Genomic DNA, 57671 nt, shown 5'->3' on the forward strand with positions numbered 1-57671 from the left:
AACCACAATTAGTCCTTAACGCACCAAAGTGAATAAAGGTTCCGTCGTAACCCAAAAAATTTCAGGGACGGCTAAGACGCTGCTACCAAGACAAGAGGACCTTCCGGTTAGGGAGCATATGGCCGTTAGTCAGTTAACATCAACAGGAGTGGCGATTAGGTCTCGGCCATAAGCCATATTTTCATTTGGAACGATTGCCCCATGCGAGGCTGCGGTAAATGCCTAGCCTGGCACAGCGAAAGATTTTTTTGTATTTGCATCAGATTTAGGAACCGAACGCCCCATCGGGCTACTTTCTGAAGTTGCTAGCTGTCGTACAAGACGCAACCAATTAGGTTGAAGTCTCTGCAAATAGGCCACCCTGAAGATCAGCTCAGGCGTACGTGCTTGACCCCGATCACGTTCATACATTCCTATTATGACATTAATAGTTAATATCTTTATTGTCTCTCCCCGCAAGGGGGCAATCAATCTACTGAAAACAATTAGAATAAGGTAATAACATCGGTTAAAAAAAACTGTAATCGAAAAAACTTAAATGGCTGAGACGACAACGACATTTTGGCCGGTATTGCACCGGGCTATTAAACAAATTCATGTCTATGCTGGCGGCGGCGGCCGCATCTTTACCGACAATGAACAGAACGACTGCCAAGGGAAAGACACCGCCCACGCTGGTAACGGAAATGACACCATCAATGGTGGTGGTGGCAACAACACCTGCTATGGCGATGGAGGAAACGACGTAATCACAGGTGGTATCGGAAACGACACGCCTGTGGGAGGTTCTGGAGCAGACCAGTTCATCTTTAGTGTAAATGACAGTCAAGATATCGTTAAAGACTTTGAGAGTGGCACAGATTTGATTGTGTTTAGTCACCAGTAAGTTGACTTAAGCGATCTTGAAATCACTGAAGTCGGCGCAGGTACATTGATCGCCTATGGTGCTAATGAAACTCTGATCGAAAACACAACACTCGCGAGCGACGACTTCCAGTTCGCCTAATTATGAGTGCCTGAGGTGGAAGTTATGAAGCGTTCATACAATGGACTATGTGTCGCTAAGCAATCGCACTTTTTAATCGTTTGCCTAGCGATGGCTTATAACTTCTACTCGTACGGTCGCTCAGCTACCATTCTATCATCCGAGCGGCTGCCCAGAACAATTGCAGTATCAAAGACGAAACAGCGGTGCCAGCAGTCAACAGCATCGCTACGATTTGAAGTTGCATCGAACCCCAATCGTCGTCAACGACAGCATACTCCCTACGCCAGCTTTAGCGTATAGCGACCACTTCAAACCAACGTACTTTAGCTTACTAATCAAGAGTTGCTTCAGCCGCCTTGGTTTTGGTTCGTATTTTGGTTCTGGTTTTGGTTTTGGTTTCCGCCCGTTGTGTCATCAGGCGTATCATCATCAATGTCATCTGGGATGCCGTCATCATCGGAATCTATGATATCAGTGTCATCTGTATCAACGATTGTAGTTCCGTTCGTAATGACAGCGCATAGCGGTAGATCAGCGGTGTAGATACCGCCGACTGGCATATCCGCTGGACGGCATGATGGAACACCATATTTGTTGAATGTTGGTTCGACAGATATTGGGGTAGGCGCTGGTGCTGGTGCGCATGCTGCCAGAAGTGCTACGGTTCCGGCGGCTCCAATAAGTGAAATATTCTTGAACATGTTACGTTCCCTTTGTTGGCGAGAAGCACGGTGCGGCCCGAAAATTGGGTGATAAAGCATCTTCGCAACGACAACTCATCAGTTGATATTCTAAGTCAATTGCCTGTCACGGTACCGTTGACTAGCGCTTGCCGTTTGACACAAATCAACTGACGCGATTTTTTGCGCACGAAACAAATACAAGGGGCAGGAAGCCTAAGCAGCCAACTGCCCCTACATAAATCCTATTGTTCCGCAGCAAAGTTGCCTGACATGAAGTCCGCTCCGACGAGACCAAGAGCCTCTCCACCAATTGCACCATAATCGCTTCCCAAGAAGTCTCCTTCGAGCGCGATTGTGGTTGCGTGAATAGTTCCAGCGTTCGACAGGTCTCCTTCAAGTGTGGCTGAAAACTGAGGCACCCCAACTGGTGCGGTCGCAGAGACGGCTCCCGTGGCATCAAGTGTACCAGTGTAGTCACCTGCAGTTTCATGGATGAAATTCGACGCTGTACCGCTAATCGCGTCGCTATCGAAATCTGCGGTCAGAGCGATTTGCCCAACCAGACTACTACCACCCACATCTCCGGTGACAAATCCGTTGTATTCAACGGCACCCGTTGTGGGCAGCTCGGCTTCAAGTGTACGTGTTGCAAGTAACGTGCCATCATCTTCCACATAGGTGCTGCTGAGAGCATCTGCGTCAGCGCTGATATCAGCAAAGTTGGTGTAGGTGACGGGGCCGCCAGTTGTAGGCGGGGGAGTATCATCACTCCCGTTGCTGCCGCAGGCTGTGAGGGCTCCGATCAGGGCTAATGAGCCTGCGATTTTACGTGCAATAGTCATTTTGAGTTCCTATTCCTAATTTTCATTCATTTTCGGATTAAGCGAGCATTGCTGGCTCGTCGAAGATGAAGTCATCAATGGTAATTTCGTCGACAGCTGTGCCACGCAGGATCATGCGGTCATCCCCGACCAGCAGCATTGTTCCTGTTGAACCGTAGGCAGAGATGGTCACGTCGCCGAATTCGTCTTCGGTCAGTCCGATAAGTGCGATCTGGTCTATGTCGTTCTCGAAGTCATAGACGATGTCCAATGTGGTTCCTTCTGCGAAGACAAAGACATCCTCGCCTGCCCCACCATAAAGACGGTCAAGGCCTGCGCCGCCATCTAGGGTGTCATCACCAACAAGCGCGTAGATGTAATCATTGCCTGCAAGGCCAGAGATGTAATCGTCACCAGCTGTGCCAACCAACGTTTCGGATGCAGCTGTGCCATCGATTATGTTGATCTCAGGTTCTTCTCCACCTTCAACACCTGGACTTGGGTTTGTGATCAAGAAGCTATCAAGGATGCTTAGCCCTTCACCGGGATCAAAAGTGTCACCCATATCAAGTGCCGCGGCGGTACCCGTTAGTGTTACCACCTGTTCGCCATCGATAGAGATTACGAGGTCATCACCTGAAACAGTCTGGCCAATCAAAGAACGGTCTTCGACGCTATCGATGTCAAAACCAGCGAGTGCATCGAAACCAATCAGGCCAATTTTATCGACCCCGACTTCAAAATCAGTGATGACGCTTGCGGTAATTTCGTCAGTGATCGTTGTGCCATATGACACCACGAACAGATCCGACCCTGCCCCACCGGTAAAGGTGTTGTTTGCGATCCCGACAAGGAAGTCGTCGTTGTCCGTACCCGAAATGGACGCACCATCGGCGAACATTTCGATTTCTTCGTAGTCCAAAACAAGCTCTGCACTATAGATTGTGGCTGGCTTTACGTCGCCTTTGATATAGAGCGCGACATCAAAGTTCTCGGTCATGTTCAGACCATTGGCCGACACGGTGCCAGAGTTGTTCTGCCATCCTGCGCTGATAGAAAGCGGCGAAATATCGGTTTCCCAGTCCAGCAAATTCAGAACGGTCTGCGTTTCAGCGCCGACTTCGTATTTGACCTGATCCTTAGTCGGATTTGCAGTCGCACTTGGGTCAAGCGGGATCACAACGCTTGGAAGGTCCTGACCGTATTTGTCAGGCTGCAAACGCCAGCGTGGGCCAACGATGTATTCGGTGCCGTCAGCGTTCAAGACAGGCTCAAACGGTTCGCGGTTCATCGTGGTGTACCAAGCGTTAGTATAGCCTTCGAGAAGATCCTCGGAGGCCGCACCAATTTGCGCAAGCGTTGCCGTATCGGAAATGGCCAGCGCAGGATCCTTCAGCACTGTTCCAGCAGGATACAGCGTACCGTCGCCTGCATAATAGTCATCTGTCGTTACCCAGCGACCATCTGCGTCGATTTCGTAGGTCGGCAAAGTACCGATTGCAGACTCGTTCTCGAAATCCTCAGGACGCACCTGATCGTTCGGGTTATTGGTAATCGTGTGGTGCACGACCAGCTCTGCCTGAGTGACCTTGTAGAGCGGCTTTAGCGAGCTGTAGACATCAAGCTCATTCCACTCGTCTGGCAACGGAATTTCGGCCTCGACCCGGACATCGTTAGGGCGTTTGATCGTGTTGCCCCAGCGATAAAGTAGTTTACCATCGTCTTTCATCGTGACCGAGTAATCGGTGCTCGCCGCGATATCATACTGGATCGAGCTTTCGTTCGGCTGCAGGATATCCTTGATATCAACGACACCGTCTAGGTTCACGTCTTCGATCGTGACGCCGTCAACGTTTCCAGCCAAAAGATCCGCAACAGCTTCGCCATCATATTCGCCACCGATCATGATCAAATTGTCATCCAATGCGTAAACCGCGTCAGGATCATCTGGGAAGTGCTGGTCAGACAGCACGTTCTGCATCACGACATAATGCTCAGTTGATGCTTTGACGGTATTGCCGCCTAGGCCAGCAAGCCACGTACCTAAAACCGCTGGTGTCTTGAACGTGTCCGTCGGTGCATCGGAAATAACAAGACCGACATGCTCTCCGCCGATAACAAGATCGCCGGCCCAGCCTTCCTCGTACAGCCCGTCATCAAACGACTTCTCGGTCGCGCCATCAAAGTCAGTGACCTCAAAACCAAATTCGCTGTTTATTGGGTAAAGGTTCACGCCGTCTTGCGTGACTTTTGGATCAGCCGTGAAATCGATAATGGATGGGCCGTCAGTGACATCGCCCTGTGTCAGGCCATCAAATGTGCCAGTGATGTCATCTGTACTAAACACATGCATCGCTGTGTACGTTGGATCAGTGTTCAGCGGCTGATCGAAGTCCATTACATTTTCGGGGTTAATCGGGGTAGCCATCCTTCAGTTCCTTCCAGTTACGATTTCTGCATTGGGGGAAGGAAGATTTTAGGAAAACGATGACAACCAAACATACAAACTGCCAGCCCGTCCTATCGGACGCCCGCAATGCGAAATATTACTAAGTGGTATGATTTTTTCTTAAGGCTTTACGCCTACAGTCTATTCGCTCTCTAAAACTCGCCCCCACATACCTTGGTCATATCGACCCTTGATATTGGGAGATTACTGGGCGACTGAGCGATATGAATTGATCTAAGTCAAAACACATTCGATTATTGGAATTCGATAAGCGCCGAATACCCACATTGCCATTTTGGTACTGCTGCGCAAACTAATCCTTGCGCGCGGGCTGTATCTATTCACCTTGCGATTGCGATGATAGCGTGAATTAAAGCAAAATCTTTCGAGGTCGACATTTGCCCCAATCAACAATCACAGAACCTGCCCGCACAACGCCCGTTATTCACCAAACCGATGTATTGGTTGTTGGTTCTGGCCCGGGTGGCCTTGCTGCGGCGTTGGCTGCGGCGCGTTGCGGTGTCGATGTTACATTACTTGAACGGTTTGGTTGCTTTGGCGGTAATATCACGGTTGTCGGGGTCGAGGGGTTTGCGTGGTACCGGCACGAGGCGACTATCGAAGCAGGCGGTATCGGCCGCGAGTTCGAAGAGCGCGCCAAGGAGATGGGTGCCGCTGTTCCAGAAAGCCAGTCACTGAGCTACGAGTTAGATAGCGAAGGCTTTAAGCTGGTTGCCGATCGGCTTGTCGAAGAAGCTGGTATTCATCCGATGTTGCACCGTCAATTTGTTGCTCCGATCATGGATGGCGACACGATCACTGGCGTCATTGTTGAATCAAAGTCCGGTCGCGAGGCCATCCTTGCCAAACGCGTGATCGATGCCACAGGAGATGCCGACATCGCGCAGCGTGCAGGCGCACCGACGATCAAAACGCCTGTCGAAGAAATGCAGGCGGCGAGCGTCATGTTCCATGTCGCCGGGGTCGATAAAGCTTCATTCATGGCTGGGGTCAAAGCCGATCCGCAGACCTACAAAGATTGGTCGACTGGCGAATGGCAGGTCGAATCCGACGGTAAATCTGACGACATGTTCTCTCCGTTCCTCGCCAAGCCCTTTGCCCAAGCGATCAAAGATGGCGTCATCCCAACGCATCTTAATACGATCGGTGGGACCTGGGGTGCGGTGCACGACAGCGGTGAAATGACCTATATGAACCTCATCCATCTTGCAGGTTGCGATGGGACCGATCCCGACAGCATGACACGGTTCGAGATTGAGGGACGCAAGCAAGCCATGCTCGCAATTGACGCGTTGCGGCATTACACGCCGGGGTGCGATGGCATGCGCCTGCGCAATTTCGGAATGTCCATTGGCATCCGCGATACGCGCAAGATTGACGCGGCCTACAACGTGACTGAAAGCGACGTTCGTTTCGAGGGGCGTTTTGAGGATAGCATCGGCATTTATCCCGAGTTCATCGATGGGTATGGCGTTCTGATCATTCCGACAACGGGCCGCTACATGCAGATACCATATCGGTCGATGCTGCCGAAACGCGTAAAGAACCTAATCGTTGCGGGCCGCGCAATCGGCGGTGACCGCATTGCACATGCTGCAACACGAAACATGGCGTGCTGTGCCGTCGCGGGGCAAGGTGCTGGTGTCGCGGCAGCATGGTCAGTCAAGTGTGACTGCGGTTTCGACGAAGTCGATATTTCCGCAGTGCAAGTGATCATCAGACAGCAAGGTGTGCGGACTGATTAAGACTTCGCCGGCCTTTGGTTTGTCTGGGACAGGCATCGCAAGTGGCAACGCCCATCACAGATATTTAGAACTTAGCGACGAAGTTGATAAAGACGCCTTTGTCGTCGTAGGTCACATCACGCAGGTCGTCTGAGAAGCGGCCTGTGTTGTAGCCTACACCAACTTTGAAGTTATCTCCGACATGGCGGTAGACTGCGGCGAGTGCGCTGTATTCTGTCGTTCCGATGTCTTCTGCGTGCAAGGCCCGCCCTTCGACGAGCACATCCCAGTTGTGGGTGACGTGGTAGCGGACGTTCAGTGCACCAAGCAGCGCGTCATTTCCGACGAAGTCTTCGCCGATTGCGGCTTGTTCAGATATCCGGCCACCGATTTTTGCGCCCAATGTCCATTCTGTCGAAAGGTCATAGTTTGCGTTCAAGTTTAGGATATGCGCGCGCTGGCGTGGGCCTGTTTCCGTTGTTCCATTGATCGTCTGCCCGGCCATATCATAGAGATATGTATATGAGGCGAGCACATTCAGGGCGTCGCTTTCGACAGGGCGATAGGAATAGCCAACAGTCGCTTCGACATATTCGGCGTCTGGCAAATTAGTGAGGCTGGTGTCGGTATAAAGTGCGTCAAACTCGACCAGCAAGTGCTGCTTTTCATCGATTTTATAGCGGGCGCCAGCGGCCACGAGCCAAGTATCTGAATCCCGGTTAGTTGCGCCATCCACGCCACGTTCGTTGCGGTATTCCAACCTTGCACGTGCACTTAGCCGTTCGGCGTCTTTGTAAACGACACCAAATGACAGCGCATTGCGATCAAAGTCGCCATTTGTTTCATCAACGATGCGTCCAGTTTCAATGGTGCCTGTGTAGGTCAGCAGGCTACTCGGGCTGTACTGCACCCCATATCGCAATATTTGTAGGACTCGTATTCGTCACCTCGAACGAATAGTCTAATATGTCGCCTGCCTGCGTTGGCGTAGAAGTCGTTGTCTTGTTCAAAGAGAGCTCAGGACATGAAATGTCATCAAGCGTAAGTGACGCCTCATCAAAGTTGAGATTATCCCCCATCGCCCCTCGATAGGAGTAGGTCTGCCCCAAATTCAAAGGAACAGTTGCGCTGACGTTCGACCACAGCGGAAGTGTGTTTGTAGTGCCGGCTGGCAGCGTCACTGAAAGCTCAGTACCTGGGACGACCGGGCCTGCTAAACCATCCCCCTCTAGCAAAGCAATATTACCACTACCTGACAGATTATCACGCGTTGAGAAAAAACCGCTAAGTGTGTATTGCGCAGTCGTAGTCAACGCGGTGTTTGAACACGTTGGCACCGTAAATGCCTGATAAAACTCATTCGTTCCTAGGATATCGAGGTAGTGTTGCTGCGTCCCCGCACTTGGAGCCGCTGCATCGTACGCAGGTCCCCCAGAGCCTTAAAAGATAGTCACATCACCATCGACCTTAACAACATTCGGGGTATCTCCCGGCCCGAGTATCCAAGGAGCAATCCTATGGTCAATATTATTCCCGCCAGCACCTGGCGGGTTATTTTCAAAACCGGGGTTCGTGATCAGGTTCTGTGCCTGAACAGCGGAGCTCAACGCGCTCAACTAACTGGACGATGAAGCCGGCACCGCAATCGAAAGTAGCGTTAATGCCACAAACACAAAAACCGCCATTGCGGCGGATCGTGTCAAACGAGCAACTGAGCGAACAATGTGAGCGGACTTGGAAGCGTTTACTTGCTGGGTCATGATGGGCACTCGTTCAGAAACATAGAAATTGAAAACTGGTTATTGCTGCGCGAGGGGGTAATCGGAGGTCTGCATTTAACCGGCCTGGGGATCGCGCGGTCGTGCCTGCACGCTTTGTGCCCCAAGGGCAGCGCAATGCGCCCCTGGGGTGAAGGAAGGGTGTAAACATTAGAACGGTCACGACCGCAGGTCCCTATCGACATGGATAGCCGCCCTGCTTGACCGACGTTTTGGGAGGCCAATGGTAGACTGCCAATGTGCCTAAAACACCCATTCTTGTTAACCACACCACCGCTCAACATAAGCACGCTCTCTTTACCTCAAGAGCGGCAAAGCCACTCAGGAACTCGTCAACAATTGGAGGCGCGTTTCAGTCCTTTTTTCGAACCGCAACACACGCGATCCGAAAGCGAAACCAGCGACCTCCCAAGGCGAAAAACTGCTCTTACAAACAATACAAAACAACCAAGAGCCTCACCCTTAAGATGAGTGATCGCAGTAACTTGTTCAGTTGGCAAACGGCAAATTTAGGGCAATAGTGTCAAGATTACGTCACGGATTTCCGATAAATTATATCGGATATATCTTTTATTTTTTGGTAAAAAAATCTTAAACTATTGTAATTAAAGTAATAACAACAACCCTGAAAAAAATCATTACAGATTTCACGTTGTGAATGTAAAATTTTCCGGCTTAATATCTAGAGAAGAGAACCATCAATCATATACTTTAGGATAGGTCTCCAAGTCCAATACCCCGAGACAGTACACCCGTTTAGCGCGAATTTTCCCTTACAACACATAGTTCGACGGATCACGCTTACGACGAGCCCGCCAAGCCAACAAGAATCGGCACTAACGCAAATCATCTAGCGGCCAAACAGGCAGTGAGTATCAAAGCCTTTTCTTCGCCTTCATTTGTCCGTCCTTTTTGTTGGGCAGGCTCTACCCAAATTTGGGGGAGCTTTAGGGGCTCAGGTCAAAGTCTGGCAGTTGGACGCGACCTAGCTCACTTAATAGCGAAACACCGAAAAGAGTTAAAAATGCCAGACGACGAAATTGATCTGTATGGCCATTTATGGGCCTACACTCCGCACTCGGAACGGTATTTGCGTTTACGCTGGCACGCGCACCAAAGGAATAGCCGATGAACTCAGTTATTTTAGTTCCTGCCTGAGCTTAGAAAGACAACCACTCAGGTTCTCAATTAAATCCAAAGCAAGATCCCACATGCTTCCTTCACCGAAACACAAACTATTGACGATGGATCGCCAGAGAGGCCAAAGTAGGATCATTCATATTCGGCTGCGCCCTGCAATGGGCGGGCTACACTACTGAGATACTCGCACTACTAGGTGATATCATTGCGACAAACAGACAGCTTCGCGCATAGCCATCAAAAGCGCGTGAGAGACTAATAAATGGCTACCGAAATCTCATATATCGAAACGCTCGACGCCCGCTCCAATTCAACTACTGTTCGGAATGAGTGTACATGAAGAGAGATTTTTCTGCGTTAAGTGCGTGCCTGTGCGCGATAGCTGGTGCCTGCCTCTACGCCTTACTCGCGTTCGGCGTACTATTTCCACCTGAGCACGCCTATTATGGCTCTGATATTTATAACGCATATTTTTACAGACTGCTTGAGGGGCATTTTGACCTTCCGATGCGCATGTTGCGTTATGAAGGTCATTATGCTGCGGATGGGACGGGCGTATTATATCATGGTTTAGCTCCGCTTCTGACACGCGCCCTACTTTACCCATTTGTGTCTCTTGAACAGTTTCCCACTGCGGCTTTGTCAATCTGGCTGTGGGCGGTGATTGGTACGGGCTTTTACCACATGTCAGCGTATAAGGTGATGCAAAAATACGCTCGCCCTTCGTCAATACACTCCTGCATTATCTGGGGAACTGTCGTTGCGCTAGTAATATGGCTTTGTAGCCCGGGGCTGTTTTTAAGTGCAAATTTGGTGCTATACCATGAACCAATAAGTATCGCTTATGCAGCAATGGCCATTGCCGTATATCTTCTATTGCAATGCACACTATTCAACATGCCGCTTCACAGAGCGTTAATCCCAGCCTCTTTACTTGCAGGCGTTCTACTGCATTCGCGTCCGCACATGGCCATCGGTCTTTATACAGGTGTTGTTATACTAATTTTGCTGTCTACGTTTCGGACGCCAAGATGGCCAATTCCATCAATAATTACATGCCTGTTAATTCTCTCTGCGTTCGGCGCAGCTTTCATGTACATTAATGCTGCCCGTTTTGGTTCAATGATCGAGGCTCATGGGCACGTAGGAGCAACGACCGAGACAAACACTATTCAGTACGGAGCAGCATTTTGGGATCCTAACTATGCCAATGGCGATACAGCGGAAGCTTTCTTAGATCATGGAACCTTCCATCCATGGCGCATTGTACCAAATCTATTGATATACGTGTTCGATTACCCTGCTATTAGCGATTGGGTTTCATCGCTGCACCGCACGGTGACACAAGATATCTCTGGATTTGGGAAAGTGGAAGCACCTCGTTTTGGAATGCTTTTCATATGGCCCAGTTGGATCATTCTAATGCTCCTCGGCCTTTGCCTTGGGCGTCCCCGCATAGCGGGCGGGCTGACGTCCCTCCCCCTCTTGACGGCGGTTGGCTTGGCTGCGGTGTTGATGCTTAGCTTCCCAACCGTAGCTTTTCGTTATCGTACGGATTTATGGCCTTTGATCATTGTGCTCTGCTTGCTTAGCTTTCCCGGCCTAATGGCACGTTTTGGCACAACATATTTGAACAATGGACGCGTATTAACCCTCAGCTTGCTAGTGCTCCTTGGCGGCATTCTGATTTCAGGTCGCGCCGTGATCCCGTACGCGAAAAGCTATCAAACTTCAGTGGGCGGCTTTTACGGAGTCTGGGACGAAGATATATGCGCTGACTTAGCTCGAACCAAAGGGTTTTCATCGTCTGACACTTTGAGACTTTGTGTCGACCCGAGCAGCGTCTTCCCTAAAAGCATCAATTGACAATTGATGCCAGAGGTTGATGTTAAATCAAGCGCACCGATATGCAGTTAGTGCTGAGTTTTGGTGTATTTTACACAACATCGACGTTCGAAATTAGTTGGGTCTTCAGCTAGATCGCTATAGCTTGGGCTGGGTGTGACCGGCATAAACAATCCGCAATAGAGACCATATGATGTGCCAAATTCCTTGCACCTTACCAGACGAAGTCTAAGCACATCAGACCTTGCACCCTTCGGCGACGGTATTCGCATTTGACATCTAGACGAGCACTTCCCTAACGGCGTAATGCGGGCCGGCAACACCTAGCGTCAACATGACAACGGCCAGTTTGGCGCCATACAAAGTCGCAATGCTGCTGAAATCAAAACTGAACTCACCCAACCTAGTGGCCAATGGCTCGACGCAAAGCTTGCGGGATTATGTTAATATGCGTTAGTTGAGATCAATGCAGACCCTCGACTTTTCCCATAGCCCAGCGCTGGTTGCCGCGTCGTTGCTTGTAGCGATGATGTCGGGCTTTACTGGTTTTTCGTTAACCAAGGGACTGTCCGAACGCAGTATTGCCCAGCGAAAGGTACTGATTGTCCTCGCCGCTATCGCACTGGGTGGTGGCATATGGTCGATGCATTTTGTCGCCATGCTGGGCCTGCAACTGCCAATTCTGTTTTATTACGATGCTGCGGTCACGCTTAGTTCCGCGCTTGTTGCAATTCTCGTGGCTGGGACTGCCTTGCTCATTCTGCATTTTTGGAAGCGAACGCGGGCTACGTTGGTGCTGGCAGGGACGATTGTTGGCATTGGCGTTTTGGCGATGCACTACCTTGGCATGTCCGCGATGGAATTGTGTCGGGCGCTGTACACACCGCTCGGTCTTGCGCTGGCTGTCGTGTCGTCATGTGCATTGAACATCGCGGCCTTTTCGATCGCGTATGGAAAGCGCACCCAACGCAATATCGTGCTAGGAACTTTGGTGTTTGGCTTTGCGGTGTTCGCCGTGCATTTCATCGCAATCTGGGGAACGTCCTTTGTTGCGGTTGAAACCCTGCGCGAAGTCGGCCCATTGGTTAGTAACGAAGTGCTCGCGGTTGGTGTCGTGCTTAGCAGCTTTGTCCTATGCGGTGCGTTTTTGCTGACTGGCGTCACGTTCTTGACCCCTGCCCAGCCTGATGTCACCGCGCCTGCCGACAAACCGTCAGTAGAACCGACAGCAGCGACACCGATCATCACTAAGCAAATTCCATATGAACAAGACGGGCGTACGCTGTTCATTGACATAAAGACTGTCGCCGCCATTCGGGCCGAAGGTCATTACACACATCTCTACACCGAAACCGGCAAGCTGTTTTGCGTTTGGTCGATCACCGAAGCTGAACAAAGATTGAAAACCGGGCCCTTTATCAAGACCCATCGTAGCTACTTAATAAACCCAGCATATGTGAAAGGTTTTGAACGACTCAAAGATAACGGGGTCTGTCATTTTGAGCTCGCCAATCTTGCCAAGGTTCCCGTCAGCCGCTCTCAATTGCAGAAGGTGCGTGAGGTGCTCGGCGTATAGTCAGGCGGATTTCGTGTAGCCTCTTTCGCATTTCGTGCAAAAATACGCTTATTTAAAGGAAAAACACGTGCGGCGTATGCGGCCGCATACAACCATTCCCCCAGCTAGATTAATTCATGGCGGGGAGGACCAGCATGATACCAGCGGCATTCGATTACTATCGTCCAAAGGGAATGGACGAAGTGATAGCCCTACTACAGGAACACGGCGATGACGCGCGTGTAATGGCGGGCGGGCACAGCCTGATCCCAATGATGAAACTAAGGATGGCGGAAGTTCCCCATCTTATCGACCTTCAGGACATCGACGGACTTAGCGACATTTCGGTCGATCAAGGCCGGATCACGATTGGGGCGATGGTGACACAGCACGATCTGATCAATCACGATGGATTGACCGCTGCTGCGCCAATCCTGCGCGAAGCGGCACTTCAGATTGCAGATCCACAGGTACGTTACATGGGCACGGTTGGGGGGAACGTGGCCAATGGTGATCCGGGCAACGACATGCCCGGCCTGATGCAATGTCTTGATGCGCAAATTCACCTTATTGGCCCAGAAGGCGAACGCACGGTTGCCGCGCGCGACTATTACGAAGCGGCCTATATGACCGACCGCGAAGACGACGAAGTGCTGGTTTCGGTCAGCATGGACACCCCGCAAGGCGGCTATGCCTATGAAAAGCAAAAACGCAAAATTGGTGACTACGCCACTGCCGCTGCTGCTGTTCAGATCGTAAAAGTCGGTGGCTCAGTCAAATCCGCATCTATCGCGATGACAAACCTCAGCGATGTTCCAGTATGGTCAGAGGCCGCTTGCGACGCGCTGGTCGGCACCGCGTGCGACGCAGCTGCGGTAAAGTCCGCGGTCGCTGCGATGCTAGGAGACATTGATCCTGCCGAAGACAACCGCGGGCCTGTCGCCTTCAAACGCCACGTTGCTGGTATCATTCTTACGCGCGCCATCGAACGCGCGTGGTCGCGGGCCTGAGGGGGGAACCATGACTGACAAAATGCACATCAAACTGAAAGTGAACGGCGAGGACAAAGAGTTTCTTGCTGAACCACGCGAGCTGCTGATTTACGCGCTGCGCGAAAAACTTGATATCACGGGCCCACACGTTGGCTGTGACACGTCCCACTGCGGGGCCTGCACGGTTACGCTGAACGGTAAGTCCGTGAAATCTTGCACTATGTTCGTGGCTCAAGCCAATGGCGCAGAGATCACTACAATCGAGGGCATCGGTGAACCTGATGCGCTGCACGTCCTTCAGGAATGCTTTCGTGAACATCACGGGTTACAGTGCGGTTTCTGCACGCCCGGCATGATCACCCGCGCGACTAAACTGCTAGAGGAAAATCCAAACCCAACCGAGGAAGAAGTCCGCTTTGGCATGGCTGGCAACATCTGCCGCTGCACTGGCTACCAGAACATCGTGAAATCCATTCTGGCCGCCGCAAGTGAGATCAACACTGCGAAGGAGGCCGCGCAATGAACGATTTGACACCAGATCGCGAAGAACGCTCCGCCAATCTGAAAGGCATGGGTTGCTCGCGCAAACGCGTCGAGGATGCACGGTTCACCCAAGGCAAGGGCAACTATGTCGATGACATCAAACTGCCCGGCATGCTCCACGGTGACTTTGTACGGTCGCCTTATGCCCACGCAAGGGTTGTTTCGATCAACAAAGATGCGGCAATGGCCCTACCCGGCGTTGTGGCCGTTCTGACCGCCGAAGACCTTGCGCCTTTGAACCTACACTGGATGCCCACGCTTGCGGGTGACAAACAGATGGTACTGGCTGACGGCAAGGTCCTGTTCCAAGGACAAGAGGTGGCTTTTGTTGTCGCTTCTGATCGCTATGTCGCGGCGGACGCCGTGGAATTGGTCGAGGTGGAATACGAGGAACTTCCTGTTCTGACTGACCCGTTCGAGGCGCTGAAATCCGACGTGGTTTTGCGCGAAGACCTAGCGGGCCAGACAGAGGGCGCACATGGCCCACGCAAACACCACAACCATATCTTCACATGGGAACAAGGTGACGAAACCGGCACCAATCAGGTTCTGGACAATGCCGAGGTCGTGGCCGAAGAAACCATGTACTACCACCGCACGCACCCCTGCCCGCTTGAGACATGCGGCTCGGTTGCTTCGATGGACAAGGTCAACGGTAAGCTAACCCTTTGGGGCACTTTCCAAGCACCGCACGTGGTGCGGACCGTGGCATCGTTGTTGTCCGGCATCGAAGAACACAACATCCGCGTTGTATCCCCTGACATCGGTGGCGGCTTTGGGAACAAAGTTGGGGTCTACCCCGGCTATGTCTGCTCTATCGTGGCATCAATCGTAACCGGAAAGCCCGTCAAATGGGTCGAAGACCGGATGGAAAACCTGATGTCCACCGCATTTGCGCGGGACTATTGGATGACCGGTAAGATCGCTGCGACCAAGGACGGTAAGATCACTGGCTTGCACTGTCATGTCACCGCCGATCACGGTGGCTTTGATGCCTGTGCTGACCCGACAAAGTTCCCTGCGGGCTTTATGAACATCTGTACTGGATCCTATGACATCCCGGTCGCTTATCTGGCTGTCGATGGTGTCTACACCAACAAGGCACCGGGCGGCGTTTCATATCGCTGTTCGTTCCGTGTGACAGAGGCCGTCTATTTCATCGAACGCATGATCGAAGTGCTCGCGATTGAACTGGACATGGATGCCGCTGAACTACGCCGTATCAACTTTATCAAAAAAGAACAGTTCCCCTACACAGCCGCGCTTGGCTGGGAATATGACAGCGGTGACTACCACACCGCTTGGGACAAGGCGCTCAAGACTGTCGATTATGATGGCTTGCGCAAAGAGCAGGCCGAGCGGGTCGAGGCGTTCAAACGTGGAGAAACCCGCAAGCTAATGGGCGTCGGCCTTAGCTTCTTTACCGAGATCGTGGGCGCAGGCCCGGTCAAGAACTGCGATATCCTTGGGATGGGTATGTTCGACAGCTGTGAAATCCGTATCCACCCAACAGGGTCCGCGATTGCACGGCTTGGGACAATTTCGCAAGGTCAGGGTCACGCGACCACATTTGCGCAAATTCTAGCAAGCGAGATCGGCATCTCTGCCGATAGTATCACCATCGAAGAAGGCGACACCGATACAGCGCCTTATGGGCTGGGCACCTATGGTTCCAGATCTACCCCTGTGGCTGGTGCGGCGACAGCAATGGCCGGGCGCAAAATCCGTGCAAAGGCACAGATGATTGCGGCCTACTTGCTAGAGGTCCATGACGACGATGTTGAATTCGACATCGACCGCTTCGTGGTTAAAGGCGCCCCTGAAAAGTTCAAGACGATGAAAGAAATCGCCTATGCGGCCTATAATCAGGCCATTCCGGGGATTGAACCAGGTCTTGAAGCTGTCAGCTATTATGATCCACCCAACATGACCTACCCCTTTGGGGCCTATGTCTGCGTGATGGACATCGACGTTGATACAGGTGTTCCAGAAATCCGCCGCTTCTATGCGCTGGATGACTGCGGTACACGTATCAACCCGATGATCATCGAAGGACAAGTACACGGTGGCCTGACCGAGGCCCTCGCCGTCGCATTGGGTCAAGAAATCGCGTATGATAAGCTAGGGAACGTGAAGACCGGGACGCTGATGGACTTCTTCTTGCCAACTGCATGGGAAGTACCAAACTACGAAACCGACTATACCGTCACCCCAAGCCCACATCACCCGATTGGGGCAAAGGGCGTCGGCGAAAGCCCCCATGTTGGTGGCGTGCCGTGTTTCTCGAATGCGGTACAGGATGCATTCCGCGCCTTTGGACTGCGGCACACTAATATGCCGCACGACCACTGGCGGATTTGGCAGGCTGCAAACCAACTTGGGCTGCACGACTAAGCAAAACGGGGTGGCCACCAAAGGCCACCCTCTGCACGGATCGGAATTCGACATGGACTGGAAAACGTTGCAAACCGCTATGGCGGATCAAGGCTATATTGCCGACGATGATCTCGCTATGGCAGTGCATCTGGCACTTGCCTTGGGCCGCCCTTTGCTGCTGGAAGGCGCCGCTGGCGTTGGCAAAACCGAAGTCGCACGTGTGCTGTCGCAGGTTCAGGACACCCTGTTGATCCGCCTACAATGCTACGAAGGCTTAGATGCCGCGCAGGCGATCTATGAATGGAACTATCAACGGCAATTGCTATCGATCCGCGCTGCCGCAGAGGACGGTGCAACAGGGCGCGAGGTCGAAGAACGTATCTTCTCCGAAGACTTCCTTCTCGAACGCCCTCTACTCAAGGCGATCCGACAGGAAAAATCACCTGTTCTGTTGATAGATGAGGTCGACCGGGCAGACGAAGAATTCGAAGCATACTTGCTCGAAATACTCTCAGAGTTTCAGGTAACAGTGCCAGAACTTGGCACGATCAATGCGGTCACGCGACCTATCGTTATCTTAACGGCCAATGGGACGCGCGATCTGTCTGATGCGCTGCGCCGGCGCTGTCTGTATGCCCATGTGGCCTATCCCGACCGCGCAACCGAACTGGCAATCCTGAACGCGCGTTGCGCTGGGATCGAGGAAACGCTCGCCGGTCAGATCATCGGCTTTGTGCAATCGCTGCGCAAAGAAGACCTCGAAAAGAAACCCGGCATTGCCGAAATGTTGGATTTTGCCTCGGCCTTGATGGGGCTTGGCATCGCTGACCTAACGCATGATCCCGTCGTTCTACAGGCCAGCCTTGCGACATTGCTAAAAACCCAATCTGACCGCGACAATATCACGACCGAAGTTGCGCAGCGCCTCGCAGGCAAAGCCGCATGAGCCGCGTCACCAAATTTGCGGCCCGTGATCCGGGCCCTGCCGCAAGGATGAGCGGCTTCGTCGCACATCTACGGGACAACGGGATGCGTTTGGGCGTTGGAGAGACTGAGCTAGGCCTTCACGCGCTCACGCATGTCCACGCCCCCTCACCACACGAAACGCGCCATGCGCTGCGGGCTGTTTGCTGTGGATGCGCCGAAGACGTTGAACGTTTCGATGACCTATTTGATGCGTTTTGGATGAACGGTGGTCGGGTGGCCCACAAGACCATCCCGACACAAACACCCGCATCCGACCACGTCCACTCTTCACGCAACGCCAAGGGGTCCGACGCTGATACCGGCGCCGGTGCCCCAACAACGCCTGACGGCGATGACGGTGCCGCCGAAGCCGATGGCGAAGGCAAACTGATAGCCAGCATCGCACAGGCGACCATGAAGAAAGACCTGCGCGATCTCGTGCAACCCGAGGACATCCTAGAGGCACAAAAGATCGCCGAACGCTTGGGCGCTGCATTACGCGACCGCAGATCACGCCGCCGCAAACAAGCCCGCAAAGGCGACCAGATACATTATCGCAAGGTGATACGGCAAAGCCTGTCAACGGGTGGCGAACCCTTGCAGCTGTTCAAGAAACGCCGTCCCGACCGCCCAATGAAGATAGTCACGATCTGTGATGTGTCGGGATCAATGACCACCTATGCCCAAGTCTTTTTGGCATTCATCGCTGGCCTCATGCGCGCCGACACAACAAGTGATGCATATCTATTCCACACCCGACTTGTGCGTATCGCCGAAGCATTGCGTGACAAAGACGCGATCCGGGCATTGGGGCGCTTGTCCGTCCTTGCCGATGGCTTTGGCGGCGGGTCCAAGATCGGTGCGTCACTGATGCAGTTCTCACGCACCTACGCCCGACGTTTTGTCGATGGTCGGACCGTCGTGCTGATCCTTTCCGATGGCTATGACACCGATACCCCTGAATTAATTGGCGAGGCACTTGCGACACTTAAAAAACGTGGCTGCAAAATCATCTGGCTGAACCCATTAAAAGGGTGGGACGGTTACGAACCTGTCGCCCGCGGCATGGTCGCGGCAATGCCTCACCTTGATCTGTTCCGCCCCGCCAACCGCCTTGCCGATTTGGCCGATCTAGAACGAGAGCTAACACGCCTATGACACCAGCCGAGCTAACAGATGCCGACATCGCCGAAATGGCCAAGGACATGCGTGCACGGGGCGAACCTTTTGCGATCGCAACCGTCATTCGCACGATGGGTGCCACCGCCGCCAAACCCGGCGCCAAGGCCCTGCTAGGCGCAGACGGCGCGATTTTGCACGGCTGGATTGGCGGAGGCTGCGTGCGCGGTGCAATTGCTAAGGCAACCAAACGCGCCATGACCGAACGCGCGCCGCAGCTGATTTCGCTGCACCCGCGCGACCTACTGGACGAGAAAGGCATCACACCGGGCGACGACGTTGACGGCGTGCGATTCGCAGTCAATGGCTGCCCATCCAAAGGCTCAGTCGACATCTTTATTGAGCTGATCCTCCCGATGCCCGAGCTGCTGATTTACGGGGTTTCTCCCGTCGCCAAATCACTGGCCAAACTGGCAACGCAATTTCAATGGTCGGTGGCTGAGGGCACATCAGAAAACGCACCCGCCCCCCTTGCTGACGGTGAAACCCGGATGATTGTGGTCGCAACACAGGGCAAGGATGATCTGACCTCCCTTAAGTCGGCGCTAAATGCCGACGCGCAATTCATCGCGTTCGTTGGGAGCCAACGAAAGTTCGACACCCTGTCAGATCGGCTCATCAAGGAAGGGATCGCTGAAACGGCGGTCGCTAAAATCCATGCACCTGCCGGGCTGTCGATCAATGCGGTGACGCCGGACGAAATCGCGCTTTCTATCCTTGCCCAGCTCACCCAAATTCGCCGGCAAAACCAACGTGATGAAGGCGACGCAGATGTATAAATGTGCCGCAATTGTTTTGGCTGCAGGGATGTCGACCCGCATGGGTGACACCAACAAACTGCTGATCGAAATTGACGGAACACCAATGATCCGGCGGACAGTCATGACCGCCCTCGCAACCTGCGATGCGCCAGTTACAGTCGTGACCGGGCACCAAAGCGATTTGATCAAGGCCGCGTTGTCAGGTCTGCCAGTGACATTCGTGTTCAACCCAAACTACGCAAAAGGGCAAAAAATATCAGTGGCCTGCGGGTTAAACGCCTCCCCCGAAGCGGAAAGCACCTTGGTCGTGCTTGGAGACCAACCACGATTAACACCGCAACATCTGTCATGGCTCTTGGCGCAACAAAACGCCGCCAAAATCACCATACCGATCTGCGGGGAAAATCGGGGCAACCCCATCGTGGTGCCTCATGCGCTAATGCCTAGGCTTTTAGCCGACAAACGAAACCCGGGGTGTTATATGTTTACACGCCAGAACCCTGACTTGGTGAAGTTTGTCGAAACAGGCCAACACCCATTTTTCCAAGACATCGACAAGCCCGAAGACTTGGACAACCTCACTCAACAAGAGGAGCTAACGCCATGATCCGCATTGTGACCCGGCTTTTGCATCGATGCAAACCCGCCCCTCTTAGCGAAGAACAGGCCGCCATTCTGGCCTCAATTAAATTCCCATGTTGTTAAAAAGGAAAACACCTTGGAACTGAACGACGAAATCACGATCAACGCACCAATGGCCCGCGTCTACGAGGCGCTAAATGATCCGGAAATACTGCAGCAATGCATTCCGGGCTGCGAAGAGCTGATCAAACATTCCGACACCGAACTAGAAGCAAAGGTCGTGCTGAAGGTTGGGCCGGTAAAGGCCCGTTTCAAAGGCGATGTAGTGCTAGACACATCCGGTGCCCCGGAAGCGTTTTCACTGACGGGCCAAGGCAACGGTGGGGCTGCAGGCCACGCAAAGGGCGGCGCTGATGTTACATTGAAAGAAGTCGATGGCGCGACTATCCTTACCTACACCGCCAAAGCTGAAATCGGCGGAAAACTCGCCCAGCTTGGCTCGCGATTGATCCAAAGCACCGCAAAAAAGCTGGCATCAAAGTTCTTTAAAAAGTTCGCTGAAGTCGTGGATGAGGTAGAAGCTTAAAAATGCAAAACCGTCAGTTCCTCGAAAATGCCGAGGATATTTTGGCTTTTGTTCAGGACTGCCAGAGCGCGCAAATCCCTTGCGCGCTTTGCGTGGTGACTGGCGTATCTGGCGGGTCCGCGCGATCCGTCGGTACGCTGGTTGCAGTGCGTGCTGACGGCGAAATGGCTGGCTATGTTTCACATGGCTGCATCGATGCTGATCTATGCGTACAAGCATGCCATGCCATGGAAAAAGGCAAACCTCGCGAGGTTATCTATGGTGTCGGCAGTCCGTTTGTCGACCTGCGCCTACCGTGCGGCGGGACTGTCAACATTCTGATCGACCCTTCGCCGTCGCCCGCAACATGCATTGATGCGTTGGATCGGCTGAAACAGCGGCAGGCCGTCACGCTTTGCTTTTCGTCTGAACCGGGGCTGGTCGATTTAACCCTCAACCATCCCAAGACGGGATGGAATGAAGGTATATTTAAGGGCTATCAAGCCCCTTCACTCAGGTTGGTCCTTGCTGGCGTCGGCCCTCCCTTGGCTGCCGTTGTACAGCTGGCAACCGCTATGGGAATAGAATTTCACCTACTCTCTCCCGATGACAAGGCGGTAAACTATGCGACGCCCGCAAGCCGCCAAAGCTTTACGCATCTGATATCGCAAGACGCCCAAATTGATCTATCACTGGATCCGTGGACGGCCGTGCTCGTTCTTTTTCACGACCATGATTGGGAACCCAGCATCCTAGAAGCCGCGCTTGCTGGAAATCCATTTTACATTGGCGCATTAGGCAGCGAGCGCACCCAACAAAAACGGATCGAGGCGCTTGAGGCACGAGGCAAAAGCAACAACGCTAAAACACGCATCACCGGCCCAATCGGCGTCATCCCGGCAGCCAGAGACAGCTACACGCTCGCGCTATCAGCACTAACAGAAATCGCGGATGCGTATCGGAATTCACGACAAGTATAGCCATCCTATGCGCAGTTGTTTCCTCTGCAGTGAAACCAACTATCGTCACAAAGTGGTATCCTTCAAGCTCGCCATCAAATGGTGGAACTTCTCACCTTGAATCGCGACGTGGCCCCGTAGTGCTGTGGCGGCGGTATTGCCGTCGCCCTCTACCAGCGCTTTGACGATTTCGCGGTGTTCGCTCATCGATTGTTTCATGCGTCCGCGCAGGTGCAGTTGGACGCGTCGGAAAGGTTTTAGCCGCCGGTGCAGTTTCTGCGCCTCTTGTTCCAGAAACCCGTTACCTGATGCTTTGTAGATCAGGTGATGAAAATGTTCGTTTTCTTGATAGTAGAGGTCCGGATCATTCTGATCGATTGCAGCTTGGCATTTGTCGTTAGCGGCTTGAAGCTGGGCGAGCGCATCATCAGATACCCGTGATGCTGCCAGTCTGCCGCAGGATGCTTCTAGCTCGGCCATTGCTTCGAACATTTCCATGAGCTCAACGGGCCCCGGCTGGCGGACAAATGCGCCGCGTCGCGGTTCTTGTGTCACTAACCCAGACGTTGCGAGCTTTTGTATTGCTTCCCGAACGGGCGTACGCGACACCCCGAACCTTTTGGCCAGCTTGATTTCATCAAGTCGTTCGCCGTCGCCCAGTTCACCCGTAAAAACGAGGTGTTCGAGCTCTTTTGTGATCCGATCTGCGCTTCGTATTGTCATAGCCCGATCATAGATCAGATCGCAGGAAGTACAATCGGGTTATTCTTGTATACAAGAATGTTGACTTGTGATGCACGATGTTCAAACCTGCTGCGATACGGTGCGATTCGCGTTGCGCTGTATTCCAGGGGAGGAACAAAAATGAATATGTTTAAGCTATCTACAGCTGCGGCCGTCGTGTCGTTAGCTGCAAGTTCAGTTGCAGCCGAGGAACTGCGCCTGTCACACCAATGGTCGAACCAAGACATTCGTAACCAAGTCGCGCAAATGGTCGCTGATGAAGTTGCCGCAGCTGATGTCGATCTTGAGATCAAGATTTTCGGATCGCAGTCTCTTTTTAAAGCACGTGAACAATACACGCCGCTTAGCCGTGGCCAGCTTGATATGACGGTGTTACCGCTTTCCTACGCGGGTGGTCAGCAGCCTGCCTATAACCTCACGCTTATGCCGGGTCTGATTAAGAACCACGACCATGCAGCGCGCATGAATGAATCACCGTTTATGGCCGCGCTTGAGGAGAAGATGGCCGACGACGATGTGATGGTGCTGGTTCACGGCTATCTAGCCGGTGGATTTGCCGGAAAAGAAGGCTGCATCACTAGCCCTGAGGACATTGACGGCCTTCAGACCCGAGCGGCTGGTAAGGCATTCGAACAGATGCTTGCCGGTGCTGGTGCGTCGATCGCATCAATGGCCTCGTCCGAGATTTATAACGCGATGCAGACAGGTGTTCTTGACGCTGCAAACACATCGTCTTCGTCGTTTGTGTCTTATCGCATCTATGAACAGGTTGCGTGCTATACACCTGCCAGCGATGTTGCGCTTTGGTTCATGTATCAGCCGATGCTGATGAATAAATCGACTTTTGAGGCGCTGAACGAAGATCAGCAAGCTGCCCTTCTTGCCGCCGCTGAAAATGCCCAAGCCTACTATCTGGCCGAAGCAAAGAAAGAGGATGCCGCATCTGCCGAAGTGTTCCGCGACGCAGGCGTTGAGATCGCAGAGATGAGCCAAGCGGATTTCGATGCTTGGCGGGCACTGGCGCAAGAAACCTCTTACGCACGTTTTGTCGAAGAAACACCCGATGGTCAGGCGCTGCTTGATCTGGCGCTCGCAGTAGAGTGATCGCAACGGGGCGGTGTTCATCACCGCCCTTCATTCGACAATATACAGGCAAAAAGGGTGACACATGACTGGCCACCACGATGCAGTTGCATCCAACACGGGGAATAACCCCTTTCTAAAAACTGTTGCCGCGCTATCGACCGTTGCAGGCTGGGTATCGTCAGCGATGATCGTTGTAGCGGTCGGGGTGACCTGCCAAATGATCTTTGTGCGTTTTGTTTTGAACCAATCGACGATCTGGCAGACTGAGATGGTGATCTATCTGGTGATCGCGGCGACATTGATCGGGCTGCCCTATGTTCAGCGGCTGCGCGGGCATGTGAATGTCGATCTGATCCCACTTTTACTGCCTAAACGGGCACGGTTTTATCTGTCTATTCTGACGCTTTCGATGTCGATCGCGATTATGGCTGTCATGCTTTGGTACGGGTATGAATTCTGGCACTTTGCTTGGGATCGTGGCTGGAAATCTGACACTGTTTGGGGTGTTCGCTTGTGGATCCCATATCTGTCACTGCCTGTCGGTCTGGGGCTGCTACTATTGCAACTCATCGCGGACCTTGTCGCAATTGTCCTGAAAATCGATCAACCTTTCGGACTGGAGGATAACTGATGGACCCGCTCGTCCTTAGTGGCCTAGTCGCCCTATTTACTATCATCGTTCTATTCTCTGGCGTTTCGGTGGCCATCGGCCTTTTGATCGTATCAGCAGGGTTCCTGATCGTCTTCGATGGCACCCGTTCACTGGAGCTGATGCCCGAAATCCTGTTCGGAAAGCTGGATAACTTTGCGCTATTATCCATTCCGATGTTCATCATTATGGGATCGTCGATTGCGTCGACCCGTGCGGGCGCTGACCTATACGAAGCACTTGAGCGGTGGTTAACCCGCGTGCCCGGTGGGCTGGTTATTTCCAACCTTGGCGCATGTGCACTATTCGCGGCGATGTCAGGTTCAAGCCCTGCCACCTGTGCGGCTATCGGTAAAATGGGCATTCCCGAGATGCGCAAGCGTGGTTACCCAGATGGCGTTGCCGCCGGATCAATTGCGGCGGGTGGTACGTTGGGCATTCTTATCCCGCCTTCTGTCACCATGATCGTTTATGGGATCGCGACCGAAAGCTCGATTGGCCGTCTGTTCCTTGCTGGCGTGTTCCCCGGATTGATGCTGGTGGGGCTGTTCATGATGTGGTCGCTTTACTCCACGGCGAAATCAGGTGACCGCGCACTATTGAACACTGGAACCTACAGCTGGCGCGAAAAGTTTGAGATTTTACCACGCGTGATCCCGTTCTTGCTGATCATTTTGGGCGTTCTTTATTCCATGTATGGGGGCATTGCGACGCCGTCGGAAACGGCGGCGGTGGGCGCACTGCTGTGCCTGTTGGTTGCCATGGTGATCTACAAGCTTTGGAACCCGCGTGACCTGTGGGTCGTGCTTCGGGACAGCACCAAAGAGTCGGTGATGATCCTGTTCATCATCGCGGCGGCAGGTGTGTTTTCCTATATGTTGTCGAGCCTTTTCATCACGCAGTCGATTGCGGCATGGATTGCAGAGCTTGACGTGAACCGCTGGTGGCTGATGGCGGCAATCAATGTGTTCTTACTAATCGCAGGGTTCTTCCTACCACCCGTCGCGGTCATTCTAATGGCAGCACCGATCTTACTGCCCGTCATCGTTACCGCTGGCTTTGACCCAATCTGGTTTGCGGTTGTTCTGACGATCAACATGGAAATTGGGCTGATTTCGCCGCCGGTTGGCCTGAACCTTTATGTGATCAACGGCATTGCACCGGATATCCCACTTAAAACGATCCTGCTGGGTTCACTCCCTTATGTGGCCTGTATGGTGTTGGCAATCTTCTTGCTGTGCCTGTTTCCGGGTATCGCGACATGGTTGCCCGACTATGTGATGGGAGCGGCCCGATGAGCCTTCTCGCAGATCTTCTGTCTTCGGTCTTTGATCGGTCGACCAAAGCCTCTGCTGCTACGCAATGGGACAACCGGCCAATCGAAGAACTGGTTGCCGACCTGATCGGCAACCGCGGCGAAATCCGGGGGATGACGCTGGCGCGGCAGATCCTAGATCGCTATGCGGCGATGGAGACAGACGAAAAGCGTGATTTCTTTTTGCATCTGGCGACAGGGTTAGACATTAATCCTGAAACCGTGCGCGAGGCCCTAAACGCCTATGAGGCCGAGCCTTCAAAAGCGACCTACCGCAGTTTCATGACTGCGGCAGAGCCAGCCCGGCAAGAACTGGTGCGTCGCCTGAATCAGGTACCGGGCGCTACGGGTAGTCTGGTGAAAATGCGAAAAGACCTGCTTGGCATGGTTAAAGAAGACGCATCTCTTGCAGCGCTAGATCTAGATTTCCGGCACTTATTTCTGTCTTGGTTTAACCGCGGGTTTCTTGTCCTTCGCCCAATCAACTGGGCAAGCCCGGCGTATATTCTTGAAAAGATCATCGCATACGAAGCCGTGCACGCCATCGACAGCTGGGGTGATCTGCGTAGGCGGATGCAGCCGTCGGACCGTCGTTGCTTTGCCTTCTTTCATCCCGCCATGCCGGATGAGCCGCTGATATTTGTCGAGGTCGCGTTAACCAAAGGTGTGCCCGGATCAATCCAAGACGTTCTTGCCGACGGGCGCGATGTGCTGGATGCCGATATGGCGGACACAGCGGTCTTTTATTCAATTTCGAATTGTCAGGCGGGGCTTGCGGGAATTTCGTTCGGGAATTCTTTGATCAAACAGGTTGTTGATGATCTTTCGCGTGAACTGCCGGGGCTAAAAACCTTTGTAACCCTGTCGCCCATTCCCGGCTTGACCAAATGGCTCGCCGCCGAAGGTTTAGATGAAAGTGCTACGCCCGAACGCTTGCCCGGACTTGCAGCGCGGTACTTAATAAACGCCAAGCGACCAAACGGCGGACCGCTTGATCCTGTGGCGCGGTTTCACCTTGGGAATGGCGCGAAAGTGCATGCTGTTCATGCAAATGCAGACACATCGGCCAATGGTCAGGCCCAATCGCTGGGTACGATGGTCAATTACCTTTACGATCTGTCCGCCATAGCGCAAAACCATGAACACTTCGCGGCATCGAACAAGGTCGCCGCATCCGCCGACGTCAAAGCGCTGGCACGCGCTGCAGAAAAGTCCGACACATAAGGAACCATTCGATGGTCAACCCACTCTATGATACATTGTTCGGTCGTCACGCCGGAAAGGCGACCCCATTTCTGCACCTCGAAAACGGACAGACGATCACACATTCAGATTTTCTGGCAAGAACCGCAAGGTTTGCGAACACGCTTGCCGAAATGGGGCTAAAGCCCGGTGACCGCCTTGCTGCGCAGATCGACAAATCCGCCGATGCGCTTGTGCTATACGCGGCCTGCGTTCAGTCCGGACTGGTGTTTTTGCCACTCAACACCGCCTATACTGCGGACGAAGTCAGCTACTTTATCGAAAACAGCGGTGCTGCACTTTTTGTCTGTCAGCCCGAACGGCGTGATGCATTGAAGGACCTCGCAACTGCGACAAACACGCGGTTAGAAACGCTGGGCGTGGCCGGAGGCGGTAGCCTTGCCGATCTTGCGAAAGACCAGCCCGATGTGTTCGAAACTGTCGAACGAACAGTCGATGATCTGGCCGCATTCCTATATACGTCAGGCACCACCGGACGGTCCAAAGGCGCGATGCTAACGCAACGCAACCTTCTATCCAACGCGACGACACTCGTGGATATCTGGGCATTTACTGACCAAGACGTACTTTTGCATGCGCTGCCGATCTTTCACACCCACGGGCTGTTTGTTGCAGTGAATGTCACGCTCATGGCTGGCGGTTCGATGATCTTTATGCCGAAATTCGATCTCGACTTTATGATCGCCAACATGCATCGCGCGACCACGATGATGGGCGTGCCAACATTCTATACGCGTCTGCTTGATGATCCGCGTTTTACCAAAGAAATCGCACAACACATGCGGTTGTTTATCTCAGGCAGTGCGCCTTTGTTAGCCGAAACTCATGTGGCCTTTGAAAACCGAACAGGTCTTCGTATCCTCGAACGCTATGGGATGACCGAAACCAATATGAATACGTCTAACCCCTATGAGGGGGATCGGCGTGCCGGAACCGTGGGCTTTCCGCTGCCGGGGGTTGAATTGAAAATCACCGATCCAGCAACTGGCAAAACGCTTCCCACCGGCGACATTGGCCAGATCGAAGTCCGCGGGGAAAACGTATTTGTCGGTTACTGGCAGATGCCCGAGAAAACGGCGGAAGAACTGCGGGCTGACGGCTTCTTTATTACCGGCGATCTTGGGATGATTGATGATGACGGATACGTCACAATAGTCGGCCGGAACAAGGACCTGATTATTTCAGGTGGCTTCAACATCTACCCAAAAGAAATCGAACTGGTCCTAGACGAACAACCCGGCGTCCTCGAAAGCGCAGTAATCGGCGTCCCGCATACCGATTTCGGAGAGTCCGTGATCGGCCTGATCGTTGCCCAAAAAGGCGAAACGCCAAACCTAGATGAAATCGAAGAAACGCTGAAGCAATCACTCGCCCGCTTCAAACAACCGCGAAAACTGATCATCATCCCCGAACTGCCAAGAAACACGATGGGGAAAGTACAAAAAAACGTACTGCGGCAGGAGTATGCTGGGGCTTTTTAGAAAAACAGCCCACTAACAAGCAGAGTGTTTCGTTCAGATTTGAATTAATGAAAGTCGCGACTAGGAAACAAACGCTTGGCTTGTTCGCGTGGATGTCTAGCACTAGGTGGATTGCGAACCGGACGCGGCGCATCGTCAGATTGGGTTGTGGTATCTCCAATCTCGTTTCCCATAGGATGGCCTAATTCGCTGAGTCGCGATGACATGTCTTCAATATGTTGAGCTATCAGGTGCACAACAGTACCCTCACGCTGCAATTGACCTGTAATACGCAATAGCCTCCCGCCCATCACTGCGCGCCGGAACTGCTCGTATACTTTGCGCCACACTACGACATTGGAAACTCCCGTTTCATCTTCTAGCGTCAGGAAAACAACACCAGACGCAGTACCAGGTCGCTGACGTGTAATTACAAGACCACATACTGTGATCCGTGTTTGAGGGGCCGTAGCGAGAGCAGCATGGGCCATGACGTACGGCATATCGGGGCGCAGCAACTCCATCGGATGAGCCCGTAAGGACAAGCGCATCGCAACATAATCTTCTACCACTTCTTCGCCAAGGTGCATGGCAGGCAGATCAACGGCGGGTTCGCGAATACCCTCTCCCTCGATGGGATCGTTAAATAGAGGCAACGCTTGTCGGCCACGGATAGCTTTAACATGCCATAGTGCATTACGGCGCCCAAGCCTCATGTCATGAAATGCATCTGCTTCCGCGAGGCGCTCTAACACATTGGGAGCAATACCAGCGCGCAACCACAAGCTATCGGGTGCTGGATAACCATTCCCCCGAGCTGCCACGATCCAATCCGCATCATTTTTCCGGAAACCTTTGATTTGACGAAAGCCCAGACGTAACGCCAAGCTATTATCAGCACGGCGCTCAAGGGTGTTATCCCATTCACTATTGTTCACACAGATCGGACGGACTTCGACGTGATGCTCGCGCGCGTCACGCACGATCTGTGCCGGCGCATAAAACCCCATTGGCTGTGAATTGAGGAGCCCACATGCAAAAACTGCAGGATGATGGCACTTGAGCCATGCTGAAACATACGCAAGCAACGCAAAAGCTGCAGCGTGGCTTTCAGGAAAACCGTAATCTGCGAAACCCTCTATTTGTGAAAAGCATTTTTTTGCGATCTCAGCACTATACCCATTGCCCAGCATTCCGTTGATGAACCGTTCGCGGTGTGCGCCGATGGTCCCCATGCGGCGAAAAGAAGCTAGGGAACGTCGAAGATGATCCGCGTCTTCGGCTGAATACCCAGCACCTACAACTGCGATTTGCATCGCCTGTTCTTGAAATAAAGGTACCCCAAGCGTTTTTCGGGTCACTTCTTCAAGCGCTGGTCCAAAAGGCTCGGCTTCTTCGAAGCCCTGTCGTCGACGAATATAAGGCTGCACCATACCGCCTTGGATCGGGCCAGGGCGCACAATCGCAACCTCAATTACCAGATCATAAAATTCACGCGGCTTCATACGCGGCAGGAAGTTCATCTGCGCACGGCTTTCAACTTGGAACACGCCAACGGCATCTGCGGCACAAAGCATTTCATACGTAGAGGAATCTGCTTGTGGAACGCTCGCAATGCTCAGCCGTTCACCACCTTCATGTGCTTCGATTAAATCAAAACATTTGCGAATACAGGTGAGCATACCAAGGCTAAGTATATCAACCTTTAGAATACCAAGGGCATCAATATCGTCCTTATCCCATTCTATTACAGTACGGTCTTCCATCGCCGCATTTTCAATAGGACAAAGTTCATCAAGTCTGCCCTTCGTGATAACAAAGCCACCCACATGCTGAGATAGATAACGCGGAAACCCAATGATTTCGCCAATAAGGCGTATGGTCTGAGCAAGGCGCTTATCGTTTAGATCAAGGCCCAGCTCTCGTATCCGTTCAGGGTCCGCCCCTCCGCTAGACATACCCCAGATTTGCCCTGAAAGATTGGCAGTAACATCTTGAGATAAGCCCATAGTCTTGCCAACCTCACGTATCGCGGCACGCGAACGAAAATGGATGACAGTGGCACACAACCCCGCACGACGACGCCCATATTTGGCGTAGATATGCTGGATTACCTCTTCGCGTCTCTCATGCTCAAAATCGACGTCAATATCAGGTGGCTCACCACGATGCTCAGAAACAAACCGTTCGACAACCATACTAATGGTTTCGGGACTAACGTCGGTAATCCCCAACAGATAGCACAAGATAGAATTTGCTGCAGAACCACGCCCTTGGCAAAGTATCCCTTGAGAACGTGCATATTGCACAATGTCATGCACTGTAAGGAAATAAGCGGCGAACTGCAGCTTCTGAACGAGAGCCAACTCCTTTTTAACCTTCGCATAGGCCTTTTGGGGTACACCACTTGGATAGCGACGTTTTAATCCTTCTTCTGCGAGCCGAGTGAGCCGTTCTTGAGGTGTCTCTGTGCCAGAAATTTCATCAGGATATTCATACGATAGCTCGCTTAAGCAAAACCCGCATCGTGCGGCAATCTCAAGCGAACGCTTTATTGCAGCAGGGTGCGCATGAAACATACGTGCCATATCTGCACCGGCCTTGAGGCGACGTTCTGCATTAGGTAAAGCCCGTGTGCCGATCTCATCAATTGTTATATGTTCGCGCATACAAGTAAGCACGTCAGCTAACTGCCGACGACTGCCATGGTGCATCAGAATATCCCCTAGAGCGACCATAGGCGCGGACGTTCGATGTGCTAAATTGGCACAAGCTTTAAGATACTCATGATCTAAGCCATTATACTTAGGTGCAGCGCCTACAAAAACGTGGCCCGGATAGCAGTGTACCGCTGCTTGTATATGTTCATGCACTTGTTTTGTATGTATATTTTTTTGAGGTAGGGCAATGAGTATTATGCCCGTACATCCCTCTAAAATGTCCGACATATCAAGATAACATTTGCCCTTTTCTGCCCGAGATTTACCAAGAGTTAGAAGACGAGAAAGGCGCGCATACGCAGGGCGGTCCTGAGGCAGGGCAATCCAATCAACCGGGCTATCGCGTAACAACAAGCGACAGCCTACAATCAATTTAGGCAAGCGTGCCCTTTCAGGGCGGGGCAGTTCCATTGAAGGTGAGATAGGTTGGCGACTGCTATGGTCCAGCTGTTGACCCGACTTGATTTTGATCGGCTCAACGGTATCACGAGCAAGTTCCTTCAAAGCTGAATAAGCCCGCACGACACCAGCCAATGAATTGTGATCGGTGATTGCAATCGCAGACAGCCCTAGTTCCACCGCACGCAACACTAACTCTTCTGGATGTGACGCGCCCGTCAAGAAAGTGAAATTAGACGTCACGCACAGCTCTGCATATTCATAGATGGCCTCGGTCACGCGAATTCTCCCTGAACATACCAATTCGGGGATTGCGGCGTATAAAATAGCCAGAGACGGCGGCCTTCTTTGGTATCTATTTTCCAATAATCACGTACGCCAGAGCGCCAGTTGTCATCCGACAGCCACCATTCAGGCGCAATGCGCTCTGGCCCAGTAGCACGCCCTGTAGTCATAGGCATACGCCGCCACCGAAACCTTGCCGGAGGACGGTGCCCGTGAGCAACGATATGTTCAGGTGGAAATAAACGTACTGGACGTGGCCGTATCATCGCCCAAACACCCACAGGCGAAGAATACGCCGCAGGAGAGATAATAAAGCTGCGTTCCGGGATATGGCTGTCAGCGGGTAAAAATCGCTGCACATTTTCCAATCCAATACGTACACCAATCCGGGTAATTAAGTCATCTAACGTATCATTATTCTTTGTTCGGCTATGACTGATTTGTTGGGCGGGGCAAGCTTCGATTTGGATTGCCTCAAGACGCATTTGATCAATACCAAAGCCTGCATCAACCGCAGCTACGCCACGCTCAAACAGTGGCAAGATACGAGCCGCATCATGAAGTGCTTGTGCCAATCGTAGTTCTATATTTTGACTGTCTTGATCTACGCGGCGCAGTGTTAACTGCAATGTACGCGCACCTTGATCATGTACTTTCAGCTTAGCACATAAGCGTTGCAACAGCCGTTCGGTCCCAGCCATTATATCTTCTTTTAGGCCAATAGGCTCTGGTAGTGTCATCTTCACCCCGTAATGAGGTGCGTCTTGTAAAGATGAGATATTATCTGGCTGATCCCCTAACGCCTGATCCAGCCTTAACAATACATTAGGGCCAAAGCGACGAGTTATAGAAGAACGCGGCAAAGCAATAAGATCAGCAATAGTGCGTATTCCAAGGCGCTGCAGATTAATGCATGTTTTTTCTTCAAGGCGCAGCGCTGCGATGGGCAGCCTTGAAAGTTGCGGCACAGTACAAATTCCACCCGCACCAAAATGGGCCATTGCCCAAGCTGCCCCGCGCGTATCCGCTAACCCAATGCGAGCCCCAATCCCAGAACGAGAAAGACGAAACCGCATATCATCTAAGAGCGCCTCTTCCCCTCCGAACAAATGTGCTGACCCCGTGATGTTGAGGGACAAGCCATCGCGCCCCTCAAGGCCAACCCATGGACAATAACGCTTACTCCATCGCGCTAACATGTTTAGAAACCGTTCATCAGCCTTGATATCGGCAGGACGGCTTTGCAGCTCATGGCAAAAGGCACGCGCATCGGAAAAACTCATACCGCGGTATAGCCCTGCCTTTTCCGCCTCTACATTTAGGCAATAAATCCAATCAGTATTACTTTGCTTCTGCGTCAGCGCAAAGGGCGCTGTGGTAGGGTTTATGCGTAGTACCCTCTCACTAGGTAATCTTTCAAACCACAATGATACGACGCGTTTCTGCATCCCATCTCACATTCCAACCAGCGCATGTTCCCGATTTGTTCTTAATAATTTCCCAGCGCTGGAGAGTCGAGTCCTGAGGATCAAAAATAGGTAAACAGCGCCATCGGCTTTCAGCCGCGTTATTACCCATGCCTTCTGGAATGATACATATTCCCGTACAATTGCCTGTCTCAGCGGCCAACTGCAGGCGCCTACCCGCAGTAAAGCTAAGCGGTTTTGTTAATTCAATAACAGTCAAAGAGACCGCACCAGAACGCAAACTCTCCTCAGCAACAGCTAAACCCTCGTCCTGATTTTTGACTTTAGCCATAAGGAGATTTTGGGGTTCTAGATAAATGCTAAATCCCACGGGATTAATTATAGAAGAATGCCATTCCTCGGCAACCCACATCACCGTGCTCTGCACCTGCCCAGCAAATGCAAAAGCAAACGGCACAGCATTCGGACCGCATACTTCGTGCATGCGACCATGTTTGAGAGGAAAGTACGTAAAGAAATCAGACATCATTGAAGATAATACACAAAGATCGACCGAATTGAACGAATGTATTTACGCGACAACTACGCAAGCTGATCAGCCCCCGAAAAGCATGTCCTGTCTAATTCACTCTATGTGGCGTACTGACGACCCAAATGTGAAGGGCGCAACACGCTGCTGCGCCCTTCGTTACCGCCAAATATCCTATGTCATAATCAGGTCATCGGGTGTGCTGAAGTCCAACCCAATGATCAGTGGGTCGTGGTCGGATGACGCGTAGACGCCGTCGTTGTAGAACGCGGGATCGTTGAAGTCGGTGTCGTATCCGATCAAGTCTGGTTCATCGGCGTTGATGTGCCATTCGGTGACGCCTGTCACGTTGTCCGCGATTTCGCTATCGCCTAGCCCTTGGTCAAGCGTGCCTCGCTGCCCGTTGAAGACGTATGAATAGGCATCGTCCTGACCAATAAATGCGTCGATCAGATCGGTTAGCCCGGCGTCGTCATCAAGGTACTGCACTGCATCTTCTTCAGCGTATGAGTTCATATCGCCCAACAGAAGATAGTTGGTGACGCCTCCACCGTTGTAGTCGGTTGCGATCCAGTCGGCGAGTTCGACCGCCCCGTCTAGGCGCACAGCGTTCCAGAACCCCTGACCGTCGCCTTGGTCAAAGTTTGGATCGGCGTACAGATCGGCCAGCAGGTTTGAGACCTCTGTATAATCAGCCGAGCCTGCATTGGCGCTATTTGCCAGCCATGCCTCGGCCGCATCCGCAACGTCTTGCAGGTCGCTATCGCCTTTGGATTTAAAGTGCGAAGAAACCACAGTGAAGGTTTCGCCGCTCTCATTATCAGTAAAGGTTGCAGCAACAGATGGGCGGTTACGCTGGTAGTCGTTGAATTCTTCACCAACAAGCCCGCCAAGTGATGACGCAATGGCATAAGTCGCGTCAGCCGAGGCTTCGTCGAACACGATGTAATCCGAATAAACCAGCGTCACCGCAGAGCTATCGTAGATGATGCCAGTCGTGATCGCATCTGTCCCTACGAAATCGCCTGTGCCAGTTGGATCGACATAGGCGTATGTGGCACCCGTGCCTTCGGCGTTCAGGATATCAACAACGGCTCCGATTGCTTCGGTGCCGTTGTTTTCAATCTCTTGCAGGGCGACGACTTCGGCGCCCGTTCCGATGATCCCTTCGGCGAGTTTCGATGACTGGCGGTCGAATTCATCTTGGTTATCGGCGCCACGTGGGTTTAGGTCGCCGTCTGGCCCTGTCCCACCCGAAAACGTCGTGAAGAAGTTCAACACGTTATAAGAGGCAACCTGAAGTGTTCCACCAACATCGGCTGGTGCTGCTTCGCGCGCGCCCGAATTGGTTGCTTCGACGAATTCAATCGTGTCAGTCACGTTCAGCGTCCACTCATCAAACGCATAGGTCAGAACGCCATCGACAGAGCCGTCGACTTCGGCGCCAAGCCGAACAGTTGTTCCCGTGTCCGAGAAATCATCCCCGCTATCGAGGATACCATCCCCATCATCACCTGCACCGCCCGGTAGATACGCGAATTCGGTCGGGTTCTGGGCCGATGATCCGTCGTCCAACAAGAGGCTCGCGTTGTTATTGGCTTCGGTAAGTGCCGCGATCTCATCTGCTTGGGTCTGCGCGTCATAGATCTGAGTCGGTTGGGTTTGGACGCCCGCCGCGATAGAAATCTGCCCATAGCGGTCGAGATTGTAGTTCTCGGTTACGGTCAAGGCTTCATCTGTTCCGGTTTCAACCGACAGCAACATCCCCTCGAGCGCTTCGTAGTTTGGCGCGATTTCTGGGGAGAGTGTAACAGTGGTAAGCGCCGGTAGGACGACGTTGGAATATGTGACCTCAAACGACGTCACATTGGTGATCTCAGTTAGTCCGAAGAATTCAGTGACTGTACCAGTGACCTGCACCAGATCGCCGACCGATACCGCATAGGCACCAGCGGTGTAGACAAAGATGCCCTCGGACGTCAGCGCATTCCCATCGCTGTCAGCATCTTCTTCTTGAAGATAGAAACCGTCATCCGTGGCAAGCGTTACCACTGCGGAAACGGCTACGTCTTGCCCTTCATAGGCCGATGCGTCGCCTTCGCCTTGGATAGTTGAGATGAGCATGATCTCGGGCTCTGGATCGACAGTTGGTTCTTCGGGATCCGACGTTACGATAACATTGTCGAAGTAAATCGCCTCGGATGACGAATTGCTGTCAAACTCAACAATCAATTGCGCTGTGTTTATATCTTCTCCCAATGTGGTCGATAGATTCATCCATGCGCCTTCGATGTCCATATCGTCGATATCTTGGCCAGTGCTATCGAGCAACGAAACTGTACCCTGATCCGTGACAACGTAGATATTGATCAGATCGTCGGCCTCCCATCCGGTGGACTGGACGAATGTATCAAGCGATAGAGTCACTTCGCCCACGGCCGATAGGTCGATTTCGTCGAAGGTCATAACTAGCAAACCATCTGCATCGGACAGTTCATAGCCCTGCATGCCATCCGTAAATTCGCCGACGGTACCAGTATAGTTTTGCACCCCGATGAAATCAGCGTCAGAAATGCCGGTATCTTCACGTGTGTTGACCCAACTAAGATCGTAGCCCAGCTGCCCAATTGAAGCATCGGTACTGTCAACTGTCGCAAGCCCATCGACGTTGATCAGGTCAACTGTTTCGCCAATCCCAACAAGACTACCGTCAGCCGCATCGAAAACATACTTGTCGCCAGCTGCCTCGGTCTCAAAGCTCTGACCGATGTAAAAGACCTCTTTTATCGTGATGTTGTCGACATAAAGCGTCTCAAAGCTCGCGTTGCTATCAAGCTCGACGATCAAGGTTGCTTCGGTCACATCAGCGCCAAGCGTCGCGGTTAGAGTTTGCCAAGCGCCTTCAATATCAAGATCGTCAAGGTCGACACCTGTGGTATCCAACAACACGACTGTGCCTAGGTTTGTTTGGACATAAATGCTGACTAGGTCGTCAGCCTCCCATCCGGTTTCTTTGATGAACGCATCAATAGAGATTTTCACGATTGTTGAATCGGCTCTTGCCGATAGGTCGACCGTGTCAAACGTCAGGCGCAGTAGGCCGTCAGCGTCTTGCATCTGATACCCTTGAACACCTTCCGAGAAAGCGGTCACATCAGCCGTATGCTTGGTTACGCCGATGAAATCACCGTCAGAGATTCCAGTGCTGCCGCGTGTATTCACCCATGACAAATCAAAACCCAAAAGACCTTCAGAGGCGGCAGTGCTGTCAACGGTTGCGCCCCCGTCATTCGTAAGATCCACTTCTGCCCCGATTGGAAGAACGGAACCGTCGGTGTCAGCTGCAGTGAATTTGCGCCCCTTCGCTTCTGTCTCGAACCCTTGAGTCAACATAATCGGATCCCAAATATCATCGACAGAGACCGTTAGGTCTGCACTATCTGATCCACCAAATTCATCAGTCACCGTAACCGTCAATTCATAGACGTTGTCACCATCTGCATCGGCGGGAGCCTCAAAATCTGGGCCAGTCGCAAATGCAACTTCACCTGTGCTGGCATCAATTGTGAACAACGCCGCATCCGCGCCTGACAGGCCATAGGTTAACACGGCACCGCCATCGGCGTCCTGCGCAGTAATGCCCGCCGCGACTACTGTGGTGTTTTCATCAAGCGAAATCGCCGCATCATCAATGGTCAATACAGGCGCGTCATTTGCGCCGGTTACAGTCACGGTGACCGTTGCAACATCCGTTCCACCCAAACCGTCGTCGACTGTATAGGTAAACGTATCCGTCACGACTTCGCCTTCGGCCAATGCATCAAACGCGGCACCGGGAAGATAGGTGATCTCTCCATTCACAAATGCAATTTCGGCGCCCAAAGCAGAGGTGGTATCAACCGCTGTGATCGCAACAGTGTCACCATCAAATTCGCTGTCGTTCGCAAGCAAATCCTCGGCGCTTAGTACTGTCTCGATGTTTTCAACCGCCGTAGCAGTATCGTCACCCGCAAGAACCGCATTGTTACGTCCATCAAGATACAGGGTGTAATCATCGGCTTCGAAATATAGAGCCTCAACCTGTTTGATGGTAGAAATCCCAGCAACATTGCCATCTTCGTCAAAGGTCGTGACCAGTGCCGTCGTGTTCTTCTTGCAGCCGAAAACCGAAAGGCTGACATCAAGAATGGAGCCTTGGAAAGTCACCGTATCAAAGCCGCGCCCACCATGAATGAAATCAAAACCAGACGAAGCTGCGATCACATCATCACCACCACGACCAAAGATCAGGTCATTACCATCGGTACCGCCGAGCACATCATCACCCCGGCCACCAAACTCAAAATTCGGCCATTGCGGTGCCTGACGATGCGATGCTTTGTTAAAATTCCAATGTTTCATAATTAACCCCCAGGTTGCTTTGATGTTAAAATGTGATTTTCATCTTTCAGTAACACTCACATGAAAAAAGCCAGACGAGAAATGGTATTTCACGTACAACTATCGCGACCAGCTAACTCACGTAGCGTCAACCTGAAAGATGACTGGAATTTAGCCAAATACGCCAAAGCTTTACGGTGACTTGGAGCGATCAAGACAACGATTTGATCTCTTGACTGCGCTTGTCTACTGAAATGCGCCCACTTAGCAGAGCATTATCTCGGAAGTAAAAAGACCGCCCATTCGGCCTTGGCTAGATTCCATTTCCAAATGTTGAACTTGCATTGACCGATTGACAATCACGACTGATATATGTTGATAAAATAAGTCAGATTTAGCATCTAGCAAGTTAATGACCAAACCGGATTACCGGTAGCAATGGTCATGGGCAAGCCAAAGCAAAACCTAAGCTTGCGGGACCCTAATATGCACTCACCACTCGACAACTCCGTATGCTGCGATGCCTCTAGCAAGAGTACTGGTAACTATTCAGGCGCTACACCCAAAGACCTGCTTGCGCGCATTCAAGACCATGTCGAAGAATATGACCTGCCCTCAAAACGAGCGGCTAATCGGCTCGACGTTGAATATGGTAAGTCGCGGGTCTCCTACGCTGTTGGTGACACAGGTTTCAGCGTTGGCATTACAGCCAAAGATAGCGGGCAAGTGTACCAAACTCGAGAAGCCGTAAACTATCTTCTCGATCACGTCTTTCCGCAAGCCAGCCAAGAAATGACCTGGAGTGGCGAGGAAATCTCGAGCACCAATCCACCAAATTTCCAGATTTGTCACGTGCTATCAGTCAGCCGCGTTTCGGCGAATTTTTTGCGCGTAGTATTGAAATGCGAAGATGTAACAAGGCTATCCTCTGGAGCGATGCATTTCTCGCTACTGATCCCACCAGAGGGCCAGCCGGTGGTCTGGCCGACGCTAAACGATAGGAAACGTACCGTGTGGCCGACCGGTGACGAAAAGCTTCACCGTGCGGTCTATACTTTTGTTGATTTCGACCTCGCTGCAAACAGCTTCAGCTTCGACATTTACGAACATGCCGGTGGTCACACAACGCGATGGGCCCAATCGGCCCTTCCGGGCAAAGTTGTCGGTATCACTGGTCCAGGTGGAGGCGAGTTTCCGGTCAGTGACAAGTTGCTAATGGCTGGTGATGAGACGGCTCTTCCAGCAATCCGGCGCATACTGGCTTGCGCACCCAAGCACACAATTGGCCTTGCCATCATCGAAGTCGGCGACCCAAGTGAAATCATTCCTTTCGCTTGCCCGGAAGGTGTTCAAATCGATTGGGTCGTACGTACGAAGGACAACGGACTTTGGACAAGACTATCCCAAATTAGACACGTTCCCAAAGACACCTTTGTCTGGCTCGCCACAGAACGTGAAATAGTGCGCAAGGCAAAAGACGCTTTCCTAAAAATGGGCATCGATAAAGCTGCTAGCTATTTTTCACGGTATTGGGTCGCGTGATCCAGTTAATAGATCGCGATAACATCATATCCCAAACAGCGGCTGCAAGATCCTTGGCACCAATGACGTGAACCGCAGCGGTGCGTCGGTTGCGGCGAGGCAGATGCATGCTTCGCCCGCGTCTGCGATTGGTGTGTGTTGCAAATCTTGATCTGCCACTTCTAGGTCACCAACACCGAACCGGCCTGTTTCATCGCTGAAACTGCCCTGCAAGACGAGCGTCAGTTCAAGACCGTTGTGACCGTGATCCGGGACTGCTTGTCCCGGTGGGATATATAGCAGTCGCACGCTTCCTTCTGAACCTCCCGCGAGAATGCTTTGCCGGACGCCAAGCCCAAGCGATCGCCAACGCGGCTGTTTGCCTCTTAGGGCCTCCATCACGGGTCCGGGATAAACACCAGCGCGCTCAAAGGTCGGTTTTGGTACTGTCGGTGTATCAAGCAAAGCCATAACATCTGATTTCAACGCGTCAGACACATCTACCGTGTCCACGGTTTCCAATACCGCCCCACCGGCTGCTTGATGCGCCTCAAATCCCGCACGGCATTCAACGCATAGCGAAATATGCGCAGCAACGACAAGCGCATAGGGATGCGGCAGGTTGCCTGCAGCATAGGATGCCAACAGCGCGTCAGGCATATGATGTGCAATCTGGTTCATTTTAACGCATGTCCTTCAACTCGTGACGCAACCGTTCCAGACCAAGCCGGATCCGTGACTTAATTGTACCCAGCGGCAACCCCGTCTGAGAGCTGATCTCCTGATGGGTCAATTCGCCCATGTAAGCTTTTTCGATCACTTCGCGCTGATCCGGAGCAAGCTTACTCAGCGCAGTTTTCAGATGCCCCGCTTCTTGCTCTAGCGCTACGATTTGAGTCGCGTCAGCCTCGGCTTCGGGCTCTTGTGTCAGTTCTTCGGGCATTGGACGCCCTTCTTTTCGGATCATGTCGATCTGACGATTACGTGCGATTTGATAAATCCAAGCCGACACCTGCGCCCGCGCCGGATCAAATTGCCCCGCTTTGCGCCACACCGTAAGCATGACATCTTGAACAATCTCTTCGGCCTGCCCAGCGCTTAGCCCCGAACGCATGACAAAGCCTTTCAAGCGCGGCGCAAAAAAGTCAAACAAGGATACAAAAGCTGATCTATCACGCTCGTCTCGCACGGATAGCATCCATGTCGTGTGGATCGAGATTTTTGGGGACTTTGACGCCACCTGCTTAATATCCTTTTGACGCCCCACAACAGAGCATCGTTCAGCAATTTCGATATCGAGGCTCGCGTTCAACATAAACCTATTACGGACGCAGATGAAAGTTGGATCAAAAATGATCCAATTATTCTTTCGAGGCGTAATACTTACGAAGATGCCACAGGAGCTAGAATGTCACTCGATATACTTCCCCACCGCGAACAACGCATTGCGATTATTGGCGGGGGCATATCTGGCCTTGCAGCGGCTTACCTGCTAGCGCCCAACCACTCTGTCACATTGTTCGAGGCGGCGCCAAAGCTGGGTGGTCACGCGCGCACTGTTGTTGCGGGCCGAAACGGTGATCAGCCTGTCGATACTGGCTTTATCGTGTTCAATTATGCGAATTACCCACACTTGACGCGCATGTTTCAGGACCTCGACGTGCCTGTCGCCAAAAGTGACATGACATTTGGCGCTTCGATCAACGACGGCCAAATAGAATACGGGCTTCGGGGGCTGCGCTCACTTGTTGCGCAACCACGCAACCTCATGCGGCCCGGTTTTCACCGTATGCTGCGCGATATCCTGCGCTTTAATAAAACAGCTGAAGCATTGACCGAACATTCAAGCGTCACGATTGGCGAATTGATGCGTTACCTGCAACTAGGGGAGTGGTTTCAACGGTATTACCTCATGCCGTTGTGCGGTGCGATCTGGTCCACGCCTCCTTCCGAAATTCGGTCATTTCCTGCCCGCGCCTTGGTCCAGTTTTTCAGGAACCATGCATTGCTAAGCACATCGGGTCAGCACCAATGGTGGACCGTGGATGGTGGTAGCGTCGAATATGTACGCAAGCTTGAACACCACCTTCGGGGCCGCGGCGTAGCGATCCGCACTAAGACCGCAGTGCAGCGTGTAACCCGCACTAGTCATTCCGTCAGCATTCACACTGCAGACGAACCGAAAATGGCTTTTGATCAGGTCATCTTTGCCTGCCACTCGGATCAGGCCCTGCGCATCATTGAACGGCCCTCGTCCCATGAAAGAGCTGCCCTATCCGCCATACGGTTTCAGGACAACCAGATGATCCTGCATCGTGACAAAAGCCAAATGCCAAAGCGCAAAGCCGTCTGGTCAAGCTGGGTCTACAAAGCCGATACAACAAAACCAGAACCCACAATTGGCGTAACCTATTGGATGAATAGGCTACAAAATATTCCCGAAAGCGATCCGCTTTTTGTATCATTGAATCCGTCAACACCTGTACCAGAACATATGATCTACGATCAAAAGACGTTCCGGCATCCGGTGTTTGACGCGCCCGCGCTTGCCGCGCAGGATCGGCTGACCCAAATCCAAGGTCAGAACAATACTTGGTTTGCGGGTGCTTACACCCGACACGGGTTCCACGAAGATGGCTTTGCCAGCGCGGCACGTATCGCACGTCTGATGGATCGACAAACTGTATGAAACACGTAGCTGAACAGATAGCAGGCGTAACAACACACACCAGACGTGGCGCGATCCGCCATGCGTTTCGCTATCGGGTAGATTTTGTGATTATCGACCCAGAGGCGACGGGCACAGGCCCGCAGCTATTTTCGCGTAACCGCATGAATCTGGCATCTGTTTTTGATCGGGATCATGGGGGGGCCTTACACAAGGGCCACGGCCCGCGCTGGGCACGGGATGTTCTTGCCGATCATGGGCTGACCGCTGCGAAAACCCAGCTTTTGCTGCTGACCCAGCCGCGGTTTTGGGGACAGGTTTTCAACCCGGTTAGCTTTTGGCTGGCTTTTCAACATAACGCTTTGGTCGCTGTCATTGCTGAGGTATCGACACCCTTTGGTGACCGTCATTCATATCTATGCCACCTGCCTGATTTTGCCCCGATCACTGCAGAAGCAAGGCTAGAAAAGCCAAAGTCACTGCATGTTTCGCCATTCCAGCAGATCGAAGGCGGTTACGAATTCGGCTTTGACATCCGCCCCGACCAAATCGCCATTCGCATCATTCATAAAAACGGTGACGAAGGCGTCGCCGCGACCCTTTCTGGGTCACGCGCTCCTATGACGAATACCGGGCTGCTTTATGCGTCGCTACGCCGCCCATTAGGCGGGCTTCGTACAACGATACTTATTTATTGGCAGGCCCTGCGCCTACGGCTGAAAGGCGCGAAATATCGGACGCGCCCTGCCCCACCAAAAACCGAGGTTACATAATGCTATTTCTAACAAAACGCGTAAAATACGACTTTCTGGAAACCTGCGCGCAGATAACGACGGGTAGCTTGCGGCTCCGCACGCCAGAGGGCGAGATTTTCGATTTTGGGCATGGAAACCCTTCGGCTGAAATGCAAATCTTTGACTGGTCAGTCGTTACGGCGATTGCCGCACGCGGTGACATCGGGCTTGGCGAAACTTATGTGGCTGGTCTGTGGGAAACACCGTCTATCGCGGATTTGGCTGAAGTCGCGCTTAAGAACCTCGATCAGTTCAGCGGCTACGCCTATGCCGGGTTCTGGAATACGCTGAAATTCCGGGTTGTGAACCGGTTGATGCGAGCAAATTCGCTAAGCGGCGCTTCGCGCAACATCCGTGCACATTACGATGTCGGGAACGAGTTCTACCAGCTTTGGCTAGACGAAGGCATGACCTATTCCTCTGCCATGTTTGCCGACAATGACCAAGACCTTGGTCGCGCGCAAAACCGCAAGTACGATCGGATTCTAGACAGATTAAACAACGCCGAACGTGTGCTGGAAATCGGTTGCGGTTGGGGCGGGTTCGCTGAACGCGCGACTGACACAGGGCGACATGTAACGGGGCTCACTATTTCGCCCAGCCAGAAAGGTTACGCAGATGCACGCCTTGATGGCCGCGCTGACATCAAGTTGCAGGACTACCGCCAAAGTACGGGAAAATACGATAACATCGTGTCGATCGAAATGATCGAAGCCGTAGGCGAAGCCTATTGGCCGACCTATTTCGCAACGATCAAGGCGCGGCTTGCCGAACAAGGCAGCGCTATGATCCAAGCGATCACAGTTCCCGACAGCTATTTCGACACCTACAGACGCAGTTCGGATTACATCCGCCAATATACATTCCCGGGCGGCATGCTGCTTTCAAATGCTGTGATCGCAGATCAAGCGTCGCGTGCGGGCCTAATCGTGCGCGACAGTCACGCGTTTGGGACCGACTACGCGACAACCTGTAACGCTTGGTACCAGCGTCTTGACCAGATGTCGGACCGCATCAAGCGGCTTGGCTACGATGAAAGCTTTCTGCGGAACTGGCGTTTCTACCTAAGCATCTGCGCTGCCTCGTTTAAGACCGGACAGACTGATGTCGTGCAGGTGGAACTCACCCATGCCTGAGGTCATTTGGATCATCGGCGCGACCGAAGGCATCGGCGAGGCTCTGGCCCGGGCATGGGCGTCACAAGGGGCACGGTTGATCCTTTCTGCACGATCATCGGAAAAACTGGATCGGCTCATCGCAGAGCTGGGAAGCCAGCACATCGCGATCCCATTAGATGTCGGCAAAAGATCAACCATCGCCGCAGCGGCGGACCAGATCAGCCGCATCGGACCATTGGACCGCATCATCCATCTGGCGGCCCTGTATGATCCCGGGAAGGTCGCGGAAATAGATCCGGATAAAGCCGCAGAGATCGTCAACGTGAACCTCACCGGCAGCTTCCACATCGCGCAGATTGCACCGCCCTTGCTGAAAAAAGGTGGTCAACTGGCTCTGTGTGGGTCGGTGGCGGGTTATATCGGATTACCCCAAGGGCAGATTTATTCGGCCAGCAAAGCAGGTGTCATCAACCTTGCGCAGACACTGCGTAGCGAATTGGCGGGTACTATTGACGTCCGGCTCATCAGCCCCGGATTTGTCGAGACCCGGCTAACCCAACGAAATGACTTTACCATGCCCGCGATAATCACTCCGCAAAAGGCGGCGGACGCGATCATCAAGGGTCTTAAATCTCGGCTGTTCGAGGTGCATTTCCCACGCCGTTTTACCTACATCCTCAAAGTGATCAGCGTCCTGCCCTATTGGGCGTCACTCCCTCTTTTGCGTCGCCTTACCCGCTAATTGCGGTCAGTGTGCGCACTGACTTTCAGAAAGATGAAACTCATGCAGATACTTGTTCTTTACCTTTCAACAGCAGGCATCTTTTTCGCAGCTGATGCTGTGGGATTACGGCTGCTGATAAAGCCAGTCTTCGAACAGCACGTTGAACACCTCTTCGCCGATCCATTCCGCATCATACCTGCCGCGCTATTCTACCTTGGCTATGTGGCAGGCGTTCTATGGTTTGTATCCTTGCCCGCGCTGCGTACTGGCGACCCAATGGCCGCGCTGGTCAACGGAGTCTTGCTAGGGCTACTGGCCTATGGAACCTATGAGTTCACCAACTACGCCACGCTACGCGACTGGTCAGTACAACAGGTCGCTATCGACACGATATGGGGCGGCGTCTTGACTGGCATGTCTGCGTGGGCCGGCGTCACGATAGCGCGCGCATTTAGCTAGGCCCCAAAAAGAAAAAAGCCGCGCAGTCATTACGACCGCGCGGCTTTTGTATGATTTATCCGCGTTCGCTTAGCCGATGATCGCGTTTAGCGTTGCGGACGGGCGCATAACAGCTGCGGTTTTCGTGGCATCGGTGTGGAAGTAACCACCTAGATCGGCTGCTGATCCCTGTGCCGCGGCCAGCTCTGCAGTGATCTTTGCTTCGTTCGATACCAGCGCGTCAGCGATTGGCGCGAAATACGCGGCTAGCTCTGCATCGCTTGTCTGCGCGGCAAGTGCTTCTGCCCAGTAGCGCGCGAACCAGTAGTGGCTGTCGCGGTTGTCAGGCTCACCGACTTTGCGTGAAGGCGAATTGCCGTTGTCCAAGATACCTTGCGTCGCCGCATCAACGGCCTGCCCCAGAACGCGTGCCTTTTCGTTGCCTTTGACATCGGCAAGGAATGTCAGGCTTTCGCCAAGCGCGCAGAACTCGCCAAGGCTGTCCCAACGCAGGTGGTTTTCTTCGACCAACTGCTGAACGTGCTTTGGTGCGGAACCGCCAGCACCCGTTTCAAACAGACCGCCGCCATTCATCAGTTTCACGATAGAAAGCATCTTTGCCGATGTCGCCAGTTCAAGGATCGGGAACAAATCGGTTAGATAGTCGCGCAGCACGTTACCGGTGATCGCGATCGTGTCTTCACCTTTTGTGATCGTCTCAAGCGATGCGCGTGTTGCTTCGCGTGGTGCCATGATCTCAAACTTGTCGGCGACGCCTTTGGCTTCGAGAATTGGTTTCACATAGGCGATCAGCTCTGCATCGTGGGCGCGGCTTGCGTCTAGCCAGAAAATCGCGCGTGTGCCTTCGGCCTTTTGGCGATCAATCGCAAGGTTCACCCAGTCTTCGATTGGTGCTTTGCGTGAAGACGCCGAACGCCAGATGTCGCCTGCCTGCACGTCGTGGCTGTGCAAAACAGTGCCATCATCAAGGATCATCTTGACGGTGCCTGCCGCAGGGATTTCGAATGTCGTTGGGTGCGAACCGTATTCTTCGGCTTTTTGCGCCATCAAACCGATGTTCTGAACAGTGCCAGCAGTTGCTGGGTTCAGCTTGCCGTTTTCTTTGAAGAAATTGATCGTTTCGTCATAGACCGGTGCATAAGAATTGTCTGGGATTACGCAGTTTGCGTCAGCTTCTTTGCCGTCTGGACCCCAGCCTTTACCGCCAGCGCGGATCAGTGCAGGCATTGACGCGTCAATGATCACGTCGGATGGCACGTGCAGGTTGGTGATGCCTTTGTCGCTGTCGACCATGTACATCGGCGGACGCTGCGCAGTGATTTCTTCAATCGCGGCAACGATCTCAGGCTCGCCTTTTACCTTCTCAAGAAGCGTACCCAGACCAGCGTTGCCAGTCACGCCCAGCGCGTCCAACTTGTCGCCGAACTTTTCGAACACAGGTGCCAACCACGCCTTAACCGCGTGACCAAAGATGATCGGGTCAGAGACCTTCATCATTGTTGCCTTCATATGCAGAGAGAACAATGTCCCCTCGGCTTTGGTCTTTTCGATCTCGTCGGCAAGGAACGCATCAAGTGCTGCGGCGCTCATGAATGTCGCGTCAACGACGGTACCGGCTGGGTAAGTGACGCCGTCCTTTAGGACAGTTTCACCATCAGCTGTTTCCAGAACGATCTTTGCAGTCGCTTCTTTCGCAAGTGTCGCAGACACTTCGTTTGAGAAAAAGTCGCCGCCTGACATAGAGGCCACACGTGTTTTGCTGTCGGCAGTCCACTCACCCATGCGGTGTGGGTTCTTTTGCGCGAAGCTTTTCACAGCTTTGGCCGCACGACGGTCAGAGTTACCTTCGCGTAACACAGGGTTCACAGCGGAACCTTTCAGGCCATCATATTTAGCACGAACAGCTTTTTCTTCGTCCGTGCTTGGGGCTTCTGGGTAGTCTGGCAATGCGTAACCCTGCGATTGCAGTTCTTTTACGGCAGCAACCAACTGCGGGACAGAGGCCGAGATATTTGGCAGTTTAATCACGTTTGCGTCTGGTGTTTTAACCAGTTGGCCCAACTCGGCCAGATCATCGGTCTGACGCTGGGCTTCTGTCAGGTAATCTGGGAAAGCGGAAAGAATACGACCTGCAAGGCTGATGTCTTTGGTTCCGACCGACACGCCAGCAGCGGCAGCGAATTTTTGAATAATCGGAAGGAAAGACGCAGACGCCAGCTCGGGTGCTTCGTCAACTTTGGTATAGATGATATCTGACATAGGAAACCTCTTGAAATTGAGTTGCCCGTTCCATACCGGATGCGTCCAGAGACGTCTACAGTATACCGCTGCATACGGTTCTTAATGCGACAATAGGCGCGTCGTCGCTTTGAAAATCACTGATGCCGTAGCGCGTCGATTGGATTTAGACGTGCAGCACGGCGTGCAGGGAAGAAGCCAAATATCACCCCCACTGCTGCCGAAAACAAGAACGCAAGCACCACGATAGCCGGGTCTGGGCTGAACGGAATGCTCATAAGGTTTGAAGCAACCGCCGCCAGTGCAAGCCCGAATAAGATCCCAACGACCCCACCGATCATCGACAACACAATCGCCTCTACCAGGAACTGCAAAAGCACCTGATTGGCCGTTGCGCCAACGGCAAGGCGAATTCCGATCTCCCGCGTACGTTCCGTCACGGACACAAGCATGATGTTCATAATCCCGATGCCACCGACAAGAAGACTGACAGCGGCAACCGACGACAACAGACCGGTCAGCACATTCGTAACGCCTGTCAGCATAGAGGCGAGCTGTTTCATGTCCCGCACCTGAAAATCATCTTCTTCACCATCGCCGATCCGGCGGCGTTCACGCATCAGGACCTCTATATCCACCAAAGTCCGATCGGTTGAGACACCATCAGCAGCGGCAACATAGATCATCGAAACATCCGAAGACCCAACAACGCGCCGCTGGAATGCCTTAACGGGCATTAATACCACGTCATCCTGATCCGTGCCAAAACTGGATGCGCCTTTCGCCTCTAGCAGGCCAACGATATCGCACGACACATTCTTGAGCCGTATCGTTTCACCAATCGGGTCCGTATTTCCAAACAGGTTTTGCCGCACAGTTTCACCGACGATGCACACGGCCCGGCCTGCGCTTTCTTCGGTCGCTAAGAAACTGCGTCCCAGAACGATAGGCCAGTCCACGACCTCAAGATATTGCCCGTCTGTACCTACTACGGAAGTACGAGTGTCTTGCTGACCATAAACCGCGTTCAGGCTCGTCTGGTTGAACGGGGCAGCGGTCCGGACGCTTGTTAACTGGTCAATAATGGCATCGACGTCGCGCAATTCAAACGCAGCAGCGACCGAAGTATTCCCCGGGCCCATCTGCCCGCCGCCGGGTATGACGATCAATACGTTCGTGCCCAGCTTTTCAACATCCGCTGTCACCTGATCAGAACTGCCCTGCCCGACCGTCATCATTGCAATCACCGCAGCAACACCGATGACAATGCCCAGCACCGTCAGGATCGACCGCATCGCATTACGAAAGATCGCATGAATTGCCAGTTTGATCGTTTCCTTAATCATGCCTGCTGCCTTTCTGGGGTCAGCACGCTATGCGGTGTCCCGCTGCGATCAACCTTACCGTCGACCATCCAAATGACGCGGTGTGCAAAAGCGGCCATTTCGTCTTCGTGCGTAACCATGATGATGGTAATGCCGTCCGTCTCGTTCAATGCGCGTAGCAGTTCCATGATTTCGAGCGACCGTTTGGTATCAAGGTTGCCTGTGGGTTCGTCCGCTAGAATGACTTCTGGACTGCCAACAAGCGCACGCGCGATTGCAACCCTTTGTTGTTGCCCCCCAGACAGTTCGGATGGGTCGTGGTGCTCGCGGCCCTTCAGCCCAACCTTTTCAAGCGCATCCAATGCCTGCGCGCGCCGTTCGGCAGCGGGCAGCCCCTTGTAGATCAATGGTAGTTCAACATTATCCAACGCCGACGTACGCGGCAGCAGATTGAACCCCTGAAACACGAACCCAAGATAGTTACGCCGCAAAAGCGCACGCTGATCTTGGTCTAATTTGCCAACATGAACACCGTTAAACAAATAGTCCCCACTTGTTGGGCTATCGAGGCAGCCAATCATATTCATCGCTGTCGATTTCCCCGAACCGGACGGGCCCATCAGCGCAACAAATTCGCCGGCATTCACTGTTAGATCGACTCCATCCATGGCACGCACTTCCGCTTCGCCCATGCCATAGATTTTCGTAACCTTTCGAAGCTCGATCACTGGGGTAACAACGGCCATCTACCCACCCTCGATCATATCAGTGATAACCTGATCGCCTTCGGCGATTTCTCCGCTGATGATAATTGTGTATAGACCGTCACTATCACCCTTTTGGATTTCCACTTCGACAGGAACACCATCGCGTCGAACCCACAGCGTGTTGTCAGACACCGCACGCCGCGAGTCCCCACCCGATGGCATAAGAAGGCCAAGCAAGCCGCCACCGCTATTATCCTCATCAGATGCCTCAACCTCGATCACTTGCGGCGGGGCAAAACGCAGCGCGGCGTTCGGCACCAACAAGACATCGTCGTACTGCGCAACGGTGATATCTGCAGTAGCTGTCATGCCGGGACGCAATAGCAGATCATCATTCACGACAGACAGAATTGCCTTGTACGTCACCAGCCCATCTGTGCTGTCAGAAGCATAGCGCACCATCGCAATTTCGGCTGGGAAGAGTTGCTCATCATAGGCATCCACGGTGAAAGTAGCAGCGTCGCCGATAGCGATGCGGCCGATGTCAGATTCCGCGACATCCACTTGCAGTTCCATCTGCGCCAAATCTTCGGCGATTGTGAACAGTTCCGGCGCAGAAAGGCTGGCCGCCACGATCTGCCCTGCGTCCACTGAACGATCCAGCACAATGCCGCTGATTGGGGATATGATAGTCGCCTTACTTAGAACCGCCTCTTGGGCGTTTAGCTGCGCCTGCGCGAGGTCAACGTTGGCTTGTGCGCTCGCTACATTGGCGCGTGCGCGGGCAAGCGCTGCTTGTGATGCAGTAAGGTTTGTATGTGACGTGACACCGCGTTCGTCTAGCTGGCGAACGATTTCGAAATCCGCCTCTGCTTCTAGCAGGCTCGCCCTCGCGCTTGCCAGCTGGGCCTCGGCGGCGGCATGGCTTGCGATTTGAACGGCAAGCTGGGCGTCGAGTTGAACAGTGTCCAGCAAGGCCAAAACCTGCCCGGCGGCCACGGTATCGTTAAAATCAACCAGCACCTCTGCCATTGTACCGGACAGTTCAGACGAAATTTCAACTAGGTTTGTTGGCTCAATCGTACCTGTCGCCGTCACAGTCACAGTCAGATCGCCGCGACCAACCTGTGAAGTAATGTATTGCACCTGAGCACGTTCTTCGGCCTCTTGCATCCACCACACGGCAAGACCAGCAATCACCAAAACGGCGACGATCCATCCCAAAATCTTTGGAAGATGCCGTTTGGCGTGACCCACACCAAGGGTCGCTTCGATCTCGCTTTTGGTATCGGGCATGTTGCGTTCTCCGTACGAACCTGAATGGTCGTAGGGTGCCCGAGTAGCCGCTACTGATTAATGATTCAGATCAATAGAAATGTCCAAGAACTGCACGATCTTCGTGCAACTTGAATAGTTTATGCGCTATTGACCGCAAAGTGAGGCAGCGACGGGGAAATCGCCGCCGCCTCTTATTGGCTTAGAAGAATCCCAACTTGTTTGGATTGTAGCTGACCAACATGTTTTTGGTCTGCTGATAGTGATCCAACATCATTTTGTGGTTCTCACGGCCAACACCGGACTGCTTGTAGCCGCCAAATGCAGCATGGGCAGGATAAGCGTGATAGTTATTCACCCACACACGGCCTGCCTCGATCCCGCGGCCAAAGCGATAGCAGGTGTTCATGTCACGTGACCAAACGCCGGCGCCAAGACCGTACATCGTGTCATTTGCCAGCTCTAGGGCTTCGGCTTCGTCCTTAAAGGTTGTCACCGACACAACCGGGCCAAAGATTTCCTCTTGGAAGACCCGCATCTTGTTGTGGCCTTTCAGGATCGTTGGCTGGATGTAGAACCCGTTCTCAAGGTCGCCACCCATCTGTGCTGCTGCACCACCGGCCAGAACCTGTGCGCCTTCTTCCACACCGATCTGAAGATAGGACAGGATCTTATCCTGCTGTTCACGGCTTGCTTGTGCGCCAACCATCGTGTCAGGCAGACGTGGGTCACCCTGTTTGATGGCTTTTACCCGTGCAATCGCGCGTGCGATGAACTCTTCATATATATCTTCTTGGATCAGTGCGCGGCTTGGGCAGGTACAGACCTCGCCTTGGTTAAAGGCAAACAGCACAAAACCTTCGACAGCTTTGTCTAGGAACGCGTCATCCTTTGCCATCACATCCGAAAAGAAGATGTTGGGTGACTTGCCGCCCAGTTCCAGCGTAACTGGGATCAGGTTTTCGGTCGCAGCTTGCATGATCTTGCGGCCAGTCGCAGTAGACCCCGTAAATGCGATTTTCGCGATCCGCGAAGACGTTGCTAGCGCAGCACCTACTTCTGCGCCGTAGCCATTCACGATGTTCAGCACACCATCAGGCAACAGGTCTGAGATCAGTTCAGCGAACACCATGATCGCAGCTGGTGTCTGTTCTGCAGGTTTCAGAACAATGCAGTTCCCAGCAGCAAGCGCCGGTGCCAGTTTCCAAGCCGCCATCAAAACCGAGAAGTTCCAAGGGATAATCTGCCCAACCACGCCAAGTGGTTCGTGATAGTGGTAGGCAACGGTATCCGCGTCGATTTCTGACATCGACCCTTCTTGGCCACGTAGAACACCGGCGAAGTAACGGAAGTGGTCAGCCGAAAGCGGAATATCCGCAGCCATCGTTTCACGAATTGGCTTACCATTGTCCCAGGTTTCCGCAGTCGCGATCAGTTCAAGATTTGCCTCGATCACGTCTGCGATTTTCAGCAGGATGTTGGAACGCTCTGTGGCCGATGTTTTGCCCCAAGCTTCCTTTGCTGCGTGGGCTGCATCCAGTGCCAGTTCAACATCCGCCGCGTCAGAACGGGCGACCTCGCAAACCACGCTGCCGGTGATTGGGGTGATGTTATCAAAATAGCGCCCGCCTACGGGCGCCACGAATTTCCCGCCGATATAGTTGTCATAACGGTTTTTGAACGGAGAGCTAAATTGCTGCTCCGTTTGTGACATCTCATTCATGAATTTTCTCCTCCTGACCGAGTCCTCCACCCGGTTGAAGAAGGCTAACGACCGTTCGATTAAGAGGTAAATGGACGTAAAAAGATGCACCATCCGATCTGTCTCAAAACTGAGACAAGGACGCCCGGAAACTTAACTTTCGGCCCTGTATTAGGCGCGCACCACTCTGCGCGCGGTCAACGGCACAAGGGCCATTAGAATTGCCAAGACAGCAAACGCCAACGGCAGGCTGGTCGCGTCAGCGACAAAGCCAACCAAAGCAGGCCCCATCAGCACGCCAGCGTAACCCGTCGTGGTCACAGATGCGACGGCAAGGCTAGGCGGCATGATCTTTTGTCTGCCCGCCGCGCTAAACACGATAGGCACCAAATTTGCGGCACCAAGGCCGATTAATACGAACCCAGATAAGGCAACCAACGCCCAAGGCGAAACAAGCACAATTCCGATGCCTAGGATCGCTGCAATGCCTCCCATGATCAGAACACGGAATTCGCCCAATGCCATAACAATCCGGTCGCCAGTTAAACGCGCGGCCACCATCGCAACCGAGAACAAAATATACCCGATGCCAGCATTTTGTGCCGGGGCTATTTCACGGTCGATAATCAACAGCGCGCCCCAATCCAGGATCGCCCCTTCGACCAAGAACGTGACACCAGCTAGAACGGCGAGCAGCAGAACAATACCGCGCGGGACCGAGTATGGTTCAGGCTCTCCGCCGCTCACAGCCAACAAACGCGAGCCTGAAAGCAGGATCGCGACGAGCGCAACAAACGCACCGATAAGTGCTGCGACCACGGTTGTAACACCCAATGACAAAAGCACTGTCATAAGGCCTGCGCCAAAGAATCCACCGATGCTAAACTGCGCGTGAAAATTCGACATCAGTGCACGGCCTTCTTTGCCTTCGACCTCTGCACCGTGGATGTTCATCGCAACATCAATCGTGCCTAGAGACGCACCAAAAAAGAACAAGGCCGCCCCAAGAGACATCGGCGTTCCCGCAAATGCCAACAACGGCAGAAACGCGACCAAACCGAAGCCACCAAGTCGCACCATAGGCCGGGCGCCGCGCCTTGCGGCGATGACCCCAGTCACCGGCATCGCGATAATTGAACCAAGCCCAAGGCAAAGCAAAACCAGCCCAAATTGCCCTTCATCTGCGCCGATGTTCGCCTTGATGAACGGAAATAGCGGGGCACAACATGCCATCGAAAAACCAGCCGCGAAAAACGCAAGCCGCGTAGCAAGACGCGCAGGTGCGGTCGTTGAAAAATCGGTCAATGGATTTCCTTGCATCGTTGGATTTGAAAATGTGGGATTTATGCCGTGATAATTGTGGTTCCGGCGTTTGCCAGCTGCGTTGTTGCGCCTTGATCAGCATCCGTGATCAGCACATCGATTTCACGAATTGGCAGGGTATGATGCCGTGCTCTTCGTCCAATCTTTTCTGAACTAGTGACAACAAATGTACGGACGGCCGCGTCATGCATCCCCTGTTTCATCTGGGCCTCATCGTAATCATCCGCGCTAAGACCGAATTCCGCATCGACACCGCAGGCACCTAAAACGGCGATGTCAGCGGCGATCTTAGCGACCTTACCCAGCGCCACATCACCCACGGCGATCCCGCCCTGCGCGCTTAACTTGCCGCCCAGCAAAAAGACTTCGATGTTGTGCTCTTGGCAAGCAATGGCGATCCAAGGCGAAGGTGTAATCACCAACCGCCCCGGCAAAGCAGGAAGCATCGGGATAAGCGAGAGCGTTGTCGATCCGCCATCCAGCAGCAGCGTCTGCGCATCACCAATTTGGTCAATTGCTGCACGGATCAGGTCGGTCTTTACCGCGCCGCCTAACAACCGCGAATGAAGTGGACCTGCAGGGCGCGCGACAGGCACAGCGCCGCCACGTACTCGGTGCGCTTTTCCGTTTGCCTCTAACGCGAGGATATCGCGCCGGATCGTATCCAGCGACACATCAAATTCCGCAGCAACATCGGTGGCAACGACCTGCATACCATCAGCTAGTCGCTGAGCGAGTATGCGTTGCCGCGTATCTGGAATATTCAAATTCATGCAATTTCCTGCAATATGTTGCAGAATCATGCATACGTAGATTTTTTCACATCGTCAACGCGACTTAATCACCAAGCCCAAGGCGTTTCATTCGCCGGTAAAGCGTTGCACGTCCCACCCCCAAGGCACGTGCTGCTTCGGACACGTTACCGCCCGCTCGCGCCAGTGCACGCACCACAGCCGCCCGTTCCGCTTTGACAAAACCAGTGGGGCCGTCTTCGCGACCAAAGATGTCAGAGGCCGGACGCGGCTTAAGTGCGCCTAGCAATTCCAGATCAAACATCTTGCGGGCATTGCGTGTGGCGCCAATAACAATGTCGTCGGCGTCAATTGCTAGCAAAGTAGCCATATCGGAATCGCCGCTATCGGCCACAACAATCCGGGCCTTTGGAAATGATGCTCGGAAAAAGTCTGATTCAATCGACTTGGCCGTTTGGCCGACCATTGCCCCGATCAACTGATTATAGCTTTCGGTTTGATCCGCGCGGGCCGATGACACATCCAACGCGGCAAGCAACCGACCATCGATTCCAAAAATCGGGGCGTCCATACAGCTCATTCCGATGTTGCGCGCGAGGAAGTGTTCATTCCGATGGATGGTCACTTGGCGCTGTTCGGTCAGGCATGTGCCGATGCCGTTAGTACCTTCGGCGGCTTCGCTCCAATCTGCGCCCAGACATAGCCCCCATTTCGTAAACGCCGTACTGTCGGCGTCAGTGCAGCGCTGGTCCAAAACGATGCCGACCTCATCTGTCAGCAAAACACCACAGCCAGAATTGCCCACAAGACCAAATAGATGGTCAAGTTTCGGTGCCGCCACCATCATAAACCGGTCGTGTTTGTTTCGTCGATCTTGCAGTTCGCTATCGTCGATCCGATTGACCATGATATCGTCTGCAGGATCTAACCCGTGGCGTTCAACCGACCTGCGCCATGACGCAGCAAGCGATGACCGCGCAGCAGCAGATCGTGAATGCACAGCACCCATAATGCGGTCGATATGCAGCTTCTTTTCTGAAATGACCATTCCCCCCTCCCGTGGCTAGTGGCCGTTCTCCCGTACTGCACAATAGCGCGAGACCGCGTAAATGTCTTGGTTCGCGTGACCCAAGGTCAGTTGACGCGATCAGGCGCTTTGTGAACTTCGAATATCCTGAACCGCAAAATCGATGAGCGCACGGATTTTGCGCGGCAATGCACGGCCTTCAAGGTACACGGCGCTGACAGGAATATCCTCACAAGTGAAGTCAGAAAAAAGCGGGACCAAAGTACCGGCTTTCAGCGCATCAGCCACAGCGAAATCGGGGGAGTAGACGATGCCTTGCCCAGCGACGGCCAAATCGCAGGCCGCCCTTGCCGAATTCACTTGGAACCGCCCCGCAACCATCACAGCGCATTCTGTCCCTTCCTGGTATAGAGCCCAACGCCGGGGATTGCGCCGGTTGGTGTCGACGATACATGCGTGATCTGCCAACTCCTCAATGGTCGAAGGACTACCGTATTTAGCTAGATAGGCGGGGCTTGCCGCGACCACGCTATGCATCGTGCCGAGCTTGCGCGATTTAATCGAAAGCATGTCCGTCACGCCCAAACGAAACGCAGCGTCGATACCTTCGGTCGCTAAATCAACATAGTCATCGCTAAGCCGCATATCGAAAGTCAGGTTGGGGTGCTGCATTGCAAACCGCCCTAGCATCGGGGCGATGTATGCCTCTCCAAATGTGACGGGGGCTGAAATTCGGACGACACCGGAAAAGCCGCGCGATCCTTCGGATATTTCGCCTAACAGGGCATCAAGATCATCGAGCAACGCGGGCGCCCGCGCCAAAAGATCCTCGCCAGCTGGGGTCATACCAACGCGCCGCGTCGTCCGTTGGAATAGCCGCACGCCCAACTGCGATTCTAGCTCTGCCACGTATTTAGAGGTGAGGCGGTTCGAAACCCCAAGCTGATCGGCCGCTGCTGTGAATGATCCGGTTTGTGCGGTCGCAACAAATGCCCGCAGCTGATCAAGCATATCCATAACAAAATCCGATTAAGAACATTTTGTGGTAATTCAATCCATAGCTTCGCCATTTTATGGATTAGCTTCAAGATTTAAGTTCATCGCAAGCCACGAAAGGACGCCGAAAATGAGCACCGCACAATCCCTGCGCAATTTGCGCGAAAGCCTAGCACCAAGCGAACGCATGCCACTGGTCTTTCTGGGCCACGGCAGCCCGATGAACGCGATTGAGGACACCACATACAGCCGCGCATGGTCTGATTTAGGCAAAAGCCTACCGCGTCCAAAAGCGATTCTAGTCGTATCGGCACATTGGATGACGCAAGGAACCACGCTGGTTGACGTGTCCGCCCTGCCCCGCACGATCCATGATTTCAGAGGGTTCCCAGAAGAACTGTTTGCACAGCAATACCCAGCCCAAGGTGCACCAAATTTGGCACGCGAGGTTGTTTCAATTCTCGCCAGCCATCACGCCGAAGAGGATGATACATGGGGGTTAGATCATGGCGCTTGGACCGTGCTCAAATTCCTTTACCCGAACGCGGACGTCCCTGTTTTTCAAATCTCAATCGATATGACACGTGACTTGGGCTATCAGCTTGAGATCGGCAAAACCCTTTCCGAACTTCGCGACCGGGGCGTATTGATCTTGGGGTCTGGGAACGTGGTGCACAACTTGCGTGCCATGCAATATGGCGGGCGGCCGCAAGATTTCGCGCTCGAGTTCGATAGTCTTGTCGCTAATAAATTGCAGGATCGCGATTTTGGCGCGCTGACTGATCGTAAATCGCTTGGATCATTGCTGCAGATGGCGCACCCGTCTGTCGATCACTATCTACCTGCTCTGACAATCGC

45 protein-coding genes (1 of these 45 only partly in view) are annotated in these 57671 nt (G+C 53.0%); 25 read left to right on the forward strand and 20 right to left on the reverse strand.

Features of this window, described 5'->3' with window-relative positions:
• Nucleotides 1-538 precede the first annotated feature (538 nt).
• Nucleotides 539-886, forward strand: a complete 348-nt coding sequence (locus ACHUEV_RS06880; RefSeq protein ID WP_394178327.1) for a calcium-binding protein — start codon at nt 539-541, stop codon at nt 884-886.
• A gap of 449 nt (nt 887-1335) precedes the next feature.
• Here the strand turns inward: ACHUEV_RS06880 and ACHUEV_RS06885 are convergent, their stop codons facing one another.
• The 3 genes from ACHUEV_RS06885 to ACHUEV_RS06895 form a co-directional block, all read right to left on the reverse strand.
• Entirely contained in the window at nt 1336-1689 is a 354-nt protein-coding gene (locus ACHUEV_RS06885; protein WP_394178328.1) for a hypothetical protein, read from the reverse strand.
• A gap of 224 nt (nt 1690-1913) precedes the next feature.
• Nucleotides 1914-2513, reverse strand: coding sequence for a hypothetical protein (locus tag ACHUEV_RS06890; RefSeq protein WP_394178329.1), 600 nt, complete (start codon nt 2511-2513; stop codon nt 1914-1916).
• Between the two features lie 37 nt (nt 2514-2550).
• Entirely contained in the window at nt 2551-4920 is a 2370-nt protein-coding gene (locus ACHUEV_RS06895; protein ID WP_394178330.1) for a calcium-binding protein, read from the reverse strand.
• A gap of 419 nt (nt 4921-5339) precedes the next feature.
• On the opposite strand from ACHUEV_RS06895, the gene ACHUEV_RS06900 reads away from it, so the two are divergent.
• Nucleotides 5340-6707: an FAD-dependent oxidoreductase gene (locus tag ACHUEV_RS06900; RefSeq protein ID WP_394178331.1), complete on the forward strand. Its 1368-nt coding sequence runs from the start codon at nt 5340-5342 to the stop codon at nt 6705-6707.
• Between the two features lie 64 nt (nt 6708-6771).
• On the opposite strand, the gene ACHUEV_RS06905 is transcribed toward ACHUEV_RS06900, so the two are convergent.
• Complete coding sequence (locus ACHUEV_RS06905; RefSeq protein WP_394178332.1) at nt 6772-7596, reverse strand: hypothetical protein; 825 nt, start codon at nt 7594-7596, stop codon at nt 6772-6774.
• Nucleotides 7597-9940: 2344 nt separating this feature from the next.
• Between ACHUEV_RS06905 and ACHUEV_RS06910 the strand changes: the two genes are divergently transcribed.
• The 11 genes from ACHUEV_RS06910 (at nt 9941) to ACHUEV_RS06960 (ending at nt 21948) form a co-directional block, all read left to right on the forward strand.
• Complete coding sequence (locus tag ACHUEV_RS06910) at nt 9941-11470, forward strand: hypothetical protein (RefSeq protein ID WP_394178333.1); 1530 nt, start codon at nt 9941-9943, stop codon at nt 11468-11470.
• A 445-nt stretch (nt 11471-11915) separates the two neighbouring features.
• On the forward strand, nt 11916-13025 hold the full coding sequence (locus ACHUEV_RS06915; RefSeq protein WP_394178334.1) for an MHYT domain-containing protein: 1110 nt from the start codon (nt 11916-11918) through the stop codon (nt 13023-13025).
• A 134-nt stretch (nt 13026-13159) separates the two neighbouring features.
• Nucleotides 13160-14014, forward strand: a complete 855-nt coding sequence (locus tag ACHUEV_RS06920; RefSeq protein ID WP_394178335.1) for an FAD binding domain-containing protein — start codon at nt 13160-13162, stop codon at nt 14012-14014.
• A gap of 10 nt (nt 14015-14024) precedes the next feature.
• Nucleotides 14025-14519: a (2Fe-2S)-binding protein gene (locus ACHUEV_RS06925; RefSeq protein WP_394178336.1), complete on the forward strand. Its 495-nt coding sequence runs from the start codon at nt 14025-14027 to the stop codon at nt 14517-14519.
• Nucleotides 14516-16933 carry an aerobic carbon-monoxide dehydrogenase large subunit gene (locus ACHUEV_RS06930; protein ID WP_106359346.1) on the forward strand — a complete coding sequence of 806 codons (2418 nt, stop codon included), beginning with the start codon at nt 14516-14518 and terminating at the stop codon, nt 16931-16933. The genes ACHUEV_RS06925 and ACHUEV_RS06930 overlap by 4 nt, the downstream gene beginning before the upstream one ends.
• A 52-nt stretch (nt 16934-16985) precedes the next feature.
• On the forward strand, nt 16986-17861 hold the full coding sequence (locus tag ACHUEV_RS06935; protein WP_394178337.1) for an AAA family ATPase: 876 nt from the start codon (nt 16986-16988) through the stop codon (nt 17859-17861).
• Nucleotides 17858-19039, forward strand: a complete 1182-nt coding sequence (locus ACHUEV_RS06940) for a vWA domain-containing protein (protein ID WP_394178338.1) — start codon at nt 17858-17860, stop codon at nt 19037-19039. The genes ACHUEV_RS06935 and ACHUEV_RS06940 overlap by 4 nt, the downstream gene beginning before the upstream one ends.
• Complete coding sequence (locus tag ACHUEV_RS06945; RefSeq protein ID WP_394178339.1) at nt 19036-19839, forward strand: XdhC family protein; 804 nt, start codon at nt 19036-19038, stop codon at nt 19837-19839. Before ACHUEV_RS06940 ends, ACHUEV_RS06945 begins: the two co-directional genes overlap by 4 nt.
• Nucleotides 19832-20428: a nucleotidyltransferase family protein gene (locus tag ACHUEV_RS06950; RefSeq protein ID WP_394178341.1), complete on the forward strand. Its 597-nt coding sequence runs from the start codon at nt 19832-19834 to the stop codon at nt 20426-20428. The genes ACHUEV_RS06945 and ACHUEV_RS06950 overlap by 8 nt, the downstream gene beginning before the upstream one ends.
• A 111-nt stretch (nt 20429-20539) precedes the next feature.
• Nucleotides 20540-20989 (forward strand): CoxG family protein, encoded by a 450-nt coding sequence (locus ACHUEV_RS06955; protein ID WP_106359351.1) that lies wholly within the window; start codon nt 20540-20542, stop codon nt 20987-20989.
• 2 nt (nt 20990-20991) lie between these two features.
• Nucleotides 20992-21948: an XdhC family protein gene (locus tag ACHUEV_RS06960; protein WP_394178343.1), complete on the forward strand. Its 957-nt coding sequence runs from the start codon at nt 20992-20994 to the stop codon at nt 21946-21948.
• 45 nt (nt 21949-21993) lie between these two features.
• On the opposite strand, the gene ACHUEV_RS06965 is transcribed toward ACHUEV_RS06960, so the two are convergent.
• Complete coding sequence (locus tag ACHUEV_RS06965; protein ID WP_394178345.1) at nt 21994-22650, reverse strand: GntR family transcriptional regulator; 657 nt, start codon at nt 22648-22650, stop codon at nt 21994-21996.
• Between the two features lie 147 nt (nt 22651-22797).
• Here ACHUEV_RS06965 and dctP point away from each other — a divergent pair, with 147 nt between their 5' ends.
• The 5 genes from dctP to ACHUEV_RS06990 all read left to right on the forward strand — a co-directional run bounded on the left by dctP (nt 22798) and on the right by ACHUEV_RS06990 (nt 28465).
• Entirely contained in the window at nt 22798-23775 is a 978-nt protein-coding gene (gene dctP, locus ACHUEV_RS06970; RefSeq protein ID WP_394179247.1) for a TRAP transporter substrate-binding protein DctP, read from the forward strand.
• A gap of 64 nt (nt 23776-23839) precedes the next feature.
• A complete protein-coding gene (locus ACHUEV_RS06975; RefSeq protein ID WP_394178347.1) occupies nt 23840-24388 on the forward strand; it encodes a TRAP transporter small permease in 549 nt (182 codons plus the stop codon).
• The gene (locus ACHUEV_RS06980) at nt 24388-25704 is read left to right on the forward strand and encodes a TRAP transporter large permease (protein ID WP_394178349.1); all 1317 of its coding nucleotides are present in this window, start codon (nt 24388-24390) and stop codon (nt 25702-25704) included. Before ACHUEV_RS06975 ends, ACHUEV_RS06980 begins: the two co-directional genes overlap by 1 nt.
• Entirely contained in the window at nt 25701-26945 is a 1245-nt protein-coding gene (locus ACHUEV_RS06985) for a malonyl-CoA decarboxylase (protein ID WP_394178351.1), read from the forward strand. Before ACHUEV_RS06980 ends, ACHUEV_RS06985 begins: the two co-directional genes overlap by 4 nt.
• 11 nt (nt 26946-26956) lie before the next feature.
• Entirely contained in the window at nt 26957-28465 is a 1509-nt protein-coding gene (locus ACHUEV_RS06990) for a malonate--CoA ligase (protein ID WP_394178353.1), read from the forward strand.
• 44 nt (nt 28466-28509) lie between these two features.
• On the opposite strand, the gene ACHUEV_RS06995 is transcribed toward ACHUEV_RS06990, so the two are convergent.
• From ACHUEV_RS06995 to ACHUEV_RS07010, 4 genes are all read right to left on the reverse strand, one after another.
• On the reverse strand, nt 28510-31842 hold the full coding sequence (locus ACHUEV_RS06995; protein WP_394178354.1) for an error-prone DNA polymerase: 3333 nt from the start codon (nt 31840-31842) through the stop codon (nt 28510-28512).
• A complete protein-coding gene (locus tag ACHUEV_RS07000) occupies nt 31839-33296 on the reverse strand; it encodes a Y-family DNA polymerase (RefSeq protein ID WP_394178356.1) in 1458 nt (485 codons plus the stop codon). The genes ACHUEV_RS06995 and ACHUEV_RS07000 overlap by 4 nt, the downstream gene beginning before the upstream one ends.
• A complete protein-coding gene (locus ACHUEV_RS07005; protein WP_394178358.1) occupies nt 33265-33804 on the reverse strand; it encodes an ImuA family protein in 540 nt (179 codons plus the stop codon). The genes ACHUEV_RS07000 and ACHUEV_RS07005 overlap by 32 nt, the downstream gene beginning before the upstream one ends.
• 174 nt (nt 33805-33978) lie before the next feature.
• The gene (locus ACHUEV_RS07010) at nt 33979-38205 is read right to left on the reverse strand and encodes an ExeM/NucH family extracellular endonuclease (protein ID WP_394178360.1); all 4227 of its coding nucleotides are present in this window, start codon (nt 38203-38205) and stop codon (nt 33979-33981) included.
• 465 nt (nt 38206-38670) lie between these two features.
• On the opposite strand from ACHUEV_RS07010, the gene ACHUEV_RS07015 reads away from it, so the two are divergent.
• A complete protein-coding gene (locus ACHUEV_RS07015; protein WP_394178362.1) occupies nt 38671-39726 on the forward strand; it encodes a siderophore-interacting protein in 1056 nt (351 codons plus the stop codon).
• A gap of 24 nt (nt 39727-39750) precedes the next feature.
• Here the strand turns inward: ACHUEV_RS07015 and ACHUEV_RS07020 are convergent, their stop codons facing one another.
• Both ACHUEV_RS07020 and ACHUEV_RS07025 read right to left on the reverse strand, forming a co-directional pair.
• Nucleotides 39751-40386, reverse strand: coding sequence for a ChrR family anti-sigma-E factor (locus ACHUEV_RS07020; protein WP_394178364.1), 636 nt, complete (start codon nt 40384-40386; stop codon nt 39751-39753).
• Nucleotide 40387: 1 nt separating this feature from the next.
• A complete protein-coding gene (locus tag ACHUEV_RS07025; RefSeq protein WP_394179249.1) occupies nt 40388-40903 on the reverse strand; it encodes a sigma-70 family RNA polymerase sigma factor in 516 nt (171 codons plus the stop codon).
• A 210-nt stretch (nt 40904-41113) separates the two neighbouring features.
• Here ACHUEV_RS07025 and ACHUEV_RS07030 point away from each other — a divergent pair, with 210 nt between their 5' ends.
• Genes ACHUEV_RS07030 through ACHUEV_RS07050 form a run of 5 tightly spaced genes read left to right on the forward strand, consistent with a single transcriptional unit; the run spans nt 41114 to nt 45468 of the window.
• Complete coding sequence (locus ACHUEV_RS07030; protein WP_394178366.1) at nt 41114-42394, forward strand: NAD(P)/FAD-dependent oxidoreductase; 1281 nt, start codon at nt 41114-41116, stop codon at nt 42392-42394.
• The gene (locus ACHUEV_RS07035; RefSeq protein WP_394178368.1) at nt 42391-43146 is read left to right on the forward strand and encodes a DUF1365 domain-containing protein; all 756 of its coding nucleotides are present in this window, start codon (nt 42391-42393) and stop codon (nt 43144-43146) included. Before ACHUEV_RS07030 ends, ACHUEV_RS07035 begins: the two co-directional genes overlap by 4 nt.
• Nucleotides 43146-44303 (forward strand): class I SAM-dependent methyltransferase, encoded by a 1158-nt coding sequence (locus ACHUEV_RS07040; RefSeq protein WP_394178370.1) that lies wholly within the window; start codon nt 43146-43148, stop codon nt 44301-44303. Before ACHUEV_RS07035 ends, ACHUEV_RS07040 begins: the two co-directional genes overlap by 1 nt.
• Entirely contained in the window at nt 44296-45027 is a 732-nt protein-coding gene (locus tag ACHUEV_RS07045; RefSeq protein WP_394178372.1) for an SDR family NAD(P)-dependent oxidoreductase, read from the forward strand. The genes ACHUEV_RS07040 and ACHUEV_RS07045 overlap by 8 nt, the downstream gene beginning before the upstream one ends.
• A 42-nt stretch (nt 45028-45069) precedes the next feature.
• Nucleotides 45070-45468 carry a DUF2177 family protein gene (locus ACHUEV_RS07050; RefSeq protein WP_394178374.1) on the forward strand — a complete coding sequence of 133 codons (399 nt, stop codon included), beginning with the start codon at nt 45070-45072 and terminating at the stop codon, nt 45466-45468.
• Nucleotides 45469-45537: 69 nt separating this feature from the next.
• On the opposite strand, the gene ACHUEV_RS07055 is transcribed toward ACHUEV_RS07050, so the two are convergent.
• The 9 genes from ACHUEV_RS07055 to ACHUEV_RS07095 form a co-directional block, all read right to left on the reverse strand.
• Nucleotides 45538-47727, reverse strand: coding sequence for an NADP-dependent isocitrate dehydrogenase (locus ACHUEV_RS07055; RefSeq protein ID WP_394178376.1), 2190 nt, complete (start codon nt 47725-47727; stop codon nt 45538-45540).
• A gap of 116 nt (nt 47728-47843) precedes the next feature.
• Nucleotides 47844-49052, reverse strand: a complete 1209-nt coding sequence (locus ACHUEV_RS07060; RefSeq protein ID WP_394178378.1) for an ABC transporter permease — start codon at nt 49050-49052, stop codon at nt 47844-47846.
• A complete protein-coding gene (locus ACHUEV_RS07065) occupies nt 49049-49777 on the reverse strand; it encodes an ABC transporter ATP-binding protein (protein WP_394178380.1) in 729 nt (242 codons plus the stop codon). Before ACHUEV_RS07065 ends, ACHUEV_RS07060 begins: the two co-directional genes overlap by 4 nt.
• Nucleotides 49778-51034 (reverse strand): efflux RND transporter periplasmic adaptor subunit, encoded by a 1257-nt coding sequence (locus ACHUEV_RS07070; RefSeq protein WP_394178382.1) that lies wholly within the window; start codon nt 51032-51034, stop codon nt 49778-49780.
• A 181-nt stretch (nt 51035-51215) separates the two neighbouring features.
• The gene (gene adh / locus ACHUEV_RS07075; protein ID WP_394178384.1) at nt 51216-52736 is read right to left on the reverse strand and encodes an aldehyde dehydrogenase; all 1521 of its coding nucleotides are present in this window, start codon (nt 52734-52736) and stop codon (nt 51216-51218) included.
• Nucleotides 52737-52886: 150 nt separating this feature from the next.
• Complete coding sequence (locus ACHUEV_RS07080) at nt 52887-54020, reverse strand: MFS transporter (protein WP_394178386.1); 1134 nt, start codon at nt 54018-54020, stop codon at nt 52887-52889.
• Between the two features lie 38 nt (nt 54021-54058).
• Nucleotides 54059-54811: a DeoR/GlpR family DNA-binding transcription regulator gene (locus tag ACHUEV_RS07085; RefSeq protein ID WP_394178387.1), complete on the reverse strand. Its 753-nt coding sequence runs from the start codon at nt 54809-54811 to the stop codon at nt 54059-54061.
• A gap of 64 nt (nt 54812-54875) precedes the next feature.
• A complete protein-coding gene (locus ACHUEV_RS07090; protein ID WP_394178389.1) occupies nt 54876-55838 on the reverse strand; it encodes a helix-turn-helix domain-containing protein in 963 nt (320 codons plus the stop codon).
• Nucleotides 55839-55937: 99 nt separating this feature from the next.
• Nucleotides 55938-56834: a LysR family transcriptional regulator gene (locus ACHUEV_RS07095; protein ID WP_394178391.1), complete on the reverse strand. Its 897-nt coding sequence runs from the start codon at nt 56832-56834 to the stop codon at nt 55938-55940.
• Nucleotides 56835-56943: 109 nt separating this feature from the next.
• On the opposite strand from ACHUEV_RS07095, the gene ygiD reads away from it, so the two are divergent.
• Nucleotides 56944-57671, forward strand: the 5' portion of a protein-coding gene (gene ygiD, locus ACHUEV_RS07100; protein ID WP_394178393.1) for a 4,5-DOPA-extradiol-dioxygenase. 97 nt of this gene lie beyond the right edge of the window; 728 of the gene's 825 nt are visible here — the first part of the coding sequence; the start codon lies at nt 56944-56946; its stop codon lies beyond the right edge, outside the window.

The sequence above is a fragment of the Yoonia maritima genome, from assembly GCF_043641945.1.
GTDB classification, from domain to species: Bacteria; Pseudomonadota; Alphaproteobacteria; order Rhodobacterales; family Rhodobacteraceae; genus Yoonia; species Yoonia maritima_B.

Coding starts and splice junctions, on each gene's coding strand:
- ACHUEV_RS07035 (WP_394178368.1), top strand. CDS start 42,391: ATGAAACACGTAGCTGAACAGATAGCAGGCGTAACAACACACACCAGA.
- ACHUEV_RS07040 (WP_394178370.1), top strand. CDS start 43,146: ATGCTATTTCTAACAAAACGCGTAAAATACGACTTTCTGGAAACCTGC.
- ACHUEV_RS07090 (WP_394178389.1), bottom strand. CDS start 55,838: ATGGTCATTTCAGAAAAGAAGCTGCATATCGACCGCATTATGGGTGCT.
- ACHUEV_RS07050 (WP_394178374.1), top strand. CDS start 45,070: ATGCAGATACTTGTTCTTTACCTTTCAACAGCAGGCATCTTTTTCGCA.
- ACHUEV_RS07000 (WP_394178356.1), bottom strand. CDS start 33,296: ATGCAGAAACGCGTCGTATCATTGTGGTTTGAAAGATTACCTAGTGAG.
- ACHUEV_RS06930 (WP_106359346.1), top strand. CDS start 14,516: ATGAACGATTTGACACCAGATCGCGAAGAACGCTCCGCCAATCTGAAA.
- ACHUEV_RS06935 (WP_394178337.1), top strand. CDS start 16,986: ATGGACTGGAAAACGTTGCAAACCGCTATGGCGGATCAAGGCTATATT.
- ACHUEV_RS07060 (WP_394178378.1), bottom strand. CDS start 49,052: ATGATTAAGGAAACGATCAAACTGGCAATTCATGCGATCTTTCGTAAT.
- ACHUEV_RS06980 (WP_394178349.1), top strand. CDS start 24,388: ATGGACCCGCTCGTCCTTAGTGGCCTAGTCGCCCTATTTACTATCATC.
- adh (WP_394178384.1), bottom strand. CDS start 52,736: ATGAATGAGATGTCACAAACGGAGCAGCAATTTAGCTCTCCGTTCAAA.
- ACHUEV_RS06985 (WP_394178351.1), top strand. CDS start 25,701: ATGAGCCTTCTCGCAGATCTTCTGTCTTCGGTCTTTGATCGGTCGACC.
- ACHUEV_RS07055 (WP_394178376.1), bottom strand. CDS start 47,727: ATGTCAGATATCATCTATACCAAAGTTGACGAAGCACCCGAGCTGGCG.
- ACHUEV_RS07005 (WP_394178358.1), bottom strand. CDS start 33,804: ATGATGTCTGATTTCTTTACGTACTTTCCTCTCAAACATGGTCGCATG.
- ACHUEV_RS06950 (WP_394178341.1), top strand. CDS start 19,832: ATGTATAAATGTGCCGCAATTGTTTTGGCTGCAGGGATGTCGACCCGC.
- ACHUEV_RS07025 (WP_394179249.1), bottom strand. CDS start 40,903: ATGCTATCCGTGCGAGACGAGCGTGATAGATCAGCTTTTGTATCCTTG.
- ACHUEV_RS06975 (WP_394178347.1), top strand. CDS start 23,840: ATGACTGGCCACCACGATGCAGTTGCATCCAACACGGGGAATAACCCC.
- ACHUEV_RS06880 (WP_394178327.1), top strand. CDS start 539: ATGGCTGAGACGACAACGACATTTTGGCCGGTATTGCACCGGGCTATT.
- ACHUEV_RS07065 (WP_394178380.1), bottom strand. CDS start 49,777: ATGGCCGTTGTTACCCCAGTGATCGAGCTTCGAAAGGTTACGAAAATC.
- ACHUEV_RS06890 (WP_394178329.1), bottom strand. CDS start 2,513: ATGACTATTGCACGTAAAATCGCAGGCTCATTAGCCCTGATCGGAGCC.
- ACHUEV_RS06925 (WP_394178336.1), top strand. CDS start 14,025: ATGACTGACAAAATGCACATCAAACTGAAAGTGAACGGCGAGGACAAA.
- ACHUEV_RS06945 (WP_394178339.1), top strand. CDS start 19,036: ATGACACCAGCCGAGCTAACAGATGCCGACATCGCCGAAATGGCCAAG.
- ACHUEV_RS06915 (WP_394178334.1), top strand. CDS start 11,916: ATGCAGACCCTCGACTTTTCCCATAGCCCAGCGCTGGTTGCCGCGTCG.
- ACHUEV_RS07030 (WP_394178366.1), top strand. CDS start 41,114: ATGTCACTCGATATACTTCCCCACCGCGAACAACGCATTGCGATTATT.
- ACHUEV_RS07020 (WP_394178364.1), bottom strand. CDS start 40,386: ATGAACCAGATTGCACATCATATGCCTGACGCGCTGTTGGCATCCTAT.
- ACHUEV_RS07010 (WP_394178360.1), bottom strand. CDS start 38,205: ATGAAACATTGGAATTTTAACAAAGCATCGCATCGTCAGGCACCGCAA.
- ACHUEV_RS06885 (WP_394178328.1), bottom strand. CDS start 1,689: ATGTTCAAGAATATTTCACTTATTGGAGCCGCCGGAACCGTAGCACTT.
- ACHUEV_RS07015 (WP_394178362.1), top strand. CDS start 38,671: ATGCACTCACCACTCGACAACTCCGTATGCTGCGATGCCTCTAGCAAG.
- ACHUEV_RS07070 (WP_394178382.1), bottom strand. CDS start 51,034: ATGCCCGATACCAAAAGCGAGATCGAAGCGACCCTTGGTGTGGGTCAC.
- ACHUEV_RS06910 (WP_394178333.1), top strand. CDS start 9,941: ATGAAGAGAGATTTTTCTGCGTTAAGTGCGTGCCTGTGCGCGATAGCT.
- ACHUEV_RS06940 (WP_394178338.1), top strand. CDS start 17,858: ATGAGCCGCGTCACCAAATTTGCGGCCCGTGATCCGGGCCCTGCCGCA.
- ACHUEV_RS06965 (WP_394178345.1), bottom strand. CDS start 22,650: ATGACAATACGAAGCGCAGATCGGATCACAAAAGAGCTCGAACACCTC.
- ACHUEV_RS07095 (WP_394178391.1), bottom strand. CDS start 56,834: ATGGATATGCTTGATCAGCTGCGGGCATTTGTTGCGACCGCACAAACC.
- ACHUEV_RS07045 (WP_394178372.1), top strand. CDS start 44,296: ATGCCTGAGGTCATTTGGATCATCGGCGCGACCGAAGGCATCGGCGAG.
- ACHUEV_RS07085 (WP_394178387.1), bottom strand. CDS start 54,811: ATGAATTTGAATATTCCAGATACGCGGCAACGCATACTCGCTCAGCGA.
- ACHUEV_RS06960 (WP_394178343.1), top strand. CDS start 20,992: ATGCAAAACCGTCAGTTCCTCGAAAATGCCGAGGATATTTTGGCTTTT.
- ACHUEV_RS06920 (WP_394178335.1), top strand. CDS start 13,160: ATGATACCAGCGGCATTCGATTACTATCGTCCAAAGGGAATGGACGAA.
- ACHUEV_RS06895 (WP_394178330.1), bottom strand. CDS start 4,920: ATGGCTACCCCGATTAACCCCGAAAATGTAATGGACTTCGATCAGCCG.
- ACHUEV_RS06990 (WP_394178353.1), top strand. CDS start 26,957: ATGGTCAACCCACTCTATGATACATTGTTCGGTCGTCACGCCGGAAAG.
- dctP (WP_394179247.1), top strand. CDS start 22,798: ATGTTTAAGCTATCTACAGCTGCGGCCGTCGTGTCGTTAGCTGCAAGT.